General features: G+C 61.4%; 46 protein-coding genes (2 of these 46 cut by a window edge). 25 read left to right on the top strand and 21 right to left on the bottom strand.

Annotated features, from left to right (window positions below; translation table 11 throughout):
- From MA884_RS11200 to MA884_RS11185, 4 genes are all read right to left on the bottom strand, one after another.
- On the bottom strand, positions 1–2,437 hold the 5' portion of the coding sequence (locus MA884_RS11200) for a valine--tRNA ligase (protein ID WP_256230579.1). 410 nt of this gene lie to the left of the window's left edge; 2,437 of the gene's 2,847 nt are visible here — the first part of the coding sequence; the start codon lies at positions 2,435–2,437; its stop codon lies beyond the left edge, outside the window.
- A 126-nt stretch (positions 2,438–2,563) separates the two neighbouring features.
- The gene (locus tag MA884_RS11195; protein ID WP_256230578.1) at positions 2,564–2,947 is read right to left on the bottom strand and encodes a DNA polymerase III subunit chi; all 384 of its coding nucleotides are present in this window, start codon (positions 2,945–2,947) and stop codon (positions 2,564–2,566) included.
- Positions 2,948–2,954: 7 nt separating this feature from the next.
- A complete protein-coding gene (locus MA884_RS11190; protein ID WP_256230577.1) occupies positions 2,955–3,383 on the bottom strand; it encodes a DNA polymerase III subunit chi in 429 nt (142 codons plus the stop codon).
- Positions 3,384–3,443: 60 nt separating this feature from the next.
- The gene (locus MA884_RS11185) at positions 3,444–4,934 is read right to left on the bottom strand and encodes a leucyl aminopeptidase (RefSeq protein WP_256230576.1); all 1,491 of its coding nucleotides are present in this window, start codon (positions 4,932–4,934) and stop codon (positions 3,444–3,446) included.
- 459 nt (positions 4,935–5,393) lie between these two features.
- Between MA884_RS11185 and lptF the strand changes: the two genes are divergently transcribed.
- The 8 genes from lptF to pdxJ all read left to right on the top strand — a co-directional run bounded on the left by lptF (position 5,394) and on the right by pdxJ (position 13,793).
- Complete coding sequence (gene lptF, locus MA884_RS11180) at positions 5,394–6,515, top strand: LPS export ABC transporter permease LptF (protein WP_256230575.1); 1,122 nt, start codon at positions 5,394–5,396, stop codon at positions 6,513–6,515.
- Positions 6,508–7,569 (top strand): LPS export ABC transporter permease LptG, encoded by a 1,062-nt coding sequence (lptG, locus tag MA884_RS11175; protein ID WP_256230574.1) that lies wholly within the window; start codon positions 6,508–6,510, stop codon positions 7,567–7,569. Before lptF ends, lptG begins: the two co-directional genes overlap by 8 nt.
- A 140-nt stretch (positions 7,570–7,709) precedes the next feature.
- On the top strand, positions 7,710–9,509 hold the full coding sequence (lepA, locus tag MA884_RS11170) for a translation elongation factor 4 (RefSeq protein WP_256230573.1): 1,800 nt from the start codon (positions 7,710–7,712) through the stop codon (positions 9,507–9,509).
- Between the two features lie 5 nt (positions 9,510–9,514).
- Positions 9,515–10,369: a signal peptidase I gene (gene lepB, locus MA884_RS11165; RefSeq protein ID WP_256230572.1), complete on the top strand. Its 855-nt coding sequence runs from the start codon at positions 9,515–9,517 to the stop codon at positions 10,367–10,369.
- 184 nt (positions 10,370–10,553) lie between these two features.
- Complete coding sequence (rnc, locus tag MA884_RS11160; RefSeq protein WP_186610935.1) at positions 10,554–11,243, top strand: ribonuclease III; 690 nt, start codon at positions 10,554–10,556, stop codon at positions 11,241–11,243.
- The gene (gene era, locus MA884_RS11155) at positions 11,236–12,138 is read left to right on the top strand and encodes a GTPase Era (protein WP_256230571.1); all 903 of its coding nucleotides are present in this window, start codon (positions 11,236–11,238) and stop codon (positions 12,136–12,138) included. Before rnc ends, era begins: the two co-directional genes overlap by 8 nt.
- Positions 12,139–12,308: 170 nt before the next feature.
- Positions 12,309–12,998 carry a DNA repair protein RecO gene (gene recO, locus MA884_RS11150; protein WP_256230569.1) on the top strand — a complete coding sequence of 230 codons (690 nt, stop codon included), beginning with the start codon at positions 12,309–12,311 and terminating at the stop codon, positions 12,996–12,998.
- Positions 12,999–13,049: 51 nt separating this feature from the next.
- Positions 13,050–13,793, top strand: coding sequence for a pyridoxine 5'-phosphate synthase (pdxJ, locus tag MA884_RS11145; protein WP_256230568.1), 744 nt, complete (start codon positions 13,050–13,052; stop codon positions 13,791–13,793).
- 137 nt (positions 13,794–13,930) lie between these two features.
- Here the strand turns inward: pdxJ and mltF are convergent, their stop codons facing one another.
- Positions 13,931–15,391: a membrane-bound lytic murein transglycosylase MltF gene (mltF, locus tag MA884_RS11140; RefSeq protein WP_256230567.1), complete on the bottom strand. Its 1,461-nt coding sequence runs from the start codon at positions 15,389–15,391 to the stop codon at positions 13,931–13,933.
- Positions 15,392–15,678: 287 nt separating this feature from the next.
- On the opposite strand from mltF, the gene purL reads away from it, so the two are divergent.
- Positions 15,679–19,575 carry a phosphoribosylformylglycinamidine synthase gene (gene purL, locus MA884_RS11135; RefSeq protein ID WP_256230565.1) on the top strand — a complete coding sequence of 1,299 codons (3,897 nt, stop codon included), beginning with the start codon at positions 15,679–15,681 and terminating at the stop codon, positions 19,573–19,575.
- A gap of 4 nt (positions 19,576–19,579) precedes the next feature.
- The gene (locus tag MA884_RS11130; RefSeq protein ID WP_256230564.1) at positions 19,580–19,891 is read left to right on the top strand and encodes a YqfO family protein; all 312 of its coding nucleotides are present in this window, start codon (positions 19,580–19,582) and stop codon (positions 19,889–19,891) included.
- A 220-nt stretch (positions 19,892–20,111) separates the two neighbouring features.
- Here the strand turns inward: MA884_RS11130 and nagE are convergent, their stop codons facing one another.
- Genes nagE through MA884_RS11105 form a run of 5 tightly spaced genes read right to left on the bottom strand, consistent with a single transcriptional unit; the run spans position 20,112 to position 27,283 of the window.
- Positions 20,112–21,827 (bottom strand): N-acetylglucosamine-specific PTS transporter subunit IIBC, encoded by a 1,716-nt coding sequence (gene nagE / locus MA884_RS11125; RefSeq protein WP_256230563.1) that lies wholly within the window; start codon positions 21,825–21,827, stop codon positions 20,112–20,114.
- Positions 21,828–21,859: 32 nt separating this feature from the next.
- Complete coding sequence (ptsP, locus tag MA884_RS11120) at positions 21,860–24,373, bottom strand: phosphoenolpyruvate--protein phosphotransferase (RefSeq protein ID WP_256230562.1); 2,514 nt, start codon at positions 24,371–24,373, stop codon at positions 21,860–21,862.
- Positions 24,374–24,424: 51 nt separating this feature from the next.
- Complete coding sequence (locus tag MA884_RS11115) at positions 24,425–25,447, bottom strand: SIS domain-containing protein (RefSeq protein ID WP_256230561.1); 1,023 nt, start codon at positions 25,445–25,447, stop codon at positions 24,425–24,427.
- Positions 25,428–26,534 (bottom strand): N-acetylglucosamine-6-phosphate deacetylase, encoded by a 1,107-nt coding sequence (nagA, locus tag MA884_RS11110; protein ID WP_256230560.1) that lies wholly within the window; start codon positions 26,532–26,534, stop codon positions 25,428–25,430. The genes MA884_RS11115 and nagA overlap by 20 nt, the downstream gene beginning before the upstream one ends.
- Positions 26,535–26,551: 17 nt before the next feature.
- Positions 26,552–27,283 (bottom strand): GntR family transcriptional regulator, encoded by a 732-nt coding sequence (locus tag MA884_RS11105; RefSeq protein ID WP_109754741.1) that lies wholly within the window; start codon positions 27,281–27,283, stop codon positions 26,552–26,554.
- Between the two features lie 1,441 nt (positions 27,284–28,724).
- Here MA884_RS11105 and MA884_RS11100 point away from each other — a divergent pair.
- A complete protein-coding gene (locus tag MA884_RS11100) occupies positions 28,725–29,084 on the top strand; it encodes a DUF6124 family protein (RefSeq protein ID WP_256230558.1) in 360 nt (119 codons plus the stop codon).
- Positions 29,085–29,438: 354 nt separating this feature from the next.
- Here the strand turns inward: MA884_RS11100 and MA884_RS11095 are convergent, their stop codons facing one another.
- From MA884_RS11095 to MA884_RS11085, 3 genes are all read right to left on the bottom strand, one after another.
- Complete coding sequence (locus MA884_RS11095; RefSeq protein WP_371134768.1) at positions 29,439–30,227, bottom strand: hypothetical protein; 789 nt, start codon at positions 30,225–30,227, stop codon at positions 29,439–29,441.
- Between the two features lie 652 nt (positions 30,228–30,879).
- Positions 30,880–31,386: a murein L,D-transpeptidase family protein gene (locus MA884_RS11090; protein ID WP_256230555.1), complete on the bottom strand. Its 507-nt coding sequence runs from the start codon at positions 31,384–31,386 to the stop codon at positions 30,880–30,882.
- 40 nt (positions 31,387–31,426) lie between these two features.
- Complete coding sequence (locus tag MA884_RS11085) at positions 31,427–31,978, bottom strand: NUDIX hydrolase (protein ID WP_256230554.1); 552 nt, start codon at positions 31,976–31,978, stop codon at positions 31,427–31,429.
- Between the two features lie 146 nt (positions 31,979–32,124).
- On the opposite strand from MA884_RS11085, the gene MA884_RS11080 reads away from it, so the two are divergent.
- From MA884_RS11080 to MA884_RS11070, 3 genes are read left to right on the top strand one after another with little or no spacing between them, the layout of a single operon-like run.
- Positions 32,125–32,724 (top strand): CoA pyrophosphatase, encoded by a 600-nt coding sequence (locus tag MA884_RS11080; protein ID WP_256230553.1) that lies wholly within the window; start codon positions 32,125–32,127, stop codon positions 32,722–32,724.
- Between the two features lie 16 nt (positions 32,725–32,740).
- Positions 32,741–33,265 (top strand): gamma carbonic anhydrase family protein, encoded by a 525-nt coding sequence (locus MA884_RS11075; protein WP_256230552.1) that lies wholly within the window; start codon positions 32,741–32,743, stop codon positions 33,263–33,265.
- Positions 33,262–33,471, top strand: a complete 210-nt coding sequence (locus MA884_RS11070; RefSeq protein ID WP_214917479.1) for a DUF1289 domain-containing protein — start codon at positions 33,262–33,264, stop codon at positions 33,469–33,471. Before MA884_RS11075 ends, MA884_RS11070 begins: the two co-directional genes overlap by 4 nt.
- A 214-nt stretch (positions 33,472–33,685) precedes the next feature.
- Here MA884_RS11070 and MA884_RS11065 read toward each other — a convergent pair whose 3' ends face one another.
- A complete protein-coding gene (locus MA884_RS11065; protein WP_256230649.1) occupies positions 33,686–34,288 on the bottom strand; it encodes a Pr6Pr family membrane protein in 603 nt (200 codons plus the stop codon).
- Between the two features lie 48 nt (positions 34,289–34,336).
- Positions 34,337–34,567, bottom strand: coding sequence for a VF530 family DNA-binding protein (locus MA884_RS11060; protein WP_186652433.1), 231 nt, complete (start codon positions 34,565–34,567; stop codon positions 34,337–34,339).
- Positions 34,568–34,833: 266 nt separating this feature from the next.
- Here MA884_RS11060 and MA884_RS11055 point away from each other — a divergent pair, with 266 nt between their 5' ends.
- Together MA884_RS11055 and MA884_RS11050 are read left to right on the top strand one after the other, a co-directional pair.
- Positions 34,834–36,216 (top strand): carbohydrate porin, encoded by a 1,383-nt coding sequence (locus MA884_RS11055; protein WP_256230551.1) that lies wholly within the window; start codon positions 34,834–34,836, stop codon positions 36,214–36,216.
- 218 nt (positions 36,217–36,434) lie between these two features.
- The gene (locus MA884_RS11050; protein WP_256230550.1) at positions 36,435–38,849 is read left to right on the top strand and encodes a glucose/quinate/shikimate family membrane-bound PQQ-dependent dehydrogenase; all 2,415 of its coding nucleotides are present in this window, start codon (positions 36,435–36,437) and stop codon (positions 38,847–38,849) included.
- A 280-nt stretch (positions 38,850–39,129) separates the two neighbouring features.
- Here MA884_RS11050 and purT read toward each other — a convergent pair whose 3' ends face one another.
- The 4 genes from purT to MA884_RS11030 form a co-directional block, all read right to left on the bottom strand.
- The gene (purT, locus tag MA884_RS11045) at positions 39,130–40,311 is read right to left on the bottom strand and encodes a formate-dependent phosphoribosylglycinamide formyltransferase (RefSeq protein WP_256230549.1); all 1,182 of its coding nucleotides are present in this window, start codon (positions 40,309–40,311) and stop codon (positions 39,130–39,132) included.
- Positions 40,312–40,413: 102 nt separating this feature from the next.
- Positions 40,414–40,881 carry a preQ0 transporter gene (locus MA884_RS11040; protein ID WP_256230548.1) on the bottom strand — a complete coding sequence of 156 codons (468 nt, stop codon included), beginning with the start codon at positions 40,879–40,881 and terminating at the stop codon, positions 40,414–40,416.
- Between the two features lie 215 nt (positions 40,882–41,096).
- Positions 41,097–41,882, bottom strand: coding sequence for a siderophore-interacting protein (locus MA884_RS11035; RefSeq protein WP_256230547.1), 786 nt, complete (start codon positions 41,880–41,882; stop codon positions 41,097–41,099).
- Positions 41,879–42,457 (bottom strand): helix-turn-helix transcriptional regulator, encoded by a 579-nt coding sequence (locus tag MA884_RS11030; protein WP_256230546.1) that lies wholly within the window; start codon positions 42,455–42,457, stop codon positions 41,879–41,881. The genes MA884_RS11035 and MA884_RS11030 overlap by 4 nt, the downstream gene beginning before the upstream one ends.
- Before the next feature lie 426 nt (positions 42,458–42,883).
- Between MA884_RS11030 and MA884_RS11025 the strand changes: the two genes are divergently transcribed.
- The 7 genes from MA884_RS11025 to MA884_RS10995 all read left to right on the top strand — a co-directional run bounded on the left by MA884_RS11025 (position 42,884) and on the right by MA884_RS10995 (position 51,473).
- Entirely contained in the window at positions 42,884–43,369 is a 486-nt protein-coding gene (locus tag MA884_RS11025; RefSeq protein ID WP_256230545.1) for a CS1 type fimbrial major subunit, read from the top strand.
- Between the two features lie 125 nt (positions 43,370–43,494).
- Positions 43,495–46,026 carry a CS1-pili formation C-terminal domain-containing protein gene (locus MA884_RS11020; RefSeq protein ID WP_256230544.1) on the top strand — a complete coding sequence of 844 codons (2,532 nt, stop codon included), beginning with the start codon at positions 43,495–43,497 and terminating at the stop codon, positions 46,024–46,026.
- A gap of 270 nt (positions 46,027–46,296) precedes the next feature.
- Positions 46,297–47,541 carry a hypothetical protein gene (locus MA884_RS11015; RefSeq protein ID WP_256230543.1) on the top strand — a complete coding sequence of 415 codons (1,245 nt, stop codon included), beginning with the start codon at positions 46,297–46,299 and terminating at the stop codon, positions 47,539–47,541.
- A gap of 46 nt (positions 47,542–47,587) precedes the next feature.
- Positions 47,588–48,835, top strand: coding sequence for a hypothetical protein (locus tag MA884_RS11010; RefSeq protein WP_256230542.1), 1,248 nt, complete (start codon positions 47,588–47,590; stop codon positions 48,833–48,835).
- 47 nt (positions 48,836–48,882) lie between these two features.
- Positions 48,883–50,127 (top strand): hypothetical protein, encoded by a 1,245-nt coding sequence (locus tag MA884_RS11005; protein WP_256230541.1) that lies wholly within the window; start codon positions 48,883–48,885, stop codon positions 50,125–50,127.
- A 60-nt stretch (positions 50,128–50,187) separates the two neighbouring features.
- Positions 50,188–50,931 carry a molecular chaperone gene (locus MA884_RS11000; RefSeq protein ID WP_256230540.1) on the top strand — a complete coding sequence of 248 codons (744 nt, stop codon included), beginning with the start codon at positions 50,188–50,190 and terminating at the stop codon, positions 50,929–50,931.
- A 59-nt stretch (positions 50,932–50,990) separates the two neighbouring features.
- The gene (locus MA884_RS10995) at positions 50,991–51,473 is read left to right on the top strand and encodes a CS1 type fimbrial major subunit (RefSeq protein WP_256230648.1); all 483 of its coding nucleotides are present in this window, start codon (positions 50,991–50,993) and stop codon (positions 51,471–51,473) included.
- Positions 51,474–51,664: 191 nt separating this feature from the next.
- On the opposite strand, the gene MA884_RS10990 is transcribed toward MA884_RS10995, so the two are convergent.
- The gene (locus tag MA884_RS10990; protein WP_256230538.1) at positions 51,665–54,772 is read right to left on the bottom strand and encodes a transglycosylase domain-containing protein; all 3,108 of its coding nucleotides are present in this window, start codon (positions 54,770–54,772) and stop codon (positions 51,665–51,667) included.
- Positions 54,773–55,132: 360 nt separating this feature from the next.
- On the opposite strand from MA884_RS10990, the gene MA884_RS10985 reads away from it, so the two are divergent.
- A complete protein-coding gene (locus MA884_RS10985; protein ID WP_256230537.1) occupies positions 55,133–55,594 on the top strand; it encodes a transposase in 462 nt (153 codons plus the stop codon).
- Between the two features lie 370 nt (positions 55,595–55,964).
- Complete coding sequence (locus MA884_RS10980; RefSeq protein WP_256230536.1) at positions 55,965–57,386, top strand: amino acid permease; 1,422 nt, start codon at positions 55,965–55,967, stop codon at positions 57,384–57,386.
- Between the two features lie 110 nt (positions 57,387–57,496).
- Here the strand turns inward: MA884_RS10980 and MA884_RS10975 are convergent, their stop codons facing one another.
- Positions 57,497–57,671, bottom strand: the 3' end of a protein-coding gene (locus tag MA884_RS10975) for an FMN-binding glutamate synthase family protein (protein WP_256230535.1). 1,445 nt of this gene lie beyond the right edge of the window; only the last 175 of its 1,620 coding nucleotides appear in the window; the start codon falls outside the window, past its right edge — the gene reads right to left on this strand; it ends in the stop codon at positions 57,497–57,499.

Genomic DNA, 57,671 nt, shown 5'->3' with positions numbered 1-57,671 from the left:
TGTTCATTTCGGCGCGGATGTTACGCAGGCCGAGCATGAAGGTCTTGAGCCATTCGATGTCGTCTTCGGCGGCCGGATCGATGCGGCTTTCGTTGGCCACCGGCCACGGTTGCAGCATGATCGTTTTGCCTTGGGCGCCGGCCAGCGGTGCGACGCGCTGCCAGATTTCTTCGGTGATGAACGGCATGAACGGATGCGCCAGGCGCAGGGCCACTTCCAGCACGCGCACCAGGGTGCGGCGGGTGCCGCGCTGGCGTTCGACCGGGGCGTTTTCGTCCCACAGCACAGGTTTGGACAGTTCCAGGTACCAGTCGCAATACTGGTTCCAGATGAACTCGTACAAGGCTTGCGCGGCCAGGTCGAAACGGAACTGATCGAGCTGGCGGGTGACTTCGGCTTCGGTGCGTTGCAGCTGCGAAATGATCCAGCGATCGGCCAGGGTCAGCTCAAAGGCTTCGCCGTTCTGGCCGCAGTCTTCGCCCTTGTCCAGCACGTAGCGCGCGGCGTTCCAGATCTTGTTGCAGAAGTTGCGATAGCCTTCGACGCGGCCCATGTCGAACTTGATGTCACGACCGGTGGACGCCAGCGAGCAGAAGGTGAAGCGCAGGGCATCGGTGCCGTAGCTGGCGATGCCGTCGGCGAACTCTTCGCGGGTAGCCTTCTCGATCTTCTTCGCCAGTTTTGGCTGCATCAGGCCCGAAGTGCGTTTTTGCACCAGGGTTTCCAGATCGATGCCGTCGATGATGTCCAGCGGGTCCAGGACGTTGCCCTTGGACTTGGACATCTTCTGGCCCTGGCCATCGCGCACCAGACCGTGCACGTAGACGGTCTTGAACGGTACTTGCGGCGTTCCGTCTTCGTTTTTCACCAAGTGCATGGTCAGCATGATCATCCGGGCGACCCAGAAGAAAATGATGTCGAAGCCGGTGACCAGTACGTCAGTGGAGTGGAATTTCTTCAGGAACTCGGTCTGTTGCGGCCAACCCAGGGTGGAGAAGGTCCACAGGCCCGAGCTGAACCAGGTGTCGAGTACGTCGTTGTCCTGCTGCAAGGCAACGTCCGGACCGAGGTTATTTTTGGCGCGGACTTCGGCTTCATCGCGGCCGACGTAGACTTTGCCCGACTCGTCATACCAGGCCGGAATGCGGTGGCCCCACCACAGTTGGCGGCTGATGCACCAGTCCTGGATGTCACGCATCCACGAGAAGTACATGTTTTCGTATTGCTTGGGCACGAACTGGATGCGGCCGTCTTCCACGGCGGCAATCGCAGGCTCGGCCAGCGGTTTGGTGGACACGTACCACTGATCGGTCAGCCACGGCTCGATGATGGTGCCGGAGCGGTCGCCCTTAGGCACTTTCAGGCCGTGATCATCGACGCTGACCAGCAGACCGGCCGCATCGAACGCCGCGACGATCTGCTTGCGCGCTTCGAAGCGATCCAGGCCGGCGTATTCGGCCGGGAGTTGACCATCGATGCTTTCGTTCAGGGTGCCGTCGAGGTTGAACACCTGGGCCGCCGGCAACACGTTGGCGTGCTTGTCGAAGATGTTCAGCAGCGGCAGGTTATGGCGCTTGCCGACTTCGTAGTCGTTGAAATCGTGGGCCGGGGTGATTTTCACGCAGCCGGTGCCGAATTCGGGGTCGCAGTAGTCATCACCGATGATCGGGATGCGCCGGCCCACCAAGGGCAGTTCGACGAACTTGCCGATCAGGGCCTGGTAGCGTTCATCGTTCGGGTTCACCGCTACGGCGGCGTCGCCGAGCATGGTTTCCGGGCGCGTGGTGGCGACGATCAGGTAGTCGTTGCCTTCAGCGGTGGTTGCGCCGTCGGCCAGTGGGTATTTCAGGTTCCACAGAAAGCCTTTCTCGTCGTGGTTTTCCACTTCGAGGTCGGAAATGGCGGTGTGCAGCTTGGTGTCCCAGTTGACCAGGCGCTTGCCGCGATAGATCAGGCCGTCTTCATGCAGGCGCACGAAGGCTTCTTTCACCGCTTCCGAGAGACCGTCGTCCATGGTGAAACGCTCGCGGCTCCAGTCCACGGACGAGCCCAGGCGGCGAATCTGACGGCTGATGTTGCCACCGGACTCGTCTTTCCATTCCCAGACTTTCTCGAGAAACTTCTCGCGTCCCAGGTCATGGCGGTTCTGGCCCAAGGCTTCGAGGCGACGCTCCACCAGCATCTGCGTGGCGATGCCGGCGTGGTCGGTGCCCGGCTGCCAAAGGGTGTTGCGGCCTTGCATGCGGCGGAAACGGATCAGGGCATCCATGATCGCGTTGTTGAAACCGTGGCCCATGTGCAGGCTGCCGGTGACGTTCGGCGGCGGGATCATGATGGTGTAGGAATCGCCCGCGCCTTGCGGAGCGAAATAATTCTCGGACTCCCAGGTGTTGTACCAGGAAGTTTCAATGGCGTGCGGCTGGTAGGTCTTATCCATGCGCGGCGGGACCCTATTGGCATTTATTCAGGAAAAGCCGGGAAGTATAGCGGGGGGGGCAGCTACAAGCCACAAGCCACAAGCTGCAAGCGGGATCCGGCTTTTGCTGTTGATTTTACTTGCAGCTTAAAGCTTGTCGCTCGCAGCTGCGGCGATTAGCCGCTCCATCCTTGCATCCAGTCGGCGTTTGATCTCGGTCTCGATGTGTGGAGCGAAGTCGTCGATGACGTCTTGCATGATCAACTGCGCGGCGGCGCGCAGTTCGCTGTCCAGGTGCAGCAGGGCGTCGGGGCCTTTGGCTTCGGTCTTGGGCGTCGGCTTGGGCTCGGGTTGGCCGTTGATCGGCTCGAACAGCAGTGGAATCTGCTCGTCATGCTCGGGCTCGGGCTCGGGCTCCACCGTATCGGTCAGCAGCGGCGGTTGCAGGTTGTCGTCGCCGAGCAGTTGGCGGATCGACTCGAGGTCGTCCAGCAGATGCGTGGGCTTTTGGGGCGGTTTTGGAGTGTCCATCGTGGGCTCAGAGTCGCTGTAAACGGTGGTCTTGCAGAGGATAGCCCTGTTCGCGGTAGAAACGGAAACTCTCCCGCGCGGCTTGCCGGATGCCCGGGTCTTCCACCACCACTTCCGCCACGCGGGCGAAGCACTGGGCAAAAGGCGGCACTTTCAGGTCAAGGTTGACCAGCAAGTCCTGGTGCTGACCGCAGTCATCCCCCAGTCCGAGCACGATCAATCCTTCGGGCTCGTTTTCGGCCGGGCCATGGGGCACGAAGCTTTCGCCCTTGAAGGCCCACAGGCGTGCATCGAGGTCGTCGCGCTGGGCGGCATCGCTGCAATGCAGGTAGATGCGGTGGCCCATGCGCCAGGCCTTCTCGGTGAGCTTGCAGGCGAAATCCAGCCGCGCCGACGGATCGGCGCTGGGCAGGATGTAGAAATCGACTTTGGTCATTGCAGTTCCTGAGCCGCCATTGGCGCCGCCCGACGGCGACGCCAATGCCGGTCATCGGTGTCAGGCCTTGGCGCGGTCCAGCAGGTACTGGGTCAGCAGGGGGACCGGCCGGCCAGTGGCGCCCTTATCCTTGCCGCCGCTGGTCCAGGCCGTGCCGGCGATGTCCAGGTGCGCCCAGTTCAGGTTCTTGGTGAAGCGCGACAGGAAGCACGCCGCGGTGATAGTCCCGGCTTTCGGGCCGCCGATGTTGGCGATGTCGGCGAACGGGCTGTCCAGTTGCTCCTGGTATTCGTCGAACAGCGGCAATTGCCAGGCGCGGTCGTCGGCTTGCTGGCCGGCGCTGAGCAGTTGGCCGATCAGCTCGTCATTGTTGCCCAGCAGGCCCGAGGTGTGGGCGCCCAGGGCGACGACGCAGGCGCCGGTCAGGGTCGCGATGTCGATCACCGCTTGCGGCTTGAAGCGCTCGGAATAGGTGAGGGCATCGCACAGCACCAGGCGGCCTTCGGCGTCGGTGTTGAGGATTTCCACGGTTTGGCCGCTCATGGTGGTGACGATGTCACCCGGCCGCGAGGCGTTACCGCTGGGCATGTTCTCGGCGCAGGCCAGGATGCAGACCAGGTTGATCGGCAGTTGCAGCTCAAGCACGGCGCGCAGGGTGCCGAACACGCTGGCGGCGCCGCCCATGTCGTACTTCATCTCATCCATGCCGGCGCCGGGCTTGAGGCTGATGCCGCCGGTGTCGAAGGTGATGCCCTTGCCCACCAGTGCGTACGGCTTCTCGGACTTCTTGCCACCGTTGTATTGCATGACGATCAGGCGCGGCGGCTGGGCGCTGCCCTGGCCGACGGAGTAGAACGAGCCCATGCCCAGGTCTTTGATTTTCTTCTCGTCGAAGACTTCGACTTTCAGGCCCTTGAATTCCTTGCCCAAGGCCTTGGCCTGTTCGCCCATGAATGTTGGATGGCAGATGTTTGGCGGCAGGTTGCCCAGGTCGCGGGTGAAGGCCATGCCATTGGCAATCGCGGTGGCGTGGGTGACGGCGCGCTGGACTTCGGCCTGTGCGGCCTTGATGGTCAGCAGGGTGATTTTTTTCAGGGCGCGGGGTTCGGCTTTCTGGCTCTTGAACCGGTCGAACTGGTATTCGCCGTCCACCAGGGTTTCGGCCAGCAAACGGTTCTTGCCATAGCTGTCGCGGCCCTTGACCACCAGTTCATCCAGCGCCAGCGCGGCCTCACTGCCGCCCAGGCCTTTGAGGGTGCCCAGGACGCCGGCGATGATCTTGCGCAGTGCACGGTCGCCCAGCTCGATGTCCTTGCCCGCACCGACCAGCAGCACGCGTTCGGCCTTGAGGTTGGGCAGGTTGTGCAGCAACAGGCTCTGGCCGACTTTGCCGGCCAGGTCGCCGCGCTTGAGCACGGCGCTGATGGCACCGCCACACAGGGCGTCGAGTTGGGTGGCGACGACGCCGAGCTTGCGGTCTTCACCGACGGCAACCACCAGCGTGGCGGTTTTCAACGTTTCTGGGCTGACGCTTTTTACAACCAGTTCCATGTCCGGATCCCTGAATGAATGGTCAAGATGCCAGGCGCCGACACAATGGCGCGCTGAGCGAGCTTCTTCTATATAAGAGAAGCGCCGGTGCTTGCCGGCGACAAAGGCCGCAGTTTGAACCCCGGCGCCCGGGCCTGACAACCCCACCGACAGCGCTAAGTTGTGGCTTTAAGCACCGGGTTAAAGCGTGCGAAGTGACAGGCGCCTCCAATCACAGGATAATGCGGCTCTTTTTTCGGCGGCTCGCTGTGGCGGGCCGGCTCGATACGTTTGCTTGTTTGGCCGCCTTAGGGTTTGTATGAAAAGTCGCCGAGCGGCGATCAGGCAAGGCGAAAACAGGCGAGGGAGCGGAGTTGACTGGTTGTCAATGAGCATTCCGAGCCTGTTTTCAACGCAGCATGATCGTCGCGCAGGCACTTTTCGTACAAAGCCTAGCCTGACAGCCCTGGAGTGTCTGGTTTGATCGTCTTCCGTTATCTATCCCGCGAAGTCCTGCTGACCCTGAGCGCCGTCAGCGCCGTGCTGCTGGTCATCATCATGAGCGGGCGTTTCATCAAATACCTTGCCCAGGCAGCCTCCGGCGCCCTGGATCCAGGCTCGCTGTTCCTGATCATGGGTTTCCGCCTGCCAGGCTTCTTGCAGTTGATCCTGCCGCTGGGGCTGTTCCTCGGCATTCTGCTGGCCTACGGCCGTTTGTACCTGGACAGCGAAATGACCGTGCTGTCGGCCACCGGTATGAGTCAGCAGCGCCTGTTTCGCATGACCCTCTTCCCGGCCACCCTGGTGGCGCTGGTTGTGGCCTGGCTGAGCCTTAGCCTGGCACCCCAGGGAGCCAATCAATTCCAGATGCTGATCAACCAGCAGGACGCCCTGACCGAGTTCGACACCCTGGTGCCGGGACGTTTCCAGGCCCTGCGCGACGGCACTCGAGTCACTTATACCGAGGAACTCTCGGAAGACCGGGTCGACCTGGGTGGTGTCTTCATTACGCAAAAGAACGTGTCTTCCGACACTAAAAAGGACCGCGGCATTTCGGTGCTGGTGGCCGAGAAGGGGCGTCAGGAAATCAACCCCGACGGCAACCGCTACCTGATCCTGGAAAACGGCTATCGCTACGACGGCAAGCCGGGACAGGCTGATTACCGGGCCATCAAGTACGACACCTATGGCGTGCTGTTGCCCAAACCCGAGGTCAGCGACGAAGTCACCGACCGCGATGCCATGCCCACCTCCAGTTTGCTGGGCAACAACGACATCCGGGCGCGCACTGAATTGCAATGGCGCCTGTCGCTGCCGCTGCTGGTGTTCATCGTAACCCTCATGGCGGTCCCGCTGGCGCGGGTCAATCCGCGTCAGGGCCGTTTCCTCAAGCTGCTACCGGCGATTCTTCTGTATATGGCTTACCTGACCATCCTGATTTCCGCCCGCAGTGCGCTGGAGAAAGGCAAGATCCCGCCCGCGCTGGGCCTTTGGTGGGTGCATTCGATTTTCCTGGCGATCGGCCTTGGCTTGCTCTACTGGGAGCCGCTGCGCCTGAAACTGGCCAGTCGCCGCAGCGCGCTGGGGGTGGCCCGTGGTTAAACTCGATCGGTACATCGGCAGCAGTGTGTTCATGGCGATTCTCGCGGTGCTGGGGATCATTCTTGGCCTGGCAACCCTGTTCGCCTTCATCGATGAAATGGGTGACGTCAGCGACACCTATACCTTGATGGACGTGTTGATCTACGTATTGCTGACCGCCCCGCGGCGGCTCTACGACATGCTGCCGATGGCGGCACTGATCGGTTGCCTGATCGGTCTGGGCAGCCTGGCCAGCAACAGCGAGCTGACCATCATGCGTGCCGCCGGCGTTTCCGTCGGCCGGATCGTCTGGGCAGTGATGAAACCGATGCTGGTACTGATGCTGGTGGGCTTGCTGGTTGGCGAATATGTTGCCCCGGCCACCGAGAACACCGCCCAGGCCAACCGTTCCCTGGCCCAGGGTGGTGGCGATGCGCAAAGCGCCAAGCACGGCCTGTGGCACCGCCAGGGTGAAGAGTTCATCCATATCAACTCGGTCCAGCCCAACGGCATCCTGTATGGCGTGACCCGCTATCGCTTCGACGACCAGCGGCACATGCTGTCGTCGAGCTTCGCCAAGCGCGCCACGTTTGTTGAAGATCACTGGCAGCTTAATGATGTCACCACCACGTTGTTCCATGACAAGCGCACCGAGGTGGTCGCCGCGCCGCAAGAGCGTTGGGACGTGGCGTTGAGCCCGCAGTTACTCAGCACCGTGGTGATGGCGCCGGATTCCCTGTCGATTACCGGTTTGTGGGGGTATATCCACTATCTGGCAGATCAGGGCTTGAACAACGGTCGCTACTGGCTGGCTTTTTGGGTCAAGGTGTTGCAGCCGCTGGTCACTGCGGCCCTGGTGCTGATGGCCATTTCCTTCATCTTCGGTCCGCTGCGTTCGGTGACCCTCGGCCAGCGAGTGTTTACCGGCGTGCTGGTGGGCTTCACCTTCCGTATCGCCCAGGATTTGCTGGGCCCGTCGAGCCTGGTGTTCGGTTTCTCGCCGCTGTTTGCGGTGCTGGTACCGGCCAGTGTCTGTGCGTTGGCCGGGTTCTGGCTGTTGCGCCGGGCCGGTTGATCAGCGCACCGGTGGCGAGGGGGGGGTGGTGGGCAAGGCTGTGTGGGAGCAAAGCTTGCTCCCACTTGCCCGGTGTATCAGGTACAATTCCCGGCTATTTTTCGGCGGGCCATGCCTGCAGCCTTTTTGAGTGTTGATCCGTGAGTGATTTGAGTCATATCCGCAATTTCTCCATCATCGCCCACATTGACCATGGCAAGTCGACGCTGGCTGATCGCTTCATCCAGATGTGCGGCGGCCTGGCCGAGCGTGAAATGGAAGCCCAGGTCCTGGATTCCATGGATCTGGAGCGTGAACGCGGGATCACCATCAAGGCCCACAGCGTTACGCTCTACTACAAGGCCCGCGACGGCATCACCTATCAGCTGAACTTCATCGATACCCCGGGCCACGTCGACTTCACCTATGAAGTCAGCCGGTCGCTGGCGGCCTGTGAAGGTGCGTTGCTGGTGGTCGATGCCGGCCAGGGCGTCGAGGCGCAATCGGTTGCCAACTGCTACACGGCCATCGAGCAGGGCCTGGAAGTCATGCCGGTGCTGAACAAGATCGACCTGCCCCAGGCCGATCCGGACCGCGTGAAGGAAGAAATCGAGAAAATCATCGGCATCGATGCCACCGACGCGGTCGCTTGCAGTGCCAAGACCGGCCTGGGCGTGGACGAAGTGCTCGAGCGCCTGGTGACCACTATTCCTGCGCCGACCGGCAACATCGAAGATCCGCTGCAAGCGTTGATCATCGATTCCTGGTTCGACAACTACCTGGGCGTAGTCTCCCTGGTTCGCGTGCGCCACGGCCGCGTGAAGAAGGGCGACAAGATCCTGGTCAAGTCCACCGGCAAGATCCACCTGGTGGACAGCGTCGGCGTCTTCAACCCGAAGCACACCGCTACCGTCGACCTCAAGGCCGGTGAAGTGGGCTTCATCATCGCCGGCATCAAGGACATTCACGGTGCGCCGGTCGGTGACACCCTGACCTTGAGCTCCACCCCCGACGTCGATGTGCTGCCCGGCTTCAAACGTATCCAGCCGCAGGTCTACGCCGGCCTGTTCCCGGTCAGCTCCGACGACTTCGAGGATTTCCGCGAAGCCCTGCAAAAGCTGACCCTGAACGACTCGTCCCTGCAATACACCCCGGAAAGCTCCGACGCCCTGGGCTTCGGCTTCCGTTGCGGGTTCCTGGGCATGCTGCACATGGAAATCATCCAGGAGCGCCTGGAGCGCGAGTACGACCTGGACCTGATCACCACAGCGCCGACGGTGATCTTCGAGCTGCTGCTCAAGAACGGCGAGACCCTCTACGTCGACAACCCGTCCAAGCTGCCGGACCTGTCGGCCATCGAGGACATGCGCGAGCCAATCGTGCGCGCCAATATCCTTGTGCCTCAGGAACACCTGGGCAACGTCATTACCCTGTGCATTGAAAAGCGTGGCGTGCAGCACGACATGCTGTTCCTCGGTACCCAGGTCCAGGTGACCTACGACTTGCCGATGAACGAAGTGGTGCTGGACTTCTTCGATCGCTTGAAATCCACCAGTCGCGGCTATGCTTCGCTGGACTATCATTTCGATCGTTACCAATCGGCTAATCTGGTGAAGCTGGATGTGCTGATCAACGGTGAGAAAGTCGATGCCTTGGCTTTGATCGTGCACCGTGACAATGCGCACTACAAAGGTCGTGCATTGACCGAGAAGATGAAAGAACTGATTCCGCGGCAGATGTTCGATGTGGCAATCCAGGCCGCCATTGGCGGGCAGATTGTGGCGCGTACAACCGTCAAGGCGCTCAGAAAGAACGTATTGGCCAAATGCTATGGCGGCGACGTCAGCCGTAAGCGCAAGCTGTTGGAAAAGCAGAAGGCCGGTAAAAAACGCATGAAGCAGGTCGGTAACGTGGAAATTCCACAAGAAGCCTTCCTTGCGGTGCTCAGGTTGGATAGTTAGGTCCTATGTCGCTAAATTTCCCGCTGTTGCTGGTTATCGCCGTGTTCGTCTGCGGCCTGTTGGCGTTGCTTGATCTGTTGTTCCTGGCGCCTCGGCGCCGGGCTGCCATCGCCTCCTATCAGGGCAGCGTCAGCCAGCCTGATGGTGTGGTGGTCGAAAAACTCAACAAGGAACCGCTGCTGGTCGAGTACGGCAAGTCGTTTTTTCCGGTGTTGTTCATCGTGCTGGTGCTGCGCTCGTTTCTGGTGGAACCGTTCCAGATCCCGTCCGGCTCGATGAAACCAACCCTGGACGTGGGCGATTTCATCCTGGTGAACAAGTTCTCCTACGGGATTCGCTTGCCGGTGATCGACAAGAAGGTCATCGAAATCGGTGACCCGCAACGCGGCGATGTCATGGTGTTCCGCTTTCCGAGCGATCCGAGCGTCAACTACATCAAGCGTGTGGTGGGCTTGCCGGGAGACAAGATTCGCTACAGCGCCGACAAGCGTTTGTTCGTCAATGGCGAGCTGGTGGCCGAGCAATTGATCGGTTCTGAACCGGGCACGCTGGGCAGTGCTGAGCTCTACCAGGAAAAGCTCGGCGAGGCCGAACACCTGATCCGCAAGGAGATGAGCCGCTACCGCGCCGCGCCAGACCATTCGTGGACCGTGCCGGCCGGGCACTACTTCATGATGGGCGACAACCGCGACAACTCCAACGACAGCCGGTACTGGGATGATCCGAACATTCCCAAGGACATGCTGGGCATGGTCCCCGACCGTAATATCGTCGGCAAGGCCTTTGCGGTCTGGATGAGCTGGCCAGAACCCAAACTCAGTCACCTGCCGAATTTCTCGCGGGTTGGCCTGATCAAGTAATCCCACACGGCGCTGTTGAACACAGCGCCGAATGCATTTCTGGAGCCTGCACAAGGCTGCCCGAAGGCATGAAGCCAACGATAGTCAGGACGTCATTTTTGAACACAGCGTTAATTGTCCCAAGCCAACGGCGCTTCGCCGCCGTGGCGGTGGAATCCAGCCACGAACTCAGCGTGGGTAAACCGTGAGCGTTTCTCTAAGCCGTCTCGAGCGTCAGCTCGGCTACACCTTCAAGGACCAGGAGCTGATGCTCCTGGCTCTCACTCACCGCAGTTTTGCCGGGCGCAACAACGAACGCCTGGAATTCCTCGGTGATGCCATCCTCAACTTCGTGGCTGGCGAGGCGCTGTTCGAGCGTTTCCCGCTCGCCCGCGAAGGCCAGTTGTCGCGTCTGCGCGCGCGATTGGTAAAAGGTGAGACCCTAGCCGTGCTGGCCCGAGGTTTCGACTTGGGCGAATACCTGCGCCTGGGCTCCGGTGAGTTGAAAAGCGGCGGTTTCCGTCGTGAGTCGATTCTGGCCGATGCCCTGGAAGCGCTGATTGGCGCGATCTATCTGGACGCCGGCATGGAGATGGCGCGCGAGCGCGTGCTGGCCTGGCTGACCTCCGAGATCGACAGCCTGACGCTGGTGGACACCAACAAAGACCCGAAAACCCGTTTGCAGGAATTCCTGCAATCACGCAGTTGCGATCTGCCGCGCTACGAAGTAGTGGACATCCAGGGCGAGCCGCATTGCCGAACCTTCTTCGTCGAGTGCGAAGTGGTCTTATTGAATGAAAAAAGCCGGGGGCAGGGTGTGAGTCGTCGTATTGCCGAACAGGTAGCGGCGGCCGCAGCACTGATTGCCCTGGGCGTGGAGAATGGCAATGACTGATACAACCGTCACCCGCTGCGGCTATGTCGCCATTGTCGGTCGGCCGAACGTGGGCAAGTCGACGCTGCTCAATCACATCCTGGGCCAGAAGCTGGCGATCACCTCGCGCAAGCCCCAGACCACCCGCCACAACATGCTGGGTATCAAGACCGAAGGCGCCGTGCAGGCGATCTACGTCGATACCCCTGGCATGCACAAGGGCGGCGAAAAAGCGCTGAACCGCTACATGAACAAGACGGCTTCGGCGGCGCTGAAAGACGTCGACGTGGTGATCTTCGTGGTCGATCGCACCAAGTGGACCGAAGAAGACCAGATGGTTCTCGAGCGCGTCCAGTACGTGACAGGTCCCTTGATCGTGGCGCTGAACAAGACCGACCGCATCGAAGACAAGGCCGAGCTGATGCCGCACCTGAGCTGGTTGCAGGAGCAACTGCCCAACGCCCAGGTCATGCCCATCTCCGCCCAGCACGGTCACAACCTCGATGCGCTGGAGCGGGTGATCGCCGAGCACCTGCCGGAAAACGATCACTTCTTCCCCGAAGACCAGATCACCGACCGCAGCAGCCGCTTTCTGGCCGCTGAACTGGTGCGCGAGAAGATCATGCGCCAACTGGGCGCTGAGCTGCCGTACCAGATCACCGTGGAAATCGAAGAGTTCAAGCAGCAGGGCAAGACCCTGCACATCCATGCGCTGATCCTCGTCGAACGCGACGGCCAGAAGAAAATCATCATTGGCGACAAGGGCGAGCGTATCAAGCGCATCGGCACCGAAGCGCGCAAGGACATGGAGCTGCTGTTCGACTCCAAGATCATGCTCAACCTGTGGGTCAAGGTGAAGGGCGGCTGGTCCGACGATGAACGGGCGCTGCGGTCGCTGGGTTACGGCGACCTGTAAAGCTTTTCCTGGGTGCATGAATTCCATTGTGGGAGCGAGCCTGCTCGCGATAGCGGTCTGTCAGTCAACAACCCTGTTGAATATCAGTCCCCCATCGCGAGCAGGCTCGCTCCCACAGTGGTTTGTGGTTGTCAGTAATACTGCGTTTACTCATTGAGAGCTGCGTTTCCATGCCCCCAACCCAACCCACTGCCCAACCCGCCTACGTCTTGCACTCGCGCGCCTACCGCGAAAGCAGCGCACTGGTGGACTTTCTTACGCCCCAAGGGCGGTTGCGGGCGGTGTTGCGCGGGGCCCGGGGCAAGGCCGGGACGCTGGCCCGGCCGTTCGTGCCGCTGGAAGTGGAATTGCGGGGGCGGGGTGAGTTGAAGAATGTCGGGCGTATGGAAAGCAATGGCGTCGCCGCCTGGCTCAACGGCGAGGCGCTGTTCAGCGGCTTGTACCTCAATGAACTGCTGATTCGCCTGCTGCCCGCCGAAGACCCCCATCCCGCGGTTTTCGATCACTACGCCGCCACGCTGTTGGCCCTGGCCGAAGGTCGCCCGTTGGAACCGCTGCTGCGTTCTTTCGAGTGGCGGCTGCTGGACGACCTTGGCTACGGCTTCGCCCTGAACGCCGACCTGCACGGCGAGCCCATCGCTGCGGACGGTCTGTACCGCTTGCAGGTGGATGCAGGTCTGGAGCGGGTCTACCTGCTGCAACCCGGATTGTTCAACGGCACCGAGCTTCTGGCCATGGCCGAGGCCGACTGGAGCGCGCCGGGCGCGCTGTCGGCCGCCAAGCGTCTGATGCGCCAGGCCCTGGCGGTTCATCTGGGCGGTCGGCCGCTGGTCAGTCGCGAGCTGTTTCGCAAGCCTTGATCAACCCGTATGCTGTGGGCCGAATCTCTGTCCATCTCAGGAGCGCTTTTCGTGAGCACCAGCAATCGCATTCTTCTCGGCGTGAACATCGACCATGTCGCCACCCTGCGCCAAGCCCGTGGTACCCGCTACCCGGACCCGGTCAAGGCCGCGCTGGACGCTGAAGAGGCAGGCGCCGACGGCATCACCGTGCACCTGCGTGAAGACCGCCGTCACATCCAGGAGCGCGACGTGCTGCTGCTCAAGGACGTGCTGCAAACGCGCATGAACTTTGAAATGGGCGTGACGGAAGAAATGATGGTGTTTGCCGAACGCATCCGCCCCGCACACATTTGCCTGGTGCCCGAGACTCGTCAGGAGCTGACCACCGAAGGCGGCCTGGACGTAGCGGGGCAGGAAGCACGGATCAGGGCGGCGGTGGAGCGTTTGTCGAAGATCGGCGCAGAAGTGTCGCTGTTCATCGACGCCGACGAGCGGCAGATCGAAGCCTCCAGACGCGTCGGCGCCCCGGCCATCGAACTGCACACCGGCCGTTATGCCGATGCGCAAACGCCAACCGATGTGGCTGATGAGCTGCAGCGGGTAGCCGATGGCGTCGCCTTTGGACTGGCCCAGGGTCTGATTGTGAATGCCGGCCATGGCTTGCATTACCACAACGTTGAGGCTGTCGCGGCCATCAAGGGCATCAACGAACTGAACATCGGCCATGCGCTGGTGGCCCATGCGTTGTTTGTCGGGTTCAAGTCGGCTGTGGCTGAAATGAAAGCGCTGATCCTGGCAGCCGCCAAGCCCTGAGCCCACCACAAAAACCTTTAGGCGCTGGCCTGTGGGAGCAAAGCTTGCTCGCGATGGCGGACAGTCAGTCGAACCGTTATCGCGAGCAAGCTTTGCTCCCACAGGCCAGATCCCACATTAAGGGTTGTGTCTGGCTGTCAGAGCGGCGGGGCCTCGGGGTTCGGCTTGCTCTTGTCGACACCCGGCACGTGCAGGTTGCCCTCGGCCACTTGGTCGCCTTCGAGTTGCGGCTGTGTGACCCAGGTCAGGATGTCGTAGTAGCGACGGATGTTCGCCACGAAATGCACCGGTTCACCGCCCCGGGCGTAGCCGTAACGGGTTTTGCTGTACCACTTTTTCTGGGAAAGGCGCGGCAGGATCTTCTTCACATCCAGCCACTTGTTCGGATTCAACCCTTCCTTGGCCGCCAGTTTGCGGGCGTCTTCCAGGTGACCGCCGCCCACGTTATAAGCGGCGAGGGCGAACCAGGTACGGTCCGGCTCCTCAATGCTGTCGTCCAGCAGGCCCTTTATATAAGCCAGGTACTTGGCGCCGCCCCTGATGCTCTGCTTGGGATCCAGGCGATTGGACACCCCCATGGCCTGGGCGGTGTTCTGGGTCAGCATCATCAGGCCGCGTACGCCGGTCTTGGACGTGACCGTCGGCTGCCACAGTGATTCCTGGTAACCAATGGCCGCCAGCAGGCGCCAGTCGACCTTTTCGGCCTTGGCGTAGTTCTTGAAATGTTTCTCGTACTTGGGCAGGCGCTGCTGCAAATGCTGGGCGAAGGTGTAGGCGCCGACATAACCCAGGACGTCCACGTGCCCGTAGTAGCGATCCTTCAGGCGTTGCAGGGTGCCGTTTTTCTGCACTTTTTCCAGATAGGCGTTGATTTCATTGAGCAGGCTGTTGTCTTCGCCGGGGGCTACGGCCCAGCTTTGGTTGCTGGCGTCGCCCAGGTCGAAGGCGACCCGCACGTTGGGGAAATACACCTGGTTCATCGCTACTTCGTTAGAGTCAACCAGGGTCAGGTCGATCTGGCCTTCATCCACCATGCGCAGCAGGTCGACGACTTCTACGGCGTCAGATTCTTCGTATTCGATGCCGGGATATTTCTGTTTCAACTGTGCCAGTTGTTCGGCGTGGGTGCTGCCCTTGAGCACCATGATCTTCTTGCCCGCCAGGGCGGCCGGGTCAGTGGGGCGTGACTGGCCGTTGCGGTAGATGATTTGCGGGGTGACTTCGAGGTAGGAACGAGAGAACCGAACCTGGCCCTTGCGTTTTTCGCTGCTGACCAGGCCGGCGGCGGCCAGCACCGGGCCGTTGGGCTTGCCCAACTGGGTGAAAAGGTCGTCGAGGTTGTCGGCGGTCTCGATCTTCAGCTTCACCCCCAAATCGTCGGCGAAGCGCTTCACCAGCTCGTATTCGAAGCCGGTTTCACCATTGCGATCCTGGAAGTAGGTGGCGGGGCTGTTTCGGGTAACCACCCGCAGCACGCCATCCTCCTTCACGCGCTCCAGTGTGTTGGGTTTCTCAACACAGCCACTGAGCACCAGGAAGAGTCCGGTTGCGATCAGCCATTTGGCGTATCGCGGACGCAAAGCCGTTGGGGAAAACATCTGCGCAGTATACGCAAACGGCCCCGGCCGCCATATCTCGACAGCAGAAGGCCAGTCTGCTAGCCGTTGCAAAACATGTCCACAACTCAGGCGGGCCGGCGTGCGCCGTGTTTTGCCTCGATGAAAAATATCTCTGCGCGATCACGCAAACGGGTGTCCAAGGGAGCCGTCCGTGCAAAGACCGACATTCGGCCCGCATCGTACGTGCCGTTTCGGGTGCCGTCGCCAGCGGTTTAGGCTAGAATGCACGGCCTCAAAGCACACCCCTTCCCGAGGCTGTCCCGAAGATGTTGATCCTGCGCGGCGCTCCTGCCCTTTCTGCCTTTCGCCACAGCAAACTCCTTGAGCAACTGAGCCAGAAGGTTCCGGCTGTCAGTGGCTTGTATGCTGAATTCGCTCACTTCGCCGAAGTCACCGGCGGTTTGACCGGCGACGAACAGCAGGTGCTCGCGCGCCTTCTGAAGTACGGTCCCAGTGTTCCCGTCCAGGAGCCGACCGGTCGTCTGTTCCTGGTGCTGCCACGTTTCGGCACCATTTCGCCATGGTCGAGCAAGGCCAGCGACATCGCCCGCAACTGTGGCCTGGCGAAGATCCAGCGCCTGGAGCGCGGCATTGCCTTTTATGTCGCCGGTGAGTTCAGCGAGGCCGAGGCCCAACTGATCGCCGAGGGCCTGCATGACCGCATGACCCAGATCGTTCTGGGCAATCTGGAGCAGGCCGCGGGCCTGTTCAGCCATGCCGAGCCCAAACCGCTGACCGCCATCGATGTGCTGGGCGGCGGCCGCGCCGCGCTGGAAAAAGCCAACGCCGAACTGGGCCTGGCCCTGGCCGAAGACGAGATCGATTACCTGGTCAGCGCCTTCCAGGGCTTGAAGCGCAACCCCCATGACATCGAACTGATGATGTTCGCCCAGGCCAACTCCGAACACTGCCGACACAAGATCTTCAACGCCAGTTGGGACATTGACGGCCAGAGCCAGGAAAAAAGCCTGTTTGGCATGATCAAGAACACCTATCAGATGCACAACGAAGGTGTGCTGTCGGCCTACAAGGACAACGCCGCGGTGATCGTCGGCAACGTCGCCGGGCGTTTCTACCCGAACCCTGAGACCCGCCAGTACGGTGCGGTCCAGGAGCCGGTGCACATCCTGATGAAGGTCGAGACCCACAACCACCCGACCGCCATTGCCCCGTTTCCGGGCGCGTCCACCGGTTCCGGTGGCGAGATCCGCGACGAAGGCGCCACCGGTCGCGGCGCCAAGCCCAAGGCCGGCCTGACTGGCTTCACCGTGTCGAACCTGCAGATTCCGGGCTTTGAACAGCCGTGGGAAAAGCCGTATGGCAAGCCTGAGCGCATCGTCAACGCCCTGGACATCATGATCGAAGGTCCTCTTGGGGGCGCTGCGTTCAACAACGAATTCGGCCGTCCGGCCCTGACCGGTTACTTCCGTACTTTCGAACAGTCCATCACCACCCCTCGCGGTGAAGAAGTGCGCGGCTACCACAAGCCGATCATGCTCGCCGGCGGCATGGGCAACATCCGCGCCGAACACGTGCAGAAAGGCGAGATCCTGGTCGGCTCCAAGCTGATCGTCCTCGGTGGCCCGGCCATGTTGATCGGCCTGGGTGGCGGCGCCGCTTCCTCCATGGCCACCGGCACCAGTTCGGCGGACCTGGACTTCGCCTCGGTCCAGCGGGAAAACCCGGAAATGGAACGGCGTTGCCAGGAAGTCATCGACCGTTGCTGGCAGTTGGGTGAACACAACCCCATCAGCTTCATCCACGACGTCGGTGCGGGCGGCCTGTCCAATGCCTTCCCGGAACTGGTCAACGACGGTGGCCGTGGTGGCCGCTTCGAACTGCGCAACATTCCAAACGACGAGCCGGGCATGGCCCCGCACGAAATCTGGAGCAACGAATCCCAGGAGCGTTACGTCCTGGCGGTCGGCCCGGCCGACTTCGAGCGCTTCCAGGCCATTTGCGAACGCGAGCGCTGCCCGTTCGCCGTGGTCGGTGAAGCCACCGCCGAGCCGCAACTGACCGTCACCGACAGCCACTTCGGCAACAGCCCGGTGGACATGCCACTGGAAGTGCTGCTGGGCAAGGCCCCGCGCATGCACCGTTCGGCTGTTCGCGAAGCCGAGCTGGGCGACGACTTCGACCCGTCCACCCTGGACATCGCCGATTCCATCGAGCGCGTCCTGCATCACCCGGCCGTGGCGAGCAAAAGTTTCCTGATCACCATCGGCGACCGCACCATCACCGGCCTCGTGGCCCGTGACCAGATGGTCGGCCCGTGGCAGGTACCGGTAGCGGACGTTGCCGTCACCGCCACCAGCTTCGACGTCTACACCGGCGAAGCCATGGCCATGGGCGAGCGCACGCCGCTGGCGCTGCTGGACGCTCCGGCGTCGGGCCGCATGGCGATTGGCGAGACCCTGACCAATATCGTGGCCTCGCGCATCGGCAAGATCTCCGACATCAAGCTGTCGGCCAACTGGATGTCCGCCGCCGGTCACCCGGGTGAAGACGCCCGCCTGTACGACACCGTCAAGGCTGTCGGCATGGAGCTGTGCCCGGAGCTGGGCATCACCATTCCGGTGGGCAAGGACTCCATGTCCATGGCCACGCGCTGGAACGATGACGGCGTGGACAAGAGCGTGACCTCGCCGCTATCGCTGATCGTCACCGGTTTCGCCCCGGTCACCGACATCCGCCAGACCCTGACCCCGCAACTGCGCATGGACAAGGGCACCACCGACCTGATCCTGATCGACCTGGGCCGTGGCCAGAACCGCATGGGGGCCTCGATCCTGGCCCAGGTGCATGGCAAGCTCGGTTCGCAAGCACCGGACGTCGATGATGCCGAAGACCTGAAGGCGTTCTTCGCCGTCATCCAGGGCCTCAACGCCGACGGTCACCTGCTGGCCTATCACGACCGTTCCGATGGCGGCCTGCTGACCACCGTGGTGGAAATGGCTTTCGCCGGCCATTGCGGCCTGAGCTTGACCCTCGACAGCGTTGCCGAGTCCACCGCTGAAATCCCGGCCATCCTGTTCAACGAAGAACTGGGTGCGGTGATCCAGGTTCGCCAGGACGCCACCCCGGACATCCTCGCCCAGTTCAGCGCGGCTGGCCTGGCAGACTGCGTCTCGGTGATCGGCCAGCCGATCAACAACGCCCACATCAACATCACCTTCAACGGCGACACCGTCTTTGAGGGCCAGCGCCGCCTGTTGCAGCGCCAGTGGGCTGAAACCAGCTACCAGATCCAGCGCCTACGGGACAACGCCGACTGCGCCGAGCAGGAATTCGACGCGCTGCTGGAAGAGGACAACCCGGGCCTGAGCGCCAAGCTCAGCTACGACGTCAACCACGATGTGGCCGCGCCTTACATCAAGAAAGGCATTCGCCCACAAGTGGCGGTGCTGCGTGAGCAGGGCGTCAACGGTCAGGTGGAAATGGCGGCGGCGTTCGACCGCGCCGGTTTCAACGCGATCGACGTACACATGAGCGACATCCTCGCCGGCCGTGTCGACCTGAACGATTTCAAGGGCATGGTCGCCTGTGGCGGTTTCTCCTACGGCGACGTGCTGGGTGCCGGTGAAGGCTGGGCCAAGTCGGCACTGTTCAACAGCCGCGCCCGCGACGCGTTCCAGGGTTTCTTCGAGCGCACCGACAGCTTCACCCTCGGCGTATGCAACGGTTGCCAGATGATGTCCAACCTGCACGAGCTGATCCCGGGCAGCGAGTTCTGGCCGCACTTTGTGCGTAACCGTTCCGAGCAGTTCGAAGCCCGCGTGGCGATGGTTCAGGTCCAGGAGTCGAACTCGATCTTCCTGCAGGGCATGGCCGGTTCGCGCATGCCGATCGCCATCGCCCACGGCGAAGGCCATGCGGAATTCGAAAGCGAAGAAGCCCTGCTTGAAGCCGATTTGTCCGGTTGCGTGTCGCTGCGGTTTGTCGACAACCACGGCAAGGTCACTGAAACCTACCCGGCTAACCCGAACGGCTCGCCGCGCGGGATCACCGGCCTGACCAGCCGCGACGGTCGCGTCACGATCATGATGCCGCACCCGGAGCGCGTATTCCGCGCGGTGCAGAACTCGTGGCGTTCGGACGACTGGAACGAAGACGCGCCCTGGATGCGCATGTTCCGCAACGCCCGCGTCTGGGTGAACTAAGGGCGTGTACAAGCTCTGCTTTTTCGTCCCGACCAGCCATGTGGACGAGGTCAAAAGCGCCGTATTCGCTGCCGGTGGCGGGCGAATCGGTGACTACGACCACTGCGCCTGGCAAGTGTTGGGCCTGGGCCAGTTTCGCCCCTTGGACGGCAGCCAGCCGTTCATTGGCGAAGCGGGGCAGGTCGAGCAGGTTGAGGAGTGGAAGGTTGAGCTTGTCGTCGCTGATGAGTTGATTCGTGTGGTGGTGGCTGCGTTGAAGCGGAGCCATCCCTACGAGACGCCGGCATATGAGGTGTGGCGGTTGGAGGATTTTTGATCTTCCCCGCTTAAATGAAAAACCCGCTGATTGAATTAGCGGGTTTTTTATTGGGTGGGATTAATGCTGAAACATTCCCGCTGACCGACACGGACCCGTGGCGAGGGAGCTTGCTCCCGCTGGGCCGCGCAGCGGCCCCACGTTTTTGGCGGTTGCTGCGCAACCGAGCGGGAGCAAGCTCCCTCGCCACAGGGATAGCGGACTATCAGGCAACGAAGGCCTACGCTTTGACGCCCATCTTACGATTCTGCACCAGCGCCTCCAACGCCTGCCACAACCCCGGCGCTTTCTCCCCAAGCAGCAAGTGCCAAACCCCACCCTCCAGCGGGCTAATCCCCTGGCACCCGAGCACCTTGAGCTGGCTTTCCGACAACCCTTGGCCATCGGCCAGTCGCACCCGCAACCGGCTCATCGCCACGCAATCGAGTTGCAGCACATTGCCAGTGCCGCCCAGGGCATCCAGCCACTGCTGTGCTTCGGCACCGGACACGATGGCCGGTGCCGCAGCTTCAACCACCGCAGCCGCGGGTGCAGTGACCGGTCGGTCGAAGGAGGGCAACGCCAAGCGGATTTCATCGGCGATACTGTCGGCCATCGGCCCCACCACCACTTGCAGGCTGCCGCCATTACCGGGGCGAACCACGGCCATGGCGCCGAGGGCCTTGAGCTGGACGTCGGACGCTTTTTTGCGATCCACCAGGTCCAGTCGCAGACGCGTGGTGCAGGCGCCGAGGGTGATCAGGTTGTCAGCGCCGCCCAAGGCCTGGATGTAGGCCGCGGCCCGTTGGTTTTCGGCGATGGCCGGTTTGTCGCCCACGGGCACCTCTTCGCGCCCCGGCGTCTTCAGGTCGAAGCGGCGGATGCAGAAGTCGAACACTAGGTAATAGATCGCCGCGTAGGCCAGGCCCACCGGGACGACCAGCCAGCCGTTGGTGGATTTGCCCCAGCCCAGGACCATGTCGATGAAACCGCCGGAGAAGGTAAAGCCCAGGTGGATGTTCAATAGGTTGGTCACCGCCATCGACAGGCCGGTGAGCAGTGCGTGGACCAGGTACAGCAGCGGCGCAAGGAACATGAAGGCAAATTCGATCGGTTCGGTGACACCGGTCAGAAACGAGGTCAATGCCATGGACAACAGGATCCCGCCCATGACCTTGCGTCGCTGGGGCAGGGCGTTGCGGTACATCGCCAGGCATGCGGCAGGCAGACCGAAGAGCATCACCGGGAACATGCCCGTCATGAACTGGCCGCCCTTGGGGTCGCCGGCGAAATAACGGGTCAGATCCCCGGTCACCACTGCACCGGTAGTCGGGTCGGTAAAGCTGCCGAAGATGAACCAGGCCATGTTGTTGAGGATGTGGTGCAGGCCGGTGACGATCAGCAACCGATTGAATACACCGAAGACGAACGCACCGAAGCTGCCGCTGGCCATCAGCAGCTCGCCGAAGCTGTTGATGCCGTGCTGGATCGGCGGCCAGATCAGGCCGAACACCAGGCCCAGGCCCACGGCGCTGAAGCCAGTGACAATCGGCACGAAGCGTCGCCCGCCAAAAAACGCCAGGTACTCCGGCAGCTTGATGTCCTTGAAGCGGTTGTATAGCGCGCCGGCCAACAGGCCGCTGATGATCCCGGCGAGCATGCCCATGTTGATGGTCGCGTCGAGCACCTTCAGCGTCGCGATCATGACCAGGTAACCGATGGCCCCGGCCAGCCCGGCCGTGCCGTTGTTGTCCCGGGCGAAACCCACGGCGATGCCGATGGCGAAGATCATTGGCAGGTTGGCGAAAATCGCTTCGCCGGCGTCGTGGATGATCGCGATGTTCAACAGGTCCGTGTCGCCCAGGCGCAGCAACAGACCGGCGATCGGCAGGATCGCGATCGGCAGCATCAGCGCCCGGCCGAGGCGCTGCAACCCTTCGATGAAATGCTGGTACATGGCGTCTCTCCTTTATTGTTGTTCGACGTGGCTCAGCCCAGGGGCCAGTATTGATGACAGGCCTGGCGCACGGCGGCGGCACTGCCCAGGTTCAGCAGCTCGGCGCTGAGGCAAGCGCACTTGACGGCGTCGAGTTGGCGCACGCGTTCCTTGATTTCACCAATCTGCGGCGGGCTGACCGACAGTTCGCGTACACCCAGCCCTACCAGCACTGGCGTTGCCAAAGGATCCGAGGCCAGCGCTCCACACACACCGACCCAGCGGCCATGCTTCGCCGCGCCGATACAGGTCTGGGCGATCAGCCGCAGCAGCGCCGGGTGCAGGGCATCGACCCGGGTGGCGAGGCCGGCGTGGTCGCGGTCCATGGCGAGGGTGTACTGCGACAGGTCGTTGGTGCCGATGGACAGGAAGTCGGCGTGCTCGGCCAACTGTTCGGCCAGCAGCGCGGCGGCCGGCACTTCGATCATCACCCCCAGCTGCGGGCGTTCGTCCAAACCCAGTTCCGCGCCCAGAGCATCGAGGCGCTGGCGGATGTGCAGCAGTTCATCGACCTCGGTCACCATAGGCAACAGGATCCGGCAGCGCTTCAGCGGGCGGATTTGCAGCAGGGCCAGCAGTTGCTGATCCAGCAGCTCCGGCCGCACCTGGGCCAGACGGATGCCACGCAGGCCTAACACCGGGTTGGCTTCGGCCGGCAGCGGAAGGTAATCCAACTGCTTGTCGCCGCCCACATCGATGGTGCGGATGATCACTGGTTTGTCGCCCATGGCATCGAGCACGGCTTGATAGGCCTGGCGTTGCTCTTTTTCGTCGGGGGCGGTGTGGCGATTGACGAAGAGGAATTCGGTGCGCAACAAGCCAACGCCGTCGGCGCCGTTTGCCAAGGCCTGGGCGGCTTCGGGGCTGGAGGCGACATTGGCGGCGACCTCGACAGTCACTTGATCAAGGGTTTGCGCTGGCGTGTGGGCGAGGGCCTGTTGTCGGTTGCGCAGCGCTGCTCGATGGGTTTGTGCTTGATGCACCTGGGTCAGGCGCTCGGCGGTGGGTGTCAATTCGAGGCGGCCGGTGTCAGCGTCCAGCACCACCGATTGACCTGGCGCCAGAGTAAGCAGCGCGTCGCCCAAAGCCACCAGGCACGGCAGGCCTTTGCCGCGGGCCAGGATCGCCACATGGGAGGTAGCCCCACCCTCGGCCATACACACGCCGGCCACGCCCTGGGCACTGAGTTGCAGCAGATCCGAGGGGGTCAGCTCTTGCACGGCAACGATGGCGCCCGTTGGCACGTCGAATTGCCAGACCTCACCCAACAGCGCCCGCAAAACCCGCTGGCGCAGGTCGCGCAAATCGTTGGTGCGCTCGGCCAGTAGCGTGCTGCCCAGTTGCTGCAGCACCTGGCATTGCACGTCGATGGAGCGGCTCCAGGCGTGAGTCGCGGCGCCGCCCTGATCGATGGACAGGTGAGCGGCGTCCAGCAAGATCGGGTCTTCCAGCAGCGCCAGATGAGCGTTGAAGATCGCTTCTTCGTCGCGGTTGCGTCGGGTCCTGGCGTGCTCCAGGGTGAGGTGGATGTCGCGACCGACCTGTGCCAAGGCACTGCCCAGTCGCTGCCGTTGTTCTTCGACGTCGTGCCCGCCTGCGTCCTCGGGCAATTGAATGCCATTCAACCGAACCAGCGGCCCCGCCACCAGACCGGGGGCGGCACACACGCCATGCAGCACACCGTCTTCGGTGCTGCGGCTGTGGGCTTTGATCGGCGGCGTCACGGCATGGGCGTCCTCCGCCAAGGCTGTGGATAACGTCGCCAGCAAGGCATGCAACGCCGCTTCGGCATCGCTGCCACGGCAACTGACGTGCACTTCATCCTGCTCGGTGATGGCCAACCCCATCATCCCCATCACGCTGTCGCAGGGTGCCGATTTGCCTTGGAAGTGCAGGTGCGAGCGGCTCTTGAAACCCTGGGCGGTCTGACGAATCAGCGCGGCCGGCCGGGCATGCAGGCCGCCGCGATGGGCGATGCGCACCTGGCCGAAGACTTCGCTGCCGCTGTCCTGATCGTTGTCTTCTTGGCCGCTTGGGACTTTGGCAACGATCTGCAGCAGCGGCTCGCCGACCTTTACTCCTTTGAGGGTGATAGGCCGTGCCTGGAAGTGCTCGCCATTGGTGATGACCAGCAGGCTGACCAGGCTTTTGCAGCGTCGCGCCACCTTGTCCAGGTCGTAGCGCAGCAGCGGCTGGCCGTTGCTGACCCGCGCGCCTTCCTTGACCAGCATGGAAAACCCCTCGCCCTGCAGCTCGACGGTGTCCAGTCCCAGGTGCAGCAGCACCTCGGCGCCGTTGTCGGCCCGCAGGGTCACGGCATGGCCGGTGCGAGCGACGTGGATCACTTCGCCGGCGCAGGGCGCGTAGAGGGTGTCGTTCAGCGGGTCGATGGCGATCCCGTCACCCATGGCGCCACTGGCGAACACCGCGTCCGGGACGTTGGCGAGGGTGAGCACCGGCCCGCTGAGCGGGGCGCTGAGGGTCAGCTCTTTATTGTTGTTAGACATGGGCTCGCTCTCTTTGAAGTCTCGTTGGCCTTGCGTTAACGGACCGTCGGTTCAGTGGGTCCGGGTGACCTTGCTCAAGTACCGTGGTTGGTCCGGGTCCAGGCCTCGGGCCTCGGCCAGGCTGGCGGCCATCCGGTAAAAGCTCTGGATCGCCAGGATCGGGTCCAGGGCCGGGTGTTCGGCGCGGGTCAGTGTCAGGTCGCGCTCGGCGATGTCATCGGGCGCGGCCAGCAGCACCCGGGCGCCGCGCTGGCGCATGTCGGCGGCCAGGCTCAACACACCGGCCTGCTCGGCGCCGCGCGGGGCGAACACCAGCAGCGGATAGTGCTCGTCGATCAACGCCATCGGCCCGTGGCGGACCTCGGCGCTGCTGAAGGCTTCGGCCTGGATCGCCGAGGTTTCCTTGAATTTGAGCGCCGCTTCCTGGGCGATGGCGAACGCGGCACCACGGCCGATGACCATCAAGCGCTGACAATCACGCAGGGCCTCGACGGCGGCGCTCCAATCCTGTCGGGCGGCATCGCGCAAGCCTTCGGGCAGGGCATTGCCGGCGTCCATCAGTTCGGCGTCTTCTTTCCAATGAGCCACCAGTCGCGCACTGGCGCTGAGGGTGGCAATGAAACTCTTGGTGGCGGCGACACTGCTTTCGATGCCGGCGCACAAGGGCACGCTGAATTCACAGGCCGCCTCCAGCGGAGAATCTTCTGCGTTGACCATCGCCACACTCAACGCGCCACGCTTGCGCAACAGGCGCAGGCTGTTCACCAGGTCGGGGCTCTGCCCCGATTGGGAGAACGCGAACGCCACCTGGCCGCTGACCTTCAATGGCGCCTGCTGCATGGTCACCACCGACATCGGCAACGAGGCCACCGGCAAACCCAGTTGTTGCATGGTCAGGTAGGCAAAGTAGCTGGCGGCGTGGTCGGAGCTGCCACGGGCCACGGTCATGGCCACTTGTGGCGGCTGACGACGCAGGCGCCCGGCAATTTCCTGTAAGGCGGGGTCCAATCGCTGCAGCTGGCGCTCGACGGCGTCGCACGAGCTCAGGGCCTCTTCAAGCATTTTGGAAGTCAATGGCTTCTCCTTCGACCATCACGTCGGTCAGGTTCAGGGCACGGTCAAGGCGCACGCAGTCGGCCCAGGCGCCGGGTTGCAGGCGTCCACGCTCGGGCAGGTCGAGGTAGTCGGCGGGGAATTGCGACAGGCGTTGCGAGGCTTCGCTGATGGACAGGCCGATTTTCACCAGGTTGCGCAGAGCCTGGTCCATCGTCAGGGTGCTGCCGGCCAGCGTGCCGTCGGCCAGGCGCACACCGCCCAGGCATTTGGTCACGGTGTGGCTGCCCAGCTTGTATTCGCCATCGGGCATGCCGGCGGCGGCGGTGGAATCGGTCACGCAGTACAGGCACGGGATCGCACGCAGGGCCACGCGCATGGCGCCGGGGTGCACGTGCAGCAGATCCGGGATCAGCTCGGCATATCGCGCATGGGCCAGCGCCGCGCCGACGATGCCCGGTTCGCGGTGATGCAGCGGGCTCATGGCGTTATACAAATGGGTAAAACTGCTGGCCCCGGCGGCCAGTGCCGCGACGCCTTCTTCGTAGCTGCCCAGGGTATGGCCGATCTGCATGCGCACGCCCCGGGCGCTGAGCGCGCGAATCAAGGCATCGTGGCCGGCGATCTCCGGCGCGATGGTGATCACCCGGATCGGTGCCAGCGCCAGGTAGGTCTCGACTTCGGCCATCAGCGCGGTGTGGGCGAAATTCGGTTGGGCGCCGAGTTTGCCGGGGTTGATATAGGGGCCTTCCAAATGCACCCCCAGCACCCGCGCACTGCCGCTGGACCGCTGTTCGCAGAATTCACCGAGGGCCTTGAGCACGCTGGCGATTTCTTCGCTCGGCGCCGTCATGGTAGTGCCGAGCAGCGCCGTGGTGCCGAAGCGCACATGGGTGCGGGCAATGGTTTCGAACGCCAGCGCGCCTTCCATGATGTCCTTGCCGCCACCACCGTGCACATGCAGGTCGATGAAGCCGGGCAGCAGGTAGGGCAGGTCATTGCTCGCCGGGTCGCAGGGCTGTCCTTCGATGGACACGACCTTGCCGTGTTCATGAAGCAGGCGGCCGCGTATCCAGCCGTTGGCGGTGAGGATGTTGTCTTCGGACATGGGGATTCTCTGATCGTCTAGCGCCGCAGCTCTGCGACAAAGTCGTAGTAGTCGTTGCGGCAATAGGTGTCGGTGACTTCGATGGGCGTGTTGTCTTCCAGGTAGCCAACCCGCGTCATCAGCAACATTGCGGTGCCGGGGGCAATGCCCACCAGGGCGGCGAACTCGTCCGAGGCGTTGATGGCCTGGATGTGTTGCAGGGCGCGCACCACCGGTTTGCCAATGCCGTCGAGGAATTCATAAAGCGAATCGCCCACCGCTTGTGGCTTGGGAATGATCGACGCGGGCAGGGTGCTCATCTCGATGGCCATGACCGTGTCGTCGGCCTTGCGCAGCCGTTTGAGCCGGGCGACTTTGTCAGTGGGCGACAGGCCCAGGCGAATCAGTTCTTCGTGGGTCGGCGGGGTGATCTCCCGCTCCAGCCACTGGGACCCGGGCACGAAGCCTTTGAGCCGGAGCATTTCGCTGAACCCACTGAGGCGCGAGAGCGGCTGTTCCAGGCGCGGGGTTATGAACGTTCCCGAGCCTTGGTTGCGGCGGATCAGGCCTTGTTCGAACAGCACTTCCAGTGCCTTGCGGGCGGTGACCCGGGAAATGCCCAATTGCTCGCTCAAGCTGCGCTCGGAGGGCATCGCTTGTTCGGCTTTCCACTGGCCAGCGTGGATGGCGGCTTCCAGGTTGCGGGCCAGTTGCAGGTAGAGCGGGGTGGGTTGGGTGTCGTCGGGGCGCAGGGTCAGGATGTCGTTCATTTGTTTATCCGATGCGGTTTTTGTGGGCGTTGTCGCTCGGTGAATTGCGACTGAAGCTAATACCACTTGAATACCATGTCAACGCTGCCTCTGCAGGGTTTGCTAGTGTTTTCTCGGTGTTTCTAGTGGGTGTTCTTTAAGTGGTATTAGGGTGGTGGTGATGTGGCGTTGAATTGCAGCGTTGGGCTGGGGTTTTTAAAGGTCAGTGGTATGCATGAAGGGCGGGTTTTGAAATTTGATATTTATTTTTGTGGTGAGCGGCGGTGGGGTGGATTGTGTGTGTATCCGTTTCTGCGGTAACGGCTACTTAGGGTTCCGCTTTTACAGCGGCTCACTTTTGAGAAGCCCGGAAGCCGGCCCAGTCAAAAGTAACCAAAGCGCTTTTGCCCCACCACTCTGTGCCTCGCTTAGGCTCGGCATGCCTGAACTAAGACATCGTGGTTAACGGGGCGCCCGAGATCAACGTCCACCGCGAGGCGGCCTGACAGCCGGCCTGGTTTCAGGTCAAACGCGTTTCCCCTGTGGGAGCGGCGTATATGAGTGTTGTGGCTGCTGAAAAACCAATGTGGGAGCGAGCCTGCTCGCGAAAAATCGGAAGGCGAATAAAAAATACCAATGAAACACAGAGCCCTTTGTGGCGAGGGGATTTATCCCCGCTGGGACGCGGAGCGGCCCCAAACCGGACAACCCGGTTGCATCAGGCAAATTGAGTTACCTGCCCAGGGGGCTGCTGCGCAACCCAACGGGGATAAATCCCCTCACCACAGGACCGTGGATAGCTTGATGCAATGAGTGCCGGCCTCATCGCGAGCAGGCTCGCTCCCACAGGAAAAACGCGGTCTCACCAAGAACCAGGTCGGCTATCAGGCCGCCTCGCGGTGGACGTTGATCTCGGGCGCCCCGTTAACCACGATGCCTTCGTTCAGGCCACCGAGCCTAGGCGAGGTGCCAAGTGGTGGGGCAGAAGCGTTTTGCTTACTTTTGACTGGGCCGGCTTCCGGGCTTTTCAAAAGTGAGCCGCCGTAAGGGCGGAACCCTAAGCCGCCGTTACCGCAGCAATGGATATGGACCCCAATTCAATTCAAAAAAGTCTACCTGCAAATTTGTGCGAAACATTCCTGATCAGATGGATTGTCTGTCAGACGTCCCGAAGTTTCCGACAAGTTTTTAAGGTTGTCCCTCGGAACCGAGGGCTCTAGCCTTTGGGTGTCGCTGCCAATTCAGCGACCGGATTTGACCGTCCGAGAATCTAGACGCGCCAGTGTTCCAAGACCTAGTTCAGGCGTTTTTCTTTCGTCTGAGGTATCGTGTCGCGGCAGCTGTGCGTGGGACGTCTTCGGACGTGCCGGTTTGCCTTGATTCCCGGTCGGTCAACCCGCGTACAGCTGCCCTTTTTGTTTGACCGCGAAGAGTGGTGGCTCCATTGAATCAGGAGCTCAAAATGATCAAAGAAACCCCCAACCCTCCAAAACCCGCCTCCACCTTCCCCTACGGCGACTACGCCCCCGACAAGCTGAAAGAAGCCGCCGACCGCGCGATGGACCATTACCTCAAGCCCGACGACAGCGAACCAGAACCCCAACCCTCTGTGCAGCTGTTCACCGTATCGGACAACGTTGACACCGAAGCCCTGCTAGCCAACCTCAGCGAAACCCTGGCCTCGGCCAATGCGATGCTCAGCGACCTGGCGTTTGGCCTGGAAGGCTCGCGGCGGCATGTGGCGTTGGGGGTGGCACAGATGATCGAGCTGGGGGCATTGTTGGCGAACAAGGCCTTGGACCGGGTTGAGCTTCGGACTTGATGCAGTAAGCCCCGGCCTCATCGCGAGCAAGCTTTGCTCCCACAGAGGCCGGTGTCGACCACAAGTTCTGTGAACAACACACATCCACTGTGGGAGCGAGCCTGCTCGCGATAAATCGTAAGACGAACACAAAAATTCCGGTGAAACGCCGATCCTGTGGCGAGGGAGCTTGCTCCCGCTGGGTTGCGAAGCAGCCCTAAAACCCGACAATCCGGCGTGTCAGGCAGATTGAGTTGCCTGCTTTGGGGTTGCTGCGCAACCCAGCGGGAGCAAGCTCCCTCGCCACAATGGTTCACACGAGCCTTGAGTCAACAGCATCAACCCACCTGCCTGTACGGCGAGGCTGGAAAACTATTAATGGATGTTCTCGCGACGGCAAACTTCCTTTTCTATGCCAATGCACTCGACCGGTTCACTCACACCTTTCTCGAAACGACGGGCATTCATCAACAGGCCTCCCTTGATACCGCCGATGAACGCGAACGCGCCTTCGCGCGAACCAGCGTTGCGCACCGACAAATCCACCGCCACGCTGTTGGGCCTGACTTCATAGACCCAGCCGCCGTTCGAGGCTTCCTGGGTGGCCCAGAGCTTGGCTTCGCTGTAGTCACGAAATGCCACAACAATCGATTGCGCCAGAGGGTCCTCCTGATACATCGCGAATCTCAAGTTCGGTGGCAAAGAGTTCCAGCCTCGTAACCCATCGGTAAGCGCATCCGCGCCCTGTACAGGGTTGATCTTCGTAGAGCCGACTGCCCAAAGGGATTGCCGGGACTTTACCCATGGCAAACCCTCTCGAGGCGTCAGCCGGTTCCAGTCGATGGCCATCACCGCGACCTCCCGCATCGTCTCCTGGCCGGTGGGTTCACGGTAGTTTGGGTTCGTCCTGCAATCGGCAAGATTGTGTGCCTTGCAGGCCTGCTTGATAAAGTGCGCCTTGACCCCGCCCGGGTAGCTGATTTCCTCCTCACCGGGAAAGGGCCCCCCCGATTGCACCTGATCGATTCCGTGGGGGGCGCTGAACTCGTACACCCACTCGCTGGCGTAGTGCTGGGCGACGAGCTGATTGCGCGTTGCGCTGCTGAAAACCGTCCCTGCGCTCCCGCTCGCGTGGGTGATCCAGTCGTACCCCCATTGCTCCACGGGAGTGCCATCGGCTTTGGGCAGCAGCCCCTGCGCGAAGGCACTGAGGCCCTGACCCGTCGTATCGCCCCGGTAGAGCGTGTCCATGTCGGTACGCCAGCGCAACGAGGGCGTGGTCTTGCGGATATCCACGCTTGGATCCGCCGTGACCTGAAGCCAGGCGGTGTACCACGGTTCCTCTTTTCCAGCAGCCCCCCACGCGTCGGCGCCCGGTTGCCACACACCTGCGAACACCACTGCCGCGACAGCAGTCACCCGTATGAAGTTGTTATGGGTTGTCATGATTTGATGCCTTATCTTTGAACGGTGAAGCCCTGTCGAATCACATACGTCATGACTGCCTATGCTTCGACGTGACATGTCTCACTATGGATTCTGCGGGGCTGAGCGATCCGAGCCACCGCATCGGTTTTGAGGGTAGATCAAGGCTGGGGGAGGGGATTGCGTTGCGGTGCCTGGACTTGTAACAAAAGGCTGATCGACACCGTTCCCTGTGGCGAGGGAGCTTGCTCCCGCTGGGCTGCGAAGCGGCCCTGAGATCTGACAAATGCGGTGTGTCAGGCAAATTGAGTCGCCTGCTTTGGGGTTGCTTCGCAACCCAGCGGGAGCAAGCTCCCTCGCCACAGAAGCGCCTCGCCGCAAGAAGAGGGTGCTACGGCCGAATTTCGATCATCGTCCCATCGGGCACCAGGTTCCAGACTTCGCGCATGTCCACATTGCGCATGGCAATGCAGCCGTCGGTCCAGTCCAGCGTATGGAACAACTGCTCAGGGTTTTCTTCCGAATCAGGCGTGCCGTGGATCATGATCATGCCCCCAGGTTCCACGCCTTCGCGGCGGGCGCGGGCGGCGTCGCTGATGTTGGGGTAGGAAATGTGCATCGACAGGTAGAAGCGGTCGCTGGTCTTGCGCCAGTCCAGCCAATAAAAACCTTCGGGGGTGCGCTTGTCACCTTCTATCAGCTTGGGGCCTTTCTTGGCGCCCTTGCCCAGGGAGATGCGATAGGTCTTGAGCGGCTTGCCGTCGTTGATCAATTGCAATTGATGGGCGGACTTGAGCACCAGCACTTTTTCGATGGCCTTGCCATTGTAGGTTCCCACCGCAGAAGCCTGGGACACAGCGGCGAACGACAAGCAGAACAGCAAAAGCAACCAGCGCATTGAAACGATATCCCTAGAGGTGTCGCGGCTATATGGGTTTTTATGTATTGGCAGGCTGGGCCAGCGGCGGGATCGATTCGGATCGCACCGGGTAGTCCTCGGCTCGCCGGTCAGCATAGAAGTATTCTAGGGTACGGCCCACCGTGCGGAAAGCCAGCTCGTCCCAGGGAATCTCCGCTTCGTCGAACAGTTTCACTTCCAGGCTCTCGGGCCCGGCGGCGAAATCCTCGTCCACCAGTTCGGCGCGGAAGAATACGTGCACCTGGCTGATATGCGGAACATCGATCAACGTATAAATGCTCAGGTTGCGCACGCGGGCGCAGGCTTCTTCGGCGGTCTCGCGCACGGCGGCCTGCTCGACGGTTTCGCCGTTTTCCATGAACCCCGCCGGCAGCGTCCAGTAGCCGCGCCGGGGCTCGATGGCGCGCCGGCACAGCAACACTTTACTGCCCCAGGTCGGTACGCAACCGGCCACGATGTTGGGGTTCTGGTAGTGGATGGTGTGGCAGGTGTCGCAGACAAAACGCAGGCGCGAGTCGCCTTCGGGTATGCGCTGGGTCACCGGGTTACCGCACTGGCTGCAGAATTTCATGCTTGGGTTCCTGAATGCTGCGCCTATCTTGGCGTCTGCGGGCGGTTGTCGGCAAGTTGTCGTTTCGCGACACGACGCAGTGCGGGGGTTGGGCGGCTTGCCTGATTGGTGCATGATGCAAGGTAGCGAATAAATCGAGAAGTCTCATGCTGGACGAGCTACTGCATCGAGTAAGCAACCATACCCCACGTGATCTGGAGACTGACCGACGTTTCCCTGAAGCGGCGGTGCTGGTGCCGATTACCCGCAGTGACGAACCGGAACTGGTCCTGACCCTGCGCGCCAGCGGGCTCTCGACCCATGGCGGCGAGGTGGCGTTTCCTGGCGGGCGGCGTGACCCGGAAGATCCGGACCTGATCTTCACCGCCCTGCGCGAAGCCGAAGAAGAAATCGGCCTGCCCCCGGGTCTGGTGGAAGTGATCGGTCCCCTCAGCCCTTTGATTTCGTTGCACGGTATCAAGGTCACGCCCTATGTCGGGGTGATTCCGGATTACGTCGAATACCGGGCCAACGATGCCGAGATCGCGGCGGTGTTCAGCGTGCCGCTGGAGTTTTTCCGCAAGGACCCGCGCGAACACACGCACCGCATCGATTACCAGGGCCGCAGTTGGTACGTGCCCAGCTATCGGTTTGGCGAATACAAGATCTGGGGTCTGACGGCGATCATGGTCGTCGAGCTGGTCAACCTGATGTTCGACGCCGGCATTGACCTGTACACACCGCCCAAGACTTTCATCAATACCTGAAGCCTCGAGGATCCTCATGAAATACCGCCTGGGTGATGCCCGTGTCGAAACCCACCCACAGAGCTGGGTCGCGCCCAACGCCACACTGGTGGGCAAGGTTCGCCTCGAAGAAGGCGCCAATGTCTGGTTCAACGCCGTGCTGCGTGGCGATAATGAACTGATCCTGATCGGCAAAAACAGCAACGTGCAGGACGGCACGGTGATGCACACCGACATGGGCTTCCCGCTGACCATCGGCACCGGCGTGACCATCGGCCATAACGCCATGCTTCATGGTTGCACGGTGGGGGACTACAGCCTTATCGGCATCAATGCGGTGATCCTCAACGGCGCGAAGATCGGCAGGAATTGCATCATCGGCGCGAACTCGCTGATCGGCGAAGGCAAGGAGATCCCTGACGGTTCGCTGGTGATGGGTTCACCCGGCAAGGTCGTGCGGGAATTGACCGAGGCCCAGAAGAAAATGCTCGAGGCCAGCGCGGCGCACTACGTCCACAACGCGCAGCGCTACGCCCGCGACCTGGCTGAGCAAGAGCAATGAACCCGCCCGAACGCCCGGTTCCTTCGCCCTGCGTGAACATCTGCGCGCTGGACGATGACGACATCTGCACCGGCTGCCAGCGCACCGTGGCGGAAATCACCCGGTGGAGCCGGATGGACAATGACGAACGACGCGGGGTTCTGGCGTTGTGTCATGAAAGGGCCAAGGCCAGTGGATTGGTGTGGATGTTGCCGGTGAGGCGCTGATACCCGTGTGTGAATACAAAACCCTGAAGGAGCACATACCTGAAGGAGCCCACACCTGTGGGAGCAAAGCTTGCTCGCGATGCAGGCACCCAGGTCTCCAGATGGACCGCATGAACGTTCATCGCGGGCAAGCCTTGCTCCCACAGCCTTGCTCCCACAGGCTGGGCTCCCACAGGCGTGGATTCCACAGAAATTGCTCCCAAAAACCTTTATTTCAGCGGCGCCACCGATCCAAACCCACCACCCCCAGCGCAATCGCGACAAACCCTGCCAATATCCCTGCGGCATTGATCAACACCTGTGGATAACCCAGGTTCGCCACGTCGATGAAAGGGTAGGGGTACGTCGCCAGTAATTCCCCCCGCAGCAGGAGCCACGCGAAGTACACCACCGGGTAAATCATCCACAGCCCGATGTGCTTCATGCGCAAGGTGCCCTTGGGCACGCAGAACCACCAGTAGGTAATGAACAGCAACGGCATGACGTCGTGCAGCAATTCGTCGGCCACAAATTGCCAGCCTTCGGGCTGCCACAGATGTCGCAGCAGCAGGTTGTAGGCCAGGCCGACGAGGGCGATGCTCACGGTAATGCCGCTGCTGACCCCCGGCTGCAAGAACCAGTGCCGGGCCGCTGATTCTCGGTGGATCAGCTCCCAGGTCAGCACCACGGCCACCAGTGTGTTGGTCAGCACGGTGAAGAAACTGAGAAAGTTCACCAGACCGCCCAGCAAGCTTGCGCCCAGTTCCCAGCGGCCGAGCAGGATCAGGTACAACTGGATGCTCAACCCCGCCCAGCCCAGCAGTGCCGCCACTGACATGAAGCACTGTCGCAGCGCGGGGCGCCGGCGGATCTCAATGTCCACGGCTCAGACCGGTCGTTTGGTGCGCATCAGCTTGATGTACAGCCGCTCGACTTTCTCCCGCGCCCACGGCGTCTTGCGCAAAAAGGTCAGGCTCGACTTGATGCTCGGGTCGCTCTTGAAGCAACGAATGTCGATGTGCTCGGCCAGACCCGACCATTCGTAGTGCTGCACCAGGGCGTTGAGGATCTGCTCCAGTGTCACGCCGTGCAGCGGGTTGTTATTGGGTTCGGTCATGGGAGGCCTTCGCGCAAAGAGGTGTAAAGCCGCGCACCTTAGCCGAGGTGCCCGCGTGGTGGAAGCATAGCCTTCGTCGTTGGGAGTGAGACGCAGGAGGCATAGCGCACTGTTACCGAATCCGAAATGATCCATGTCAGTAAAAGCTCTTTCTCTATTTGTAACAGAACATTATCCTTGCGCCGCCAGCTGAAACGCTTCTTCTGCCGTGCCAAAGCCTCGGCGTTCAGTGAATCCCCCAAAAAAAGATCAAGAATTCCTCCTCTATGTTCGATGTTCAGACTCTGCGAGACAGCGCTGTCCGGCGCCGTATTGCCGCCAGGAAAACCCTTCGCCTGATGGCCTGCTTCGGCGCCTTGGGCATTGCCACCGGCGCTCAGGCCGCTCCCGCGTTCGACAGCGACTCGCCCTGGATGCTGGGTGACTGGAATGGCACGCGAAGCGAACTCGCGGAAAAAGGCTACGACTTCAAGTTCGATTACACCGGCGAAATGGGCAGCAACCTGCACGGCGGCTACGACCATGACCGCACCGCTCGTTACAGTGACCAACTCGCCTTGGGCACGCACCTGGACCTGCAGAAAATCCTCGGTTGGCACGCCGCCGAGTTTCAACTGACGGTCACCGAGCGCAGCGGCAATAACATCAGCAACGACCGGATCAACGACCCGCGTGTTGGCGGTTTCACTTCCGCCCAGGAAGTCTGGGGCCGTGGCCAGACCTGGCGGCTGACGCAGATGTGGTATCAGCAGGCATTTTTCGATGACCGGCTCGATATCAAGGCCGGCCGTTTCGGTGAGGGCGAGGATTTCAACAGCTTTCCCTGCGACTTCCAGAACCTGGCGTTCTGCGGCTCGCAAGTGGGCAACTGGGTGGGCGGCATCTGGTACAACTGGCCGGTCAGCCAATGGGCGCTGCGGGTCAAGTATCACCTCACGCCTGAGCTGTACGTCCAGATCGGGGCCTATGAACAGAACCCGTCGAACCTGGAAACCGGCAACGGCTTCAAGCTCAGCGGCAGCGGCACCCAGGGCGCCGTAGTGCCGGTGGAGCTGGTGTGGTCGCCCAAGCTCAATGGCCTGCCGGGCGAATACCGTGCCGGTTATTACTACAGCAGTGCCAACGCCACCGATGCCTACAAGGATCGCAACGGCCAGCCGGCCGCCCTGAGCGGCGAGGCTTATCGCAGCGCGTCGAGCAAGCATGGCGTCTGGCTGGGGGCGCAACAGCAACTGACCAGCGTCGCCAGTGACCATTCCCGTGGGCTGAGTGTGTTTGCCGATGCCACGATGCACGACAAGAAAACCAACGCCATCGACCACTATGTCCAGGCCGGTCTCGTCTACAAGGGGCTGTTCGACGCCCGCGCCAGGGATGACATCGGTTTTGCCCTGGCCCGGGTTCACGTCAACCCGGCTTACCGCAAGAACGCCGAGGCCACCAACCAGGCCCGCGCCATCCGGGATTACGACAATCCGGCCTTTTTGCCCCCCCAGGACACCGAGTACAGCGCCGAGTTGTATTACGGCGTTCACGTGACGAACTGGCTGACCATGCGCCCGAACCTGCAGTACATCCGCCATCCGGGCGGCGTGGACAAGGTCGATGACGCGCTGATTGGCGGGATCAAGATTCAGTCGTCGTTCTAGTCAGGTGCCACAAAGCCCGTGGGAGCGAGCCTGCTCGCGATGGCGATGGCACATCCAAATCGATGTCGACTGTCATTCCGCTTTCGCGAGCAGGCTCGCTCCCACAGAGAAATCGCACGAGCCGAATACCTTTTTCAACTGAACCAAGCCCGTATCAGATCGTCATCTACAGTGACTACTTGCGCGGGACTCCTTAAAACCTCACGGAGAATCACACTATGAGCACTGAGGGTGCTATGAGTCGAAGCCGTCTGCTACCGAGCCTGCTCGGCATTCTGCTTCTATTGATGGGCCTGGCCCTGTTGGCGGGAGGAATCAAGCTGAGCACGCTTGGCGGCTCGCTGTATTACCTGTTGGCCGGTATCGGCCTGGCGCTGACCGGCGTGCTGCTGATCATGGCCCGTCGCGCGGCCCTGGGCCTGTACGCGCTGGTGCTGTTCGCCAGCACCGTGTGGGCGCTGTGGGAAGTGGGCCTGGATTGGTGGCAACTGGTGCCGCGCCTGGCAATGCTGTTTGCCTTGGGCATCGTCATGTTGCTGCCGTGGTTCCGCCGTCCGCTGTTGACCCCCGACGCTTCGCCCATGGGCACCCGTGCCTTGGGCGCCGCCGTAGTCATTGCCGGTATCACCGCGCTCGCCAGCCAGTTCACCAACCCGGGTGAGATCAAGGGCCAACTGGACCGCGACAGCGTGCCAGGCATGACCAACACCGCACCGGCGATGCCTGACGGGGATTGGAACTCCTACGGCCGCAGTGCCCATGGTGACCGTTATTCGCCCCTGGCGCAGATCACCCCCGAGAACGTCAGCAAGCTGAAGGAAGCCTGGAGTTATCGCACCGGCGACCTGCCAGGGCCGAATGACCCGGGCGAGACCACGGCGGAAAACACACCGCTGAAGGTCAACGGCATGCTCTACGTGTGCACGCCCCACAGTCAGGTGATTGCCCTGGAGCCTGAAACCGGCAAGGAAATCTGGCGATTCGATCCGAAGCTTTCCACGCAGAAAGCGGAAAACTTCAAGGGTTGGGCCCACATGACCTGCCGTGGCGTGACCTACCACGATGACGCGGTGTACGCCTCCGCCGAGCAGAGCCCGACCGGCGCGGCCAGCACCACGCCGGCGAGCACCGTGTGCCCGCGCCGGATCTTCCTGCCGACCGCCGACACGCGCCTGATCGCGCTGAACGCCGACACCGGCAAGATGTGTGAAGACTTCGGTGATAACGGCCAGGTCGACCTGACCGCCAACATCGGCGGCTTCACGGCCGGTGGTTACTACTCCACCTCGCCACCGGCGGTCACGCAGAACCTGGTGGTGATCGGTGGCCACGTCACCGATAACGTCTCCACCGACGAGCCAAGCGGTGTTATCCGTGCCTACGACGTGCACACCGGTGAGCTTGTGTGGAACTGGGACAGCGGCAACCCGGACGACACCACGCCGATTGCCGAAGGCCAGACCTACACCCGCAACTCGCCGAACATGTGGTCCATGTTCGCCGTCGATGAAAAACTCGGCATGCTCTACTTGCCGATGGGTAACCAGACGCCCGACCAGTTCGGTGGTTTCCGTACCCCGGAATCGGAAAAATACGCCGCCGGCCTGACCGCGCTGGACATCGCCACCGGCAAGGTGCGCTGGTACTTCCAGTTCACCCACCATGACCTTTGGGACATGGACGTGGGCGGTCAACCGACCCTGATGGACCTGAAAACCGCCGATGGCGTGAAGCCAGCTGTTCTGGCATCGACCAAGCAGGGCAGCATCTACGTGCTGGACCGCAGCAATGGTCAGCCGATCGTGCCGATTAAGGAAATCCCGGTGCCGCAAGGCGCGGTAGAGGGCGACTTCACCTCACCGACCCAGCCGATGTCCGACTTGAACTTCGTGCCGCCGGTCCTTGAAGAACGCGACATGTGGGGCGTGACTCCATTCGACCAGATGTTGTGCCGGATCGACTTCAAGTCGCTGCGCTACGAAGGCATGTTCACGCCGCCGTCGCTGCAAGGCTCGATCGTATACCCAGGTAACTTCGGCGTGTTTGACTGGGGCGGTATTTCGGTGGACCCGGTGCGCCAGATCGCCTTCGTCAACCCCAGCTACATGGCGTTCAAATCCAAACTGGTCCCGGCGGCGGAAGTGGCCGGCGGTCCGGGTCGCAAGAGCGAAACCGAAGGTGTGCAGCCGAACAAGGGCGCACCCTATGGCGTGATCCTCGAAGCGTTGCTCTCGCCAATGGGCCTGCCCTGCCAGGCGCCGGCCTGGGGGTATGTGGCGGCAGTCGACCTGACCAACAACGAAACCCTGTGGATGCACAAGAACGGCACCGTACGTGACAGCTCACCGGTACCGATTCCGCTGAGCATGGGCGTACCGAGCCTGGGCGGCGCCTTCACCACCGCCAGCGGCCTGGCGTTCCTGAGCGGTACCCTTGACCAGTACCTGCGTGCCTATGACGTGAAAAACGGCAATCAGCTGTGGGAAGGCCGCCTGCCAGCGGGCGCCCAGACCACGCCGATGACCTACACCGGCAAGGACGGCAAGCAATACGTGCTGGTCGTCGCGGGTGGTCATGGTTCCCTGGGGACCAAGCAGGGTGACTATGTGATCGCCTATAAACTGCCGGATTAAGCAAAACCGGCGCTCATGAAAAAGGCGACACCTTTGCGGGTGTCGCCTTTTTTGTAGCAGCGCGGAGTCTCTGTGAGCGCAGGCTTTTGAGCTTTTGTGGCGAGGGAGCTTGCTCCCGCTGGGCTCTGTAGGAGCTGTCGAGTGCAACGAGGCTGCGATCTTGTCCCAGACCATTGAGTCGCAAGCGAAAAATCAAGATCAAAAGATCGCAGGCTACGCCAGCTCCTACAGGAGCCGGCTGGAGCAAGCTCCCTGGCCACAGGTTTTACATTCAGCCAGCTTACAACTCGATCTTCACCGCCTGGGAAGCCCGGGTCGCTTTGGCGCGGGCGGCTTCGATGGACTCGTCTCGCGCCAGGGCTACGCCCAGGCGGCGCTGGCCATTGACTTCCGGTTTGCCGAACAGGCGCAGGGCGGTGTCCGGTTCGCTCAGGGCGGCGCCGAGGTTGGCGAAAGCGGTCTGGGTCGACTGGCCTTCCACCAGGATCACCGCCGAGGCCGAAGGGCCGAACTGGCGGATCAGCGGGATCGGCAGGCCGAGGATGGCGCGGGCGTGCAGGGCGAACTGCGACAGGTCCTGGGAAATCAGCGTCACCAGGCCGGTGTCGTGGGGGCGTGGCGAGACTTCGCTGAACCACACCTGATCACCCTTGATGAACAGCTCGACGCCAAACAGGCCGCGACCGCCCAGAGCCTCGGTCACGGCCTTGGCTACGCGCTCGGACTCAGCCAGGGCCACCGGGCTCATGGCCTGGGGCTGCCAGGATTCCTGGTAGTCGCCTTTTTCCTGACGGTGGCCGACCGGTGCGCAGAAGGTGGTGCCGCCGACGTGACGCACGGTGAGCAGGGTGATTTCGTATTCGAAATCGATGAAGCCTTCGATGATCACCCGGCCCTTGCCGGCACGGCCGCCTTCCTGGGCGTAGTCCCAGGCTTTCTGTACGTCATCGGCACTGCGCAGCAGGCTCTGGCCCTTGCCCGAGGAACTCATCACCGGCTTGACCACGCACGGGAAGCCCAGGGTTTCAACGGCCTTGCGGTAGTCTTCCACGGTGTCGGCGAAGAAGTACGGCGAGGTCGGCAGCCCCAACTCTTCGGCGGCCAGGCGCCGGATACCTTCGCGGTTCATGGTCAGTTGCGCGGCGCGGGCGGTGGGGATCACGGTGAAGCCTTCAGCCTCCAGTTCCACCAGCGTGGCGGTGGCGATGGCTTCGATTTCCGGCACGATGAAGTGCGGCTTCTCGGCCTCGATCACTGCGCGCAGGGCAGCGCCATCGAGCATGTTGATCACATGGCTGCGATGGGCCACTTGCATGGCCGGTGCGTTGGCGTAGCGATCCACGGCAATCACTTCAACGCCCAGGCGCTGCAATTCGATTACCACTTCCTTGCCCAGCTCACCGCTGCCACACAACAAAACGCGGGTCGCGGTGGGCGACAATGGAGTTCCGATACGGGTCATCTGAAGGTCCTCAAACAGGAGCGGATCATCGAGGGTCGCGCGCCGGGCGAGCTTCCCATGGGGAGAAAGCGCGGCATTTTACATGAACCGCAGGTTTTGGCTTCAGCCGGTGACGGCCTGTTTGCGCAAACGCCAGGCCATGATCAGCCACACTGCCGTGACCCCGGCGAATTTCGAAACCAGCGCGGTGATCACCACGGCCGGTGTCAGGGCATCGATCATGCCGAAAAAAATGAAGGTGTCCAACGGAATGCTCAAGGCCGAACTGATCCACAACCGATCATGCAGCGGGCGCTTGGTGATCGTGAACACCAGCCAGTCGATACACTCGGACACCGCGAACGCCGTGGCACTGGCCAGGGCGATGGTCGGATCCGAGGTGACGTAGGACAACACCAGCGCCACCAGCATCGCCACGATGGCGCCATGGCCGAAACGGGTCTGCACCATGTCCCGCAGGATAAACACCAGTCCGCCCCAGGCCGACCAGATGATGTCCAGGTGCGGCGCGGCGGAAAACGCGAAGTTGATCAGCACGACGCTGCTGATGTAGGCAAGCAGGAAAAGCATGGGGCGGGGTACCTGGTGGGGGGGATCAAGACATTAAAGGAACGCGATGGCTCTGTGGTGAGAGTTTGCTCCCGCTGGGCCCTGTAGGAGCTGGCGAAGGCTCGGGCCGCGTTCGGACGATCTTTTGATCCTGAGTTTTCGCTTGTGATTCAACTGCCAGGGACAAGATCGCAGCCTCGTTGCACTCGACAGCTCCTACGGCCACTGCCCGTCCCTCAATCTTCCTCACTGCCCTCCAGCTTCCAATACCCCACCGCCTTCACAAAGTCCTGGTCCAACCCTTTCTCCTCCAACAGCACCTTGCGAATCTGCCGCGACACCTTGCTCTCGGTCGCGACCCAGGCGTACAGCTTGCCACCGGGCATTTCCAGCTGTTGCACGGTTCGCAGCAGGCTGTCCTGACGGCCCTCGCGCAGTACCCAGATCACGTGCACCTGCGCCGGGCTTTGGAGCACTTGCTGCTCGGCACCGTTTTCCACTTCCACCACCACCAGGGCCCGCCGGTTGGGCGCCAGGCCTTCGAGGCGGCGGGCGATGGCGGGCAGGGCGGTTTCGTCGCCGATCAACAGGTAGCTGTCGAAGATGTCCGGCACGATCATTGAGCCCCGGGGTCCGGCAATGTTGAGGTATTGCCCTGGCGTCGCCTGGGCCGCCCAGGTCGCGGCCGGGCCGTCACCGTGGAGCACGAAATCGATGTCCATCTCCAAGGTGTCCAGGTCATAGCGGCGTGGGGTGTAGTCGCGCATCTCGGGCATCGGGCCCTGGGCCTTGCCGGGGCTGGGGCTGAAGTTTTCCAGGGCGGCCTGTTCTTCGGCGTTCTGCGGGAACAGCAATTTCACATGATCGTCCGTGCCCAGGCTGGCGAACCCGGCCAGTTCCGGCCCGCCGACGGTGATGCGGCGCATGCGCGGGGTCAGGTCCTCCACCCGCAACACTTGCAGGCGGCGGCGTTTGATCTCGTGGCTGACACGGTGGATGGTGTTTGGATCGACTTCGGTCATTGGCTTGACTCCGAGACTTGTGGACGGTCGGGGCCGTCGACGATGGCTTTGGCGGTGGCGTCGAGCAGGTCGCGCACTCGCCGGATTTCTTCCGGGCTCCAGTGGCCATGGTGCTTTTGCAGGGCATGGCGCAGGTTATACACCGCTTCATGGATTTCCGGGGGACGATCATGGCCGCGCAACGTGCGCTTGCTGATTTCAATGCGCGTACGCACCTCATCCAATGCCTCGGCCTGGTCCTCAAGAGATAGACGTCCGGCATCGGTCACGCTGTAGCACTTTTTTCCGTCTTCGACGCCGCAACTGATCATGGCGTTCATTTCCAGGAAGGTCAGGGTCGGGTAGATCACGCCGGGGCTGGGGCTGTAGGCGCCCTCGAACATGTGTTCGATCCGGCGGATCAGGTCATAGCCATGGCACGGCTGTTCGGCAATCAGCGCCAGCAACAACACTTTCAAATCACCGGCGGCGAAGACCCGGGGGGCCCGGCTGCCACGCGAGGCTGTCGGGCGTCGTTCGAAACCATCGTGTTCGCGTTTGGAGCAAGCGTCGGAATGAGAATAAAGGGCGTTCATATGCTGTCTCCGTTCTGCATATAGATAGCACTCAGATATATCTTGAATAAAAGATATATCTTTTGACTTAATGATTTTTCGCAAACTAAGATATATCTTGTTTTTGCGGCGGGTTACTTGGGTTCAAGAAAGGACATTACATGAATGATCAATGTGTGCGGGGCGCGGCGGCATACATTTGTAATGATAAAAATGTCGTAGGCTTAAAACGTGGTCTGTTTCTGACAGCCAAACTTGTGTTTTATCGCTAATTGCGTATTTTTCGCTATTTCGTATGCCGGGCTTACTACAAGCCTATAGGAAATTGCCTGCTTTTTTTTAGTTAAAGAGCGCCGATCATGCTCGGCGTTGGAGGGGCGGGCCAAGTTGCGTTTGGTTTGCAATTCCAACCTTTTCTCTTTATTGCTAAGAACAGGTGTTAACAACATGCTCAAACAACTCGTATCCGGTACTGCTCTGGTCGCCACTGCCCTGGGTTCTTCGCTGGCATTCGCTGCCGATGATGCACGCTCCTCCATCCACATCACCGCGAACATCCCGACCCAGCAGTTCCACGTGCAGCCGCGCAACCCGGACTTCGGTAAAGATGAAGTCATGAGCTACAACACGGTCAGCGGTACTTTGACTTCGTTGCGCCAGACCTATGATGTGAAGAACACCGAAGGTTCGGTTCACGCTTACATCGAAGGCGGCCCGGCTTCGCTGTACAACGGCGCCAACTCCATCGCCCTGACCACGGCCTTCAACGGCGTCAACCTGTCTGCCACGCCTCAGGAAGTGGTGGACGATGCCACCTCCACGCCAGGGACGCAGGCTGACATGACCATCGTTGCGGCCAGGCCTCTGGATACCCAGAACGGCCTGTACACCGCCGACATGACCGTCATCTTCGACGCCGTGCCGCGCCCGTAAGGCCATTCGCTGCCCGGTGAGTCTCACCTCGCCCACGGGCATCGCCGCAGGCCGGCCGGTTCTCCCCAGCCGGTCGGCCTGTACCTGAAACGCCCCGATAGCTCGCTGAATATGAGAATCCGTTGATGTTTTCGATGACACCCATCGCAGGTGCGCTCGCGCTATTTTTGTGCGCGACAGCATTGGCCGCGCCAACCGCCCCCGGTACAACGCCAAGAAGCCTGTTATCCCAGGCCAAGGGCCTGCCGGCGGAGTTTGAAGCCCACTTCTTCGATGTGCCACTCGCGGTTCGTATTGAACTCAATCAACAGTATCTCGGTGAAGCCATGGTGGTCTTGACGCGGGATGATCGCATTACCCTGCTGGAATTCACGGAAACGCAAGACAGTACGATAAAGGCCGTCGAGCGCGAACAATGGGAACAACGCCTCAAGCAGGGACAAGCATTGGGTGCGTGTGAAACCAACTGCACCGGTGGGCTGCTGGCCGTGCATTACAGCCTCGAGAATTCATTGGTGTCAATCCTGACCCAGGATGTCGAGCGCGCAACTGAAACCAAGCGTTTCTACGATCAACCGGAAGGCGGCAGCCTCGGTCTGATCTTCAATAACCAACTCAATCTCAACGGTGGCCAGAAACAGGACACCGGTGGGCGTTATGGCCTCAATGCCAGTTCCAGCGTGGGCAACTGGAGCCAGTCGCTGGACCTTCAACTCTCGCGTCTTGGCGGGCCGGACGACAAGGTCTACCACGCCGTCCATGAGCTCTATACCCAACGGGAATTGGAAGGCAATTTTTTCCGCCTGGGTTACTTCACGCCCAGCTCCGATGGCCTGAATCGCCAGATCCGTTCGTTCGGCGCCAACCCGGACACCGCGCTGGGGGTGATGTACGGCAGTTCCGAGAGCCTGGTGGTCGACAACCCCAAGCCCAGCGTCTACCCCATTTATGTCACCGCCAGCCGCCAGGCGTCGGTGGAGATTTACCGCAGCGGCCTGCTGATCAACACCCAGGCCGTCAGCGCCGGCTTGCAGAGCCTGGACACTCGGCCATTGCCCGGCGGTATCTATGAAGTGGAAGTGCGCCTGATCGAGGACGGGCAAACCACCGCCACCAGCCAGGAGCTGGTCTACAAGCCCAACAACTGGAGCAGTACCGAAGACCGCTGGCGCTACAACCTGTTCGCCGGTCGCGAAACCCGCCTGTGGAGCAACTGGGACGACCAGCCCTCGGGCTTCACGACCGCCGGCGTCGGCGTCAACTACCTGCTGCACCCACGGGTGATCCTCGGGGCGTCCACGCGCAAGGTGCAGGACAAGCTGCAAGTGGGCACCTCGATCGACTGGACGCTCGCCAGCAGTACCAGCCTGTACGCCAACGTCTATCAGACCGAGCAGTACGGCACCGGCATGGACTTGCAAGGCCTCTACAGCTACGGCCATGGCAGCATCGTCGCCAGTCACAACCGCAGTTGGCTGGACACCCGCAACACCTACGAGACCTTGCCGGATGGCACCCGTATCCGTCAGCGCAATGTGTACGTCGGCCAGACCAGCAACTCATCGCTGTCGGTCAATCATCGCTTGAGCAACAAGACCTCCCTCAACGGGCGGCTGGCCTACAGCGAAGGCAATGTGCAGGGCACCGGCCTGGACCTGGGCTGGACCCAGCGCACCACGCTGGGTGGCAGCGATGCCAACTGGCGACTGTCGGTGTTCGACCGCCCCGGGACGTCCAGTACCGGCGATCGTCGCAATCGCGGCCTGGACCTGAGCCTCAGCGTGGCCCTGGGCGGGCCTGGCGAATACTGGTCGGGCAGCATCGGCACCCGCACCTCACGGGACGGCGCGCGGGACAACAATGCCTCGCTGTCGTATCGCCGCGACCTGCAGGACCACGTATTGCAAAGCGTCTCCGCCACGGCCCTGGCCGACACCTATGGCGTGGGCCTGTCCGGCATCGCCAGTTTCATGACCGAGTCGATGTACGGCGATGGCTTCATCCAGCGTTCGTCCTACAACGACAACCTCACCGGCGGCTTGAACCTGAGCAGCACGGTGGCCGTGGGCGGTCAGAAAGCTGCCTTCACCGGCCTGGCCCATGGCCGCGGCGCCGGCATGATCGTCGACGTGGAAAGTGACCTGGACGGCATCATCCTGCGCGCCGACGACCTGACGGGCGGCAGTACCACCTTGCACCCGGGCCGTAATTTCGTGCCGATCACCGCCTACAAGAACAGCATGGTGACCTTCGATTTCGAGGGCGTGCATCCACCGGCGGCGAGCATCGAGCCGTCCCGCAGCCGTTACCACCTGAACAAGGGCGGCGTGGATTACCGCAAGGTCAGCGTGATGAAAACCGTAACCGTGCTCGGCCGCCTGCTGGACGAACAAGGGGAGCCGCTCAAGGGCCATCACGTGATCAACCACGCCAGCCGCGGCATCAGCGAAGTGGACGGGTTCTTCTCCATGGAGATGAATGCCGGTTCGCCGACCCTGGAAGTGCGTTACGGCAACGAGCTGTTTTGCCGGTTCCGTCTCGACCCGGACAGCTCTGCCCGCGAAGGCGATGTGTTGCTGATCGGTGACTTGCGCTGCACGCCGGACACCCTGGCCGATACGACGATTGCCGAGGCCGGGATGAAGCAGCGCTCATGAAGCAACAAAGAGGTGGGGGCCCAGCGGCTCCCGTGGTGAGAGCGCAAGCTCATGCTGGACTCTTTAGGAGCTGCCGAAGGCTGCGATCTTTTGATCTTGATCGTTCACTTGCGACTCAATTGTTTGGGACAAGATCGCAGCCTCGTTGCACTCGACAGCTCCTACGGGGCGCAGTCCAGCGCGAGCTCGCTCCCTTGCCACGGATTTTCCGGCTCCCTGAATGAACAGCATTGCAGGCTGTGATTTGTCTTGATGTACGAGGTTGAATAAATGAAACCCTTATCGGTTGCAGTGCGCAGCGTGGTCTCGGTGTTGCTGTTTGCCTGTGTACCGGCAGCCAACGCCTTGGAGCGGGATATCACCGCGGTATTCAGGCCTGACGCTTCGAAACCCCAGGAGAATGCATTTCTCAATACCACGCCGATCAGTGGTTACTGTGGAAGCTATCCGGCTGAATGCGCGGCAACCAGGATGTTCAGCATTCGGTTACCGCTGACCGCCGCTTCGACCGGCCCTATACAAGCCCATCATGCAAATCATCGGCAAGGGGCGATGTTTAAAGTGCCTGCCAATTGGCGAACACTGCAGGTCACCCATGCGGATACGGGGGAGACGGAAACCGTTGAAGTACGCTGGTCCGGTTTCGGTTCGCAATACCGTCTCTCCCATGACGCAGTCGACCTGGCCGGTGGCGGTGTGAGTCAAGCGAGGGCTCACGAATTGTTATGGAGTGCCGGTTGGGTCTATGCCGCCACACCGTGCCAATACAGCGGGGTAGGGTTCCATGGCCCAAGGACTTACACATTTTTCTGGAAGGCTCCGGTGGAAAGTTCATGTGCCAAAAAGGCCTTTGTCTTGATCCCCGGGCTCAATTTTCCCTATCTGGATTTTGCTTACGAGCTTCGCACCCCTAACCCCTTGAAAATGTCGTCCGGGCAATACACCGGTTCGCTGACCTATAGCGTCGGGCCAGGGCAGGACATCGACCTGGGCGACATCATGGTTCCCAGCGATTCCGCGCTCACCCTCAATTTCAAACTCGACGTCGAACACACCCTCAAGGTCGAAGTCCCCCCCGGCGGCAACCGCGTCGAACTGGTGCCTCCCGAGGGCTGGCAAGCCTGGCTCAACAGCGGGCGCAAACCCACGCGGCTGTTCCGCGACCAGCGCTTCCATATCTCCGCGTCTTCGCGTTTCAAGATGGCCCTCGAATGCCAGCACGTCAGCGGCAATACCTGCGCCATCGCCGAAACCGGCACCGGCCATGCCGTGCCGGTGGACGTCAGCGTGACCCTGCCCGACGGCCTGACGGACGCCGCCGGTCAACCGGTCAACCGCCGCCGGTTGCTGCGCGATGGTAGTGGCACTGAGTTGTTCCAGCCGGGTTTGTACGTCGATCGGCGCTCGGGAATGCTGCACTTCGAGGTCGGCCAGGGCAGCGTCGAACAGATGCTCGACAGCGGCGCCACCACCTACTCCGGCGATGTAACGGTGATCTGGGATTCGCAAGTTTAAAAAGGAATGGCTTGGCCGGTCCGAGCCAAATGTGAGGGAAGGGTAGATGAAGCAGTTACCAGTGGCAGTGCAAGGCATGGTATCGGTGATGGTGTTGGCCTGTGTATCGACGGCTCATGCCGTAAACAAGGATGTCAGCGCACTATTCAGGCCCGATCCCTCGAAGCCCAATGAAAACACCTTTCTCAATACCACCCCGGTCTCGGGTTATTGCGCACTGTATCCGGCGGTCTGCGACAGGGAAAAAATGTTCAGTCTCCAGGTGCCCATTGTCTTCGAGTCGACCAGTCCCATTCAGGCCAATCATGGGGATTCGCGGCAAGGGGCGATGTTCGATGTACCAGCCACATGGCGTCCGGCGCAGGTGACCCATACCGATACGGGCGAAACCGAGATCGTTCAAGTCCGCATATCCGGCATCGGTTCGCGCTACCAACTGCCTATCAGCGTCATCGATCTGGTCGGTGGCGGCGTGGATCTCACAACCGCCCATAGGCGGTTATGGGGCGGCTCCAGTTTCAGGTACGCGCCTTCACCCTGTCAGTCCACCAATTTTGGGACGATGAACCACCTTATCTATAACTTTTTCTGGAAGACCCCCGTCGAAGGTGTGTGTGCGAAGAGGGCCAGTTACTTGATCCCCGGCATGTCCTACCGCCACTTGGACTTCGCCTACGAACTGCGCACACCCAACCCCTTGAAGATGTCGTCCGGTCAATACCGGGGGTCTGTGAGCTATGGCGTTGGGCCGGGGCAGGACTTCGACATGGGCGACGTCATGCTCCCCAATGACTCGGTGATTACCCTCAATTTCAAACTCGACGTCGAGCACACCCTCAAGGTCGAAGTGCCCCCCGGCGGCAATCGGGTGGAACTGGTGCCTCCGGAAGGCTGGCAAGCCTGGCTCAACAGCGGGCGCAAACCGACACGGTTGTTCCGCGACCAGCGCTTCCACATCTCGGCCTCGTCACGTTTCAAGATGGCCATCGAATGCCAGCACACCAGCGGCAACACCTGCGCGATCGCCGAAACCGGCACCGGCCACGCCGTGCCGGTGGACGTCAGCGTGACCCTGCCCGACGGCTTGACGGACGGCGCCGGGCAACCGGTCAACCGTCGGCGGTTGCTGCGCGATGGCAGTGGCACCGAGTTGCTCCAGCCGGGTTTTTATGTGGATCGCAGGTTAGGGGCGCTGCATTTCGAGGTGGGCCAGGGCAGCGTCGAGCAGATGTTGGACACCGGTGCCAAGGCCTACAGCGGCAATGTCACGGTGATCTGGGATTCGGAAGTTTAGACAGGCTGGCTCGGCCTGTTCCGAGCCGATTTGATGGTGGGAGATAGATGAAATATTTACCGGTGAACATGCGCAGCGTGGTCGGGGCATTGTTGTTGGCCTGGGTGCCTGCGGCCCATGCCTTGAACCAGGACATCAGTGCGCTGTTCAGGCCCGATGCGTCCAAGCCCCAGGAGAATACGTTTCTCAATACCACGCCGGTCAGTGGTTACTGTGCGGACCACCCGTCCGAATGCCGGGCAACCAAGATGTTCAGCATTCGACTGCCCCTCTCCTTTAGTTCGAACGGCCCTATCCAGATGGGGCCCGGAGATGTTCGGCGAGGCGCGATGTTCAAGGTACCAGCGGGCTGGCGTGCCGTAGAGGTCACTCATTCAGGCACAGGTGAAACAGAAACTGTTGAAATGCGCTTGTCCGGTTTAGGTTCGGAATATCGACTTCCCGTTAGCGTAGTCCAACTGGTCGGTGGGGGCGTCTCGATAACCAGGGCTCATCAATTATTATGGAATTCCAGCTGGGTGTATGCCCCCCAGCCTTGTCTTTACAGCGGTGTGGGGTGGCCTGGTGATAGGTACTACAGGTTTTTCTGGAAGACACCGGTAGAAGGTACCTGTGCCAAAACGGCCCAATTTTTGATCCCCGGCCTGAGTTACGCTTACCTGGATTTTGCCTATGAACTGCGCACACCGAACCCTTTGGGAATGTCGTCCGGCCAGTACACAGGTTCACTGACTTATAGCGTGGGGCCGGGGCAGGACTTCGACATGGGGGATGTCATGCTCCCCAGTGATTCGGGGCTCACGTTCAACCTCAAACTCGACGTCGAGCACACCCTCAAAGTCGAAGTCCCCCCCGGCGGCAACCGCGTCGAACTGGTGCCCCAGGAAGGCTGGCAATCCTGGCTCAACAGCGGCCGCAAACCCACGCGGTTGTTCCGCGACCAGCGCTTCCATATCTCCGCCTCTTCTCGTTTCAAGATGGGCCTCGAGTGCCAGCACATCAGCGGCAACACCTGCGCGATCACCGAGACCGCCACCGGCCACGCTGTGCCGGTGGACCTCAGCGTGACCCTGCCTGACGGCTTGACGGACGCCGGCGGGCAACCGGTCAACCGCCGTCGGCTGCTGCGTGATGGCAGTGGTACCGAGCTGTTCCAGCCGGGTTTGTACGTCGATCGGCGCTTGGGAATGCTGCATTTCGAGGTGGGCCAGAGCAGCGTCGAGCAGATGCTGGACAGCGGCGCCACGGCCTACAGCGGCAACGTCACGGTGATCTGGGATTCGGAAGTCTGAGTGGCCGGTTGGCCAGCAACATTCAATGAGTTGTGTTTACTGCATGAGGTTGGAAAAGCGATGAAACATTTATTGGCATGGGTTGGGTTCTGTCTGTTTTGCGGTGTGGCCCAGGCTGGGCCGCAGATTGGCGTGGGGGTGGTCTACGACTACCTCGAAGGCGACAAAAGCACCTACATGAAACGGGTGTTCAACGGCGGCACATCCACGGCGTTCGTCAAGGTCAATATCCTGGAAATCATCTACAACGAGGATGGCAGCTACCAGGAAGTGCCGCTGCAGAACCAGGCCAGCGCGCAGGCCAAGGACGGGCTGATGGCCAGCCCGGCGCGGCTGATCGTGCCGGCCAACGGGGTGCAGGGCACGCGGTTGCTGTTCATGGGCAACCGCGACAAGGAACGTTACTTCCGGGTGCGTTTCGTGCCGGTAGTGCCGGAAGCCGAAGACGAGTTCGCCATCAGCGCCGAAGAGCGCGAGCAATATAAAAAGGAGCGTGTGGCGGCCGGGGTCAAGGTGCTGGCGGGCTACGGCACGGTGTTTTTCGTGCGGCCCAAGAACACCCGGTACGACACCGTGATCGACGACAGTGCCAGCCGCTACCAGTTGCGTAATAACGGCAACACGGTGCTGGTGATCGATGAGTTCAAGGACTGCGAGGCGCAGAAAGAGAACGACTGCAAGCCCACCACCAAGCATCACGTCAAGAGCGGCCAGAGTTTCTCGTTCGACAAGGAAGCGGGGCGGCAATACCGCTTCACCCTGGTCGAAGGCACCCAGAAAAAAACCGTCGAGATCAAAGGTTGACGCCTGTCATCGCCGAGCCGTCGTTGACGCCAGAGGTAATCAAAATGTTCAAGACCAAAATATTCAAGACATTGATACGCCCCTTCGCATTGATCGCCCTGACATTGCCTTGGGCCGCGGCCTGGGGCGCGGTGGAGCGGGAAACGTTCGAAGTCTACGTGACCATCCCGACGGCCGACTTCTACGTGTTGCCCCTCGACCCGCAACTGGTCCAGCGCGAACAGCGCTTGCCCTTCAGCACCATCACCACCGACCTCAGCCCCTTGCGGGCGACCTACGAGGTGAAGAACAGCAACGGTGCCATCGGCGCGCGCCTGGGGGAAGAGGCGTACTTGTCCAATGGCCGTGAGCGCATTGACTTGCGCGTGACATTCAACAACGTCGTATTGACCCTGGATTCGGCCCAGGTGGTCTCGGCCACCGAGGCCCGGCCCGGGCGCCAGGTGCCGCTCGTCATCGCCGCCATCAAGCCCGATGACGACTACAAGCCTGGCGACTACTACGGCACGGTGCACATGGTGTTCGATGCGACTGCGCCGTAGGGCGAATCAGCGCAAGAGCAAGGCGTTGAGGCTCATGGAATTGAGCTTCTACATACAACCCTGTGGCGAGGGAGCTTGCTCCCGCTCGGCTCTGTAGGAGCTGGCGAAGCCTGCGATCTTTTGATCCTGACCTTTCGCTTGCACCTCAAGTGTCTGGGACAAGATCGCAGCCTCGTTGCACTCGGCAGCTCCTACTGCCCTGCCACTAACGGTTGGCACTGGGTATGACTGCCTGGCTGCAAGTACGGCGAGAGGAACGGCGCCATGCCCTTGAGCACCTGCACCGGCAAGGCCGAGGTGAATTTGAAGTTCTGCGCCGAAGCCCCCGGTACATAGGCGGTGAGGGTGCCGAAATGGCTGTCGCCGATGTAGAACACAAAGGTCGCGGTGCGGTTGATCGACTTGGAGCTGATGACCCGCCCGCCGGCACCAACGGCTTCGATGCGGTTGTCGCCAGTGCCGGTCTTGCCACCCATCGACAACGGTGTGCCATCGGCCAGGGTGAAACTGCCGGCCACCCGTTTCGCGGTGCCGGCATCGACCACTTGGGACAACGCACTGCGCAAGGCCTGGGCCACTTCCACCGGCATCACCCGTTTACCGTTATCCGGGTCGCTGATCAGCCGTGTTTCATAAGGGGTATTGACGGCGAAGTCGATGCTGTCGATGCGCAGCGCCGGGAGCCGGATGCCGTCGTTGAGGATGGTGCCCACCAGTTCCGCGAGGGCGGCGGGGCGGTCGCCGGAGCTGCCGATGGCGGTGGCCAGCGACGGCACCAGATGGTCGAACGGGTAGCCGACTTGCTGCCAGCGTTGGTGGATATCAAGGAAGGCTTCGACCTCCAGCATGGTACGAATACGACTGTCGCGGGCGCTCTTGTGCCGGCTCTTGAACAGCCAGCTGTAGACCTCCTGGCGCTCGAACCGGCTGGCTTTGACGATCTGGCTGAACTTGGCATCGGGGTTGTGCAGCAGATAACCCACCAACCACAGGTCCAGCGGATGGACTTTGGCGATAAAGCCTTGGTCTGGCAGGTCATAGCTGCCCGGGCCGTAGCTGCGGTAGAGCCGTTCCAGGCGTTCGTTGGTGAGTTTTTCGGCACTCTTGGCCGACTTGAGGTGCGAACGCACAAAGTGGTTGAAGCTCTCCTGGCTGTCGCCGGGAAAGAAGTAACGGTGCACGGCGGCCAGGCGGATCGCCGTGGGGCGCATGCCGTCGAGGAACGTTTCGAGACGCTGGCCCGTGTCTTTTTTCTGGTATTTCCTCCAGAACTTGAGCAGGAACGTGGTGCCTTCGCGGTCGGCAAACTGGGCCAGGTACTCCTGGCGGCGCGGATTCTTGTCGTCCTTGAGCAGCCCCGAACTGCTGTCGGGACCCGCATACGTGGCGTAACGCACCAGGTCACGCATCAGACGAATGAATGGCAGGTTGATCGACTCGCGCAGGGCGTCCCGCAAGGTGGGATTTCGGCCGTTATCTTCTCTACGGAAATTATTGAAGGTGTGCAGCCCGCCACCGGTGAAAAACGCCTCGCCGGGGCTGGCTGAATAAGTACGATCCAGCGCCGCCTCTAGCATCGTCGGGAGGTTGCGATCGTTGTGCTGGATCAGGTAATCGACCGCCCAGCGGGAGAGACGGTCCTGATCGGCGACCTCGGTTTTTTTCAATGTTGCCGAGGGCTCGTGGGCATAACGTTCGTGCAGTTCGGCGATGATCTGCAGGTAGGTGGTGAGTACCCGTAACTTGGCGGTGGAGCCCAGTTCCAGTTTGCTGCCTTCATTGATGTCGAAGGGTTGGTCGGTGCTATCGGTTTGCACGCGCACGCGCGACCCGTCCGGAGTCAGCTCCAGCAGGGTGAAACTGTAGCGCACCTGGGCGGTGCTGGTAGGCGTCAGCAGACGTTCGCCCATCAGGCCGATTTCGGCTGCGAACGCCGGGTCCGCCAAGCGCTTGAGGTAATCGGTGGCCTGGCTCTGCAAGTCGTTTTGCAAGGTGCTGGTGGCGGAGAGGTCCAGGCGATCGAGGTCGTAGAACGAGCGGTTGAGCAGCGTGGCGAGACGACTGCGGGCGGCGCTGATGCCCTTGTTGATTTCGTTGGGCTGGATCGTGGGTTGCTGCACCCAGTCGCGATAACTGACTTTGCTTGCCAGGGTCGCCTCGGCCAGGGAGGCGTCGATCACGCCGTTCTGGGCCAGCAGCCGGACGTGGCTGTCGGTCAGGCGCGCCAGTTCGTCGCGGCCCTTGGACAGGTAGTAGGACGGGCGACGCTGGGCGATCATCAACGACAGCATTTCCCGCAGGGCCAGGCCTTTTTCCGCGAGGCTGCCTGGATCTGTCGCGCTGCTGGACAAACGTTCGTTGGCACGCTTGAAATCGGCGCCGTACCAGACCCGCAAACCTTCGGCCATGCCGTGGACTTCGCCATGCCCCGGCACGGCAGAGAGCGGCACGCTGTTGAGGTAGTCGCGGATGACTTTCTGCCGTGCCTCAAGGGTCTGTGGGCCTGCCTGATAGGCGCGCACACTGGCGGAAATCATCTGACGGATTTTCTCCGCCCCCGACCCGGTCAGGCCATCGGCGGAGTGGCGGTATTTTTCCAGCTGCGTCGCCAGCGTACTGCCCCCGGCGGACTGCCCCGGTAAACTCAGGAACCTGGCCACCTGGGACCACGCCGCCATGCCGAAGCGCGGCCAGTCCACCGCCGGGTTGGCCTGGGGGTGCTTGGGGTCAAGCAAAAAACGGTTCTCGATGAACAACAGGCTTTGCACCACCACGGGGGGGATTGCCTCGAAGCTTGCGTACAGTTGCTGCGGGTACTTGAACTGGTACAACGGCGCGACGCGGCAATCGGTGATGGTCAGGCCGGCCTGGATCTTTTCCACGTAGGGGGCGAACAGGCCTTTGTCGACGTAGGTCATCAAGGCCGGGGAAAAACGTGCCTGGGCCTGGATCACGTAATCGCGCTTGAGCAACCGCGGCAGGAACTCATCCAGCGAGCTGTAGCCCAACCGCCGGTCGAACGGGCCCGCCCCAGGGTAGACGATGGCGTCGCTGGGGCCTGGTTGCACCGAGTAGGTCAGAGACGCGGCGTACCGGCTGATCTCCTGGGCCTGAAACCTGGATGTGCGCATTTCCTTGGCCACCGCCAGGCCGACCACCACCACGATAATCAACAGCAACAACCAGAACGCTCGCCAGCCATGCCCTGCTCGGCGTTTTTTTTGGGGTAAAGGTGCTTCTTCCATACGTTCAGTCGGGCCCACAGGTTTACTCGAATCGGTTTGCCACAAAGCGCCCATAGTCGACTGATCCATTCACGCATTGATCGGGACTTGCTTGAAGCTTAGACGGTGGTGGCGTGGGCGGCGGGGAAATTGTGGACAGCGGATGTAAGAGACGGTTGTTGTTCTCGATGGCTGATGGGTTTTTGTGGCGAGGGAGCTTGCTCCCGCTCGACTGCGCAGCAGTCGCAACGGGTGCATGGCCTGAGCAGTATTCCAAGGTTGAAAAGCCGGGGGCGGCTGCGCCACCCAGCGGGAGCAAGCTCCCTCGCCACGGGTACTACGCTGTTCTCGGAAACGTCGTTCAAACATCAAAGCATCGGGTCAGGCCGGGCGCGGCTACCGTAAGGAGGTACCCCAACTACAGGAAGCCAAGGAATGCATCCTCCACGCCCAAACTCTCATCAATTGCGTCGCGGACGCTCTTCGGAACGGGGACGAGGCTACCTCGTCACTACGGTCGTTCACCAACGCACGCCCCTCTTCAAGGACTGGCGATTGGGACGCTTACTGGTTGCAGAACTGCGCCAGGCTCATGAACGGGGCCAGGTTAATTCGCTGGCCTGGGTTGTCATGCCGGACCATCTGCATTGGCTGGTGCAACTGGAGCAAGCCCAACTCACTCAGGTCATGCAAGCCGTCAAATCTCGCAGCACCCTGGCAATCAATCGAGCAATGAATAGAAAAGGTGCCTTCTGGCAAAGTGGTTTCCACGATCGTGCGATCCGCGACAACCAGGACCTGCGGCCTTTCGCCCGGTACATCATCGCCAATCCGCTTCGCGCAGGGCTGGTAGATCGCATTGGTGATTACCCGCTCTGGGATGCGATATGGCTCTAGTTGCTCCCTCGCCACAAGGGGCGCGGTGCCCAAGAACCTTGCGCTAGAGCCATCGGCATGGACCCAGGCATGACGCTGCACCATCGCTGTGCAATACTCGGCGCCGTTTTACGAATTGACTGTAATCCCAGGTAATACGTCTCCATGGAGGCGTATATGGATGAGGTTTATCCCTGATTTTCCCTGGTTTTACAGTGAAACTCTCTGCCTCTGGCTTTTTATACTGCATGGCCCGCTGATCCTGCGGCTTTTGTTCTACAGGACGGTCTGTCCACAAAACAGACCCGGTTTCGGCAAGGTGGCAGGCCTATCGGCTTGCGGCTTTGGAGACTCGGTGGTCAATCCAATAACAAAACGAGGTTGTATCCCTATGCCTGTCGGCAATCATCTGCCCCATGGCGAGACCGCTCAGGGTGGTCCGCTCAAACGTGAACTCGGCGAGCGGCATATCCGCCTGATGGCGCTCGGCGCTTGCATCGGTGTCGGGTTGTTCCTCGGCTCGGCCAAGGCCATCGAAATGGCCGGCCCGGCGATCATGCTGGCCTACATCATTGGCGGCCTGGCGATTCTGGTGATCATGCGCGCGCTCGGTGAGATGGCCGTGCACAACCCGGTGGCCGGTTCGTTCAGTCGTTATGCCCAGGATTACCTCGGGCCGCTGGCGGGCTTCCTGACCGGCTGGAATTACTGGTTCCTGTGGCTGGTCACCTGCGTGGCGGAAATCACCGCAGTGGCGGTGTACATGGGCATTTGGTTCCCCGATGTGCCCCGCTGGATCTGGGCCCTGGCGGCACTGATCAGCATGGGCTCGATCAATCTGATCGCGGTCAAGGCCTTCGGCGAATTCGAATTCTGGTTCGCCCTGATCAAGATCGTCACCATCATCGCCATGGTCATCGGCGGTGTGGGCATCATCGCCTTCGGGTTCGGCAACGACGGCGTGGCCCTGGGTATTTCCAACCTCTGGACGCACGGCGGTTTCATGCCCAACGGCATGCAGGGTGTGTTGATGTCCCTGCAAATGGTGATGTTCGCCTACCTGGGCGTGGAGATGATCGGCCTGACCGCCGGTGAGGCGAAGAACCCGCAGAAAACCATTCCCAACGCCATCGGTTCGGTGTTCTGGCGGATCCTGCTGTTCTACGTCGGCGCGCTGTTCGTGATCCTGTCGATCTACCCCTGGAACGAGATCGGCACCCAGGGCAGCCCGTTCGTGATGACCTTCGAGCGCCTGGGTATCAAGACCGCCGCCGGCATCATCAACTTCGTGGTGATCACCGCCGCGTTGTCGTCCTGCAACGGCGGGATCTTCAGCACTGGGCGGATGCTCTACAGCCTGGCGCAGAACGGCCAGGCACCGGCCGGATTCGCCACCACCTCGGCCAACGGCGTGCCGCGCCGCGCGTTGCTGCTGTCCATCGCCGCGTTGCTGCTGGGGGTGCTGCTCAACTACCTGGTGCCGGAGAAAGTCTTCGTCTGGGTGACGTCCATTGCCACGTTCGGCGCGATCTGGACCTGGGTGATGATCCTGCTGGCCCAGCTCCGGTTCCGCAGAGGCCTGAGCGCTTCAGAGCGTGCGGCGCTCAAGTATCGCATGTGGCTGTACCCGGTCAGTTCGTACCTGGCACTGGCATTTCTGGTGCTGGTGGTGGGCCTGATGGCGTACTTCCCGGATACACGCGTGGCCCTGTACGTGGGCCCAGCGTTCCTGGTGTTGCTGACGGTGCTGTTTTATACCTTCAAGTTGCAGCCCACGGGAGATGTTCAGGGCTCGATGGATACCGCTTCATAAATTGTCGGCAATAAAACGAAAAGCCCCGGTCGGATGATCGGGGTTTTTTTTCGCAAGGGTTATCCCTCGTACACGTAGATGATCCTGTCTCGTGCCTGATGGTGATTCCGTCAAGCGGCGGCGACTTCCCGCGGCTCAAAACTGTCCGCCCGCGCCATCTGCCACATCCTCGAGTAAAACTCCCCATTCACCTCACCGGTCAGCAATTCCCCCGGTTTCAAGAACACATGCAACTGCGAAAACAGCTTGATTTCAGTGGCGGACATGCGCCTTACGAGATGTTTG

Source organism: Pseudomonas sp. Q11 (genome assembly GCF_024494355.1).
Classification (GTDB): domain Bacteria; phylum Pseudomonadota; class Gammaproteobacteria; order Pseudomonadales; family Pseudomonadaceae; genus Aquipseudomonas; species Aquipseudomonas hefeiensis.
The sequence above is the reverse complement of the archived record's forward strand: the minus strand, read 5'-3'. Positions and strand labels throughout refer to the sequence as shown.

Coding starts and splice junctions, on each gene's coding strand:
- nagA (WP_256230560.1), bottom strand. CDS start 26,534: ATGTCCGAAGACAACATCCTCACCGCCAACGGCTGGATACGCGGCCGC.
- MA884_RS11065 (WP_256230649.1), bottom strand. CDS start 34,288: ATGTCAGTGGCGGCACTGCTGGGCTGGGCGGGGTTGAGCATCCAGTTG.
- lepB (WP_256230572.1), top strand. CDS start 9,515: ATGTCGCTAAATTTCCCGCTGTTGCTGGTTATCGCCGTGTTCGTCTGC.
- MA884_RS11040 (WP_256230548.1), bottom strand. CDS start 40,881: ATGCTTTTCCTGCTTGCCTACATCAGCAGCGTCGTGCTGATCAACTTC.
- MA884_RS11030 (WP_256230546.1), bottom strand. CDS start 42,457: ATGAACGCCCTTTATTCTCATTCCGACGCTTGCTCCAAACGCGAACAC.
- MA884_RS11185 (WP_256230576.1), bottom strand. CDS start 4,934: ATGGAACTGGTTGTAAAAAGCGTCAGCCCAGAAACGTTGAAAACCGCC.
- mltF (WP_256230567.1), bottom strand. CDS start 15,391: ATGTTTTCCCCAACGGCTTTGCGTCCGCGATACGCCAAATGGCTGATC.
- MA884_RS11070 (WP_214917479.1), top strand. CDS start 33,262: ATGAACCCGCCCGAACGCCCGGTTCCTTCGCCCTGCGTGAACATCTGC.
- MA884_RS11090 (WP_256230555.1), bottom strand. CDS start 31,386: ATGCGCTGGTTGCTTTTGCTGTTCTGCTTGTCGTTCGCCGCTGTGTCC.
- MA884_RS11050 (WP_256230550.1), top strand. CDS start 36,435: ATGAGCACTGAGGGTGCTATGAGTCGAAGCCGTCTGCTACCGAGCCTG.
- MA884_RS11005 (WP_256230541.1), top strand. CDS start 48,883: ATGAAATATTTACCGGTGAACATGCGCAGCGTGGTCGGGGCATTGTTG.
- MA884_RS11075 (WP_256230552.1), top strand. CDS start 32,741: ATGAAATACCGCCTGGGTGATGCCCGTGTCGAAACCCACCCACAGAGC.
- MA884_RS11000 (WP_256230540.1), top strand. CDS start 50,188: ATGAAACATTTATTGGCATGGGTTGGGTTCTGTCTGTTTTGCGGTGTG.
- MA884_RS10985 (WP_256230537.1), top strand. CDS start 55,133: ATGCATCCTCCACGCCCAAACTCTCATCAATTGCGTCGCGGACGCTCT.
- MA884_RS11010 (WP_256230542.1), top strand. CDS start 47,588: ATGAAGCAGTTACCAGTGGCAGTGCAAGGCATGGTATCGGTGATGGTG.
- recO (WP_256230569.1), top strand. CDS start 12,309: ATGCCCCCAACCCAACCCACTGCCCAACCCGCCTACGTCTTGCACTCG.
- purT (WP_256230549.1), bottom strand. CDS start 40,311: ATGACCCGTATCGGAACTCCATTGTCGCCCACCGCGACCCGCGTTTTG.
- MA884_RS11190 (WP_256230577.1), bottom strand. CDS start 3,383: ATGACCAAAGTCGATTTCTACATCCTGCCCAGCGCCGATCCGTCGGCG.
- MA884_RS11035 (WP_256230547.1), bottom strand. CDS start 41,882: ATGACCGAAGTCGATCCAAACACCATCCACCGTGTCAGCCACGAGATC.
- MA884_RS11020 (WP_256230544.1), top strand. CDS start 43,495: ATGTTTTCGATGACACCCATCGCAGGTGCGCTCGCGCTATTTTTGTGC.
- MA884_RS11025 (WP_256230545.1), top strand. CDS start 42,884: ATGCTCAAACAACTCGTATCCGGTACTGCTCTGGTCGCCACTGCCCTG.
- MA884_RS11055 (WP_256230551.1), top strand. CDS start 34,834: ATGTTCGATGTTCAGACTCTGCGAGACAGCGCTGTCCGGCGCCGTATT.
- MA884_RS11085 (WP_256230554.1), bottom strand. CDS start 31,978: ATGAAATTCTGCAGCCAGTGCGGTAACCCGGTGACCCAGCGCATACCC.
- era (WP_256230571.1), top strand. CDS start 11,236: ATGACTGATACAACCGTCACCCGCTGCGGCTATGTCGCCATTGTCGGT.
- MA884_RS11195 (WP_256230578.1), bottom strand. CDS start 2,947: ATGGACACTCCAAAACCGCCCCAAAAGCCCACGCATCTGCTGGACGAC.
- MA884_RS11060 (WP_186652433.1), bottom strand. CDS start 34,567: ATGACCGAACCCAATAACAACCCGCTGCACGGCGTGACACTGGAGCAG.
- MA884_RS11080 (WP_256230553.1), top strand. CDS start 32,125: ATGCTGGACGAGCTACTGCATCGAGTAAGCAACCATACCCCACGTGAT.
- ptsP (WP_256230562.1), bottom strand. CDS start 24,373: ATGTCTAACAACAATAAAGAGCTGACCCTCAGCGCCCCGCTCAGCGGG.
- purL (WP_256230565.1), top strand. CDS start 15,679: ATGTTGATCCTGCGCGGCGCTCCTGCCCTTTCTGCCTTTCGCCACAGC.
- MA884_RS10990 (WP_256230538.1), bottom strand. CDS start 54,772: ATGGGCGCTTTGTGGCAAACCGATTCGAGTAAACCTGTGGGCCCGACT.
- MA884_RS11015 (WP_256230543.1), top strand. CDS start 46,297: ATGAAACCCTTATCGGTTGCAGTGCGCAGCGTGGTCTCGGTGTTGCTG.
- MA884_RS10980 (WP_256230536.1), top strand. CDS start 55,965: ATGCCTGTCGGCAATCATCTGCCCCATGGCGAGACCGCTCAGGGTGGT.
- MA884_RS11105 (WP_109754741.1), bottom strand. CDS start 27,283: ATGAACGACATCCTGACCCTGCGCCCCGACGACACCCAACCCACCCCG.
- nagE (WP_256230563.1), bottom strand. CDS start 21,827: ATGTACCAGCATTTCATCGAAGGGTTGCAGCGCCTCGGCCGGGCGCTG.
- MA884_RS11100 (WP_256230558.1), top strand. CDS start 28,725: ATGATCAAAGAAACCCCCAACCCTCCAAAACCCGCCTCCACCTTCCCC.